General features: G+C 71.4%; 42 protein-coding genes, 1 tRNA gene and 1 riboswitch. Of the genes, 28 read left to right on the top strand and 15 right to left on the bottom strand.

Going from position 1 to position 57671, the window contains the following annotated elements; translation table 11 throughout:
- Positions 1-46: 46 nt before the first annotated feature.
- The 5 genes from ABEB00_RS19050 to ABEB00_RS19030 all read right to left on the bottom strand — a co-directional run bounded on the left by ABEB00_RS19050 (position 47) and on the right by ABEB00_RS19030 (position 4410).
- Complete coding sequence (locus tag ABEB00_RS19050; RefSeq protein WP_345621030.1) at positions 47-640, bottom strand: 50S ribosomal protein L25/general stress protein Ctc; 594 nt, start codon at positions 638-640, stop codon at positions 47-49.
- 170 nt (positions 641-810) lie between these two features.
- A complete protein-coding gene (locus ABEB00_RS19045; protein ID WP_345621028.1) occupies positions 811-1788 on the bottom strand; it encodes a ribose-phosphate diphosphokinase in 978 nt (325 codons plus the stop codon).
- A 108-nt stretch (positions 1789-1896) separates the two neighbouring features.
- Positions 1897-3345, bottom strand: coding sequence for a bifunctional UDP-N-acetylglucosamine diphosphorylase/glucosamine-1-phosphate N-acetyltransferase GlmU (gene glmU / locus ABEB00_RS19040; protein ID WP_345621026.1), 1449 nt, complete (start codon positions 3343-3345; stop codon positions 1897-1899).
- A 131-nt stretch (positions 3346-3476) separates the two neighbouring features.
- Positions 3477-3547 (bottom strand) — tRNA-Gln (locus tag ABEB00_RS19035).
- Positions 3548-3558: 11 nt separating this feature from the next.
- The gene (locus tag ABEB00_RS19030) at positions 3559-4410 is read right to left on the bottom strand and encodes a hypothetical protein (RefSeq protein ID WP_345621024.1); all 852 of its coding nucleotides are present in this window, start codon (positions 4408-4410) and stop codon (positions 3559-3561) included.
- 169 nt (positions 4411-4579) lie between these two features.
- Between ABEB00_RS19030 and ABEB00_RS19025 the strand changes: the two genes are divergently transcribed.
- On the top strand, positions 4580-5902 hold the full coding sequence (locus tag ABEB00_RS19025; RefSeq protein WP_345621023.1) for a sensor histidine kinase: 1323 nt from the start codon (positions 4580-4582) through the stop codon (positions 5900-5902).
- Positions 5903-5915: 13 nt separating this feature from the next.
- On the opposite strand, the gene ABEB00_RS19020 is transcribed toward ABEB00_RS19025, so the two are convergent.
- Together ABEB00_RS19020 and ABEB00_RS19015 are read right to left on the bottom strand one after the other, a co-directional pair.
- Positions 5916-6410: an SUKH-3 domain-containing protein gene (locus ABEB00_RS19020; protein WP_345621022.1), complete on the bottom strand. Its 495-nt coding sequence runs from the start codon at positions 6408-6410 to the stop codon at positions 5916-5918.
- A 62-nt stretch (positions 6411-6472) separates the two neighbouring features.
- Positions 6473-7093: a YwqJ-related putative deaminase gene (locus ABEB00_RS19015; RefSeq protein ID WP_345621021.1), complete on the bottom strand. Its 621-nt coding sequence runs from the start codon at positions 7091-7093 to the stop codon at positions 6473-6475.
- 265 nt (positions 7094-7358) lie between these two features.
- Between ABEB00_RS19015 and ABEB00_RS19010 the strand changes: the two genes are divergently transcribed.
- From ABEB00_RS19010 to ABEB00_RS19000, 3 genes are all read left to right on the top strand, one after another.
- Positions 7359-8408, top strand: a complete 1050-nt coding sequence (locus tag ABEB00_RS19010) for an SMI1/KNR4 family protein (RefSeq protein ID WP_345621019.1) — start codon at positions 7359-7361, stop codon at positions 8406-8408.
- 7 nt (positions 8409-8415) lie between these two features.
- Positions 8416-10737, top strand: coding sequence for an SUKH-4 family immunity protein (locus tag ABEB00_RS19005; RefSeq protein ID WP_345621017.1), 2322 nt, complete (start codon positions 8416-8418; stop codon positions 10735-10737).
- A 238-nt stretch (positions 10738-10975) separates the two neighbouring features.
- Positions 10976-11860 carry a coiled-coil domain-containing protein gene (locus ABEB00_RS19000; protein ID WP_345621015.1) on the top strand — a complete coding sequence of 295 codons (885 nt, stop codon included), beginning with the start codon at positions 10976-10978 and terminating at the stop codon, positions 11858-11860.
- Here ABEB00_RS19000 and ABEB00_RS18995 read toward each other — a convergent pair.
- The 3 genes from ABEB00_RS18995 to ABEB00_RS18985 all read right to left on the bottom strand — a co-directional run bounded on the left by ABEB00_RS18995 (position 11829) and on the right by ABEB00_RS18985 (position 15805).
- Entirely contained in the window at positions 11829-13466 is a 1638-nt protein-coding gene (locus ABEB00_RS18995) for a sodium/solute symporter (RefSeq protein ID WP_345621085.1), read from the bottom strand. The two genes, ABEB00_RS19000 and ABEB00_RS18995, sit on opposite strands and share 32 nt — an antisense overlap.
- Positions 13467-13492: 26 nt before the next feature.
- Entirely contained in the window at positions 13493-14044 is a 552-nt protein-coding gene (locus ABEB00_RS18990; RefSeq protein ID WP_345621014.1) for a DUF485 domain-containing protein, read from the bottom strand.
- A gap of 264 nt (positions 14045-14308) precedes the next feature.
- Entirely contained in the window at positions 14309-15805 is a 1497-nt protein-coding gene (locus tag ABEB00_RS18985) for an MFS transporter (RefSeq protein WP_345621012.1), read from the bottom strand.
- Between the two features lie 535 nt (positions 15806-16340).
- Here ABEB00_RS18985 and ABEB00_RS18980 point away from each other — a divergent pair.
- From ABEB00_RS18980 to ABEB00_RS18965, 4 genes are all read left to right on the top strand, one after another.
- A complete protein-coding gene (locus ABEB00_RS18980; RefSeq protein WP_345621011.1) occupies positions 16341-17159 on the top strand; it encodes an ABC transporter ATP-binding protein in 819 nt (272 codons plus the stop codon).
- On the top strand, positions 17156-19720 hold the full coding sequence (locus ABEB00_RS18975) for an ABC transporter permease (RefSeq protein WP_345621009.1): 2565 nt from the start codon (positions 17156-17158) through the stop codon (positions 19718-19720). Before ABEB00_RS18980 ends, ABEB00_RS18975 begins: the two co-directional genes overlap by 4 nt.
- Positions 19721-19966: 246 nt before the next feature.
- Positions 19967-23518: a transcription-repair coupling factor gene (mfd, locus tag ABEB00_RS18970; RefSeq protein ID WP_345621008.1), complete on the top strand. Its 3552-nt coding sequence runs from the start codon at positions 19967-19969 to the stop codon at positions 23516-23518.
- A gap of 210 nt (positions 23519-23728) precedes the next feature.
- Positions 23729-24493 (top strand): HNH endonuclease family protein, encoded by a 765-nt coding sequence (locus tag ABEB00_RS18965; RefSeq protein WP_345621007.1) that lies wholly within the window; start codon positions 23729-23731, stop codon positions 24491-24493.
- An 81-nt stretch (positions 24494-24574) separates the two neighbouring features.
- Here ABEB00_RS18965 and ABEB00_RS18960 read toward each other — a convergent pair whose 3' ends face one another.
- Complete coding sequence (locus ABEB00_RS18960; protein WP_345621006.1) at positions 24575-26524, bottom strand: tachylectin-related carbohydrate-binding protein; 1950 nt, start codon at positions 26522-26524, stop codon at positions 24575-24577.
- A 280-nt stretch (positions 26525-26804) separates the two neighbouring features.
- Between ABEB00_RS18960 and ABEB00_RS18955 the strand changes: the two genes are divergently transcribed.
- The 15 genes from ABEB00_RS18955 to ABEB00_RS18885 all read left to right on the top strand — a co-directional run bounded on the left by ABEB00_RS18955 (position 26805) and on the right by ABEB00_RS18885 (position 49334).
- On the top strand, positions 26805-36518 hold the full coding sequence (locus ABEB00_RS18955; protein ID WP_345621005.1) for an HYD1 signature containing ADP-ribosyltransferase family protein: 9714 nt from the start codon (positions 26805-26807) through the stop codon (positions 36516-36518).
- A gap of 5 nt (positions 36519-36523) precedes the next feature.
- Entirely contained in the window at positions 36524-36793 is a 270-nt protein-coding gene (locus ABEB00_RS18950) for a hypothetical protein (RefSeq protein WP_345621004.1), read from the top strand.
- A gap of 455 nt (positions 36794-37248) precedes the next feature.
- Positions 37249-37707, top strand: coding sequence for a DNA-processing protein DprA (locus ABEB00_RS18945; RefSeq protein WP_486389429.1), 459 nt, complete (start codon positions 37249-37251; stop codon positions 37705-37707).
- A gap of 25 nt (positions 37708-37732) precedes the next feature.
- Entirely contained in the window at positions 37733-38674 is a 942-nt protein-coding gene (locus ABEB00_RS18940) for an NsdA family TPR-like regulatory protein (RefSeq protein ID WP_345621002.1), read from the top strand.
- Between the two features lie 198 nt (positions 38675-38872).
- On the top strand, positions 38873-39217 hold the full coding sequence (locus tag ABEB00_RS18935) for a hypothetical protein (protein ID WP_345621001.1): 345 nt from the start codon (positions 38873-38875) through the stop codon (positions 39215-39217).
- Between the two features lie 78 nt (positions 39218-39295).
- Positions 39296-39694, top strand: coding sequence for a DUF6281 family protein (locus tag ABEB00_RS18930; RefSeq protein WP_345621000.1), 399 nt, complete (start codon positions 39296-39298; stop codon positions 39692-39694).
- Between the two features lie 191 nt (positions 39695-39885).
- Positions 39886-40533, top strand: a complete 648-nt coding sequence (locus ABEB00_RS18925; RefSeq protein WP_345620998.1) for a SurA N-terminal domain-containing protein — start codon at positions 39886-39888, stop codon at positions 40531-40533.
- 139 nt (positions 40534-40672) lie between these two features.
- Positions 40673-41716: a nucleoside triphosphate pyrophosphohydrolase gene (locus ABEB00_RS18920; RefSeq protein ID WP_345620997.1), complete on the top strand. Its 1044-nt coding sequence runs from the start codon at positions 40673-40675 to the stop codon at positions 41714-41716.
- Between the two features lie 150 nt (positions 41717-41866).
- Entirely contained in the window at positions 41867-43135 is a 1269-nt protein-coding gene (locus ABEB00_RS18915; RefSeq protein WP_345621084.1) for a cytochrome P450 family protein, read from the top strand.
- A gap of 145 nt (positions 43136-43280) precedes the next feature.
- Complete coding sequence (locus tag ABEB00_RS18910; RefSeq protein ID WP_345620995.1) at positions 43281-44360, top strand: transglycosylase family protein; 1080 nt, start codon at positions 43281-43283, stop codon at positions 44358-44360.
- A gap of 174 nt (positions 44361-44534) precedes the next feature.
- Positions 44535-44701, top strand: a riboswitch (cyclic di-AMP (ydaO/yuaA leader).
- Between the two features lie 3 nt (positions 44702-44704).
- The gene (locus tag ABEB00_RS18905) at positions 44705-45454 is read left to right on the top strand and encodes a transglycosylase family protein (RefSeq protein WP_345620994.1); all 750 of its coding nucleotides are present in this window, start codon (positions 44705-44707) and stop codon (positions 45452-45454) included.
- 259 nt (positions 45455-45713) lie between these two features.
- Positions 45714-47003, top strand: coding sequence for a phosphopyruvate hydratase (gene eno, locus ABEB00_RS18900; protein ID WP_345620993.1), 1290 nt, complete (start codon positions 45714-45716; stop codon positions 47001-47003).
- 128 nt (positions 47004-47131) lie between these two features.
- Positions 47132-47614 (top strand): FtsB family cell division protein, encoded by a 483-nt coding sequence (locus ABEB00_RS18895; RefSeq protein ID WP_345620992.1) that lies wholly within the window; start codon positions 47132-47134, stop codon positions 47612-47614.
- A 206-nt stretch (positions 47615-47820) separates the two neighbouring features.
- Positions 47821-48360: a DUF501 domain-containing protein gene (locus ABEB00_RS18890; RefSeq protein ID WP_345620991.1), complete on the top strand. Its 540-nt coding sequence runs from the start codon at positions 47821-47823 to the stop codon at positions 48358-48360.
- A complete protein-coding gene (locus ABEB00_RS18885; RefSeq protein WP_345620989.1) occupies positions 48357-49334 on the top strand; it encodes a Ppx/GppA phosphatase family protein in 978 nt (325 codons plus the stop codon). Before ABEB00_RS18890 ends, ABEB00_RS18885 begins: the two co-directional genes overlap by 4 nt.
- A 65-nt stretch (positions 49335-49399) precedes the next feature.
- On the opposite strand, the gene ABEB00_RS18880 is transcribed toward ABEB00_RS18885, so the two are convergent.
- The gene (locus tag ABEB00_RS18880) at positions 49400-49945 is read right to left on the bottom strand and encodes an NUDIX hydrolase (protein WP_345620988.1); all 546 of its coding nucleotides are present in this window, start codon (positions 49943-49945) and stop codon (positions 49400-49402) included.
- 15 nt (positions 49946-49960) lie between these two features.
- Entirely contained in the window at positions 49961-50992 is a 1032-nt protein-coding gene (locus tag ABEB00_RS18875; RefSeq protein ID WP_345620987.1) for an adenosylhomocysteinase, read from the bottom strand.
- 364 nt (positions 50993-51356) lie between these two features.
- On the opposite strand from ABEB00_RS18875, the gene ABEB00_RS18870 reads away from it, so the two are divergent.
- Positions 51357-51893 carry a DUF6879 family protein gene (locus tag ABEB00_RS18870; protein ID WP_345620986.1) on the top strand — a complete coding sequence of 179 codons (537 nt, stop codon included), beginning with the start codon at positions 51357-51359 and terminating at the stop codon, positions 51891-51893.
- A 25-nt stretch (positions 51894-51918) separates the two neighbouring features.
- Complete coding sequence (locus ABEB00_RS18865) at positions 51919-52770, top strand: helix-turn-helix domain-containing protein (protein WP_345620984.1); 852 nt, start codon at positions 51919-51921, stop codon at positions 52768-52770.
- 132 nt (positions 52771-52902) lie between these two features.
- On the opposite strand, the gene ABEB00_RS18860 is transcribed toward ABEB00_RS18865, so the two are convergent.
- On the bottom strand, positions 52903-53235 hold the full coding sequence (locus ABEB00_RS18860) for a hypothetical protein (protein ID WP_345620983.1): 333 nt from the start codon (positions 53233-53235) through the stop codon (positions 52903-52905).
- Here ABEB00_RS18860 and ABEB00_RS18855 point away from each other — a divergent pair.
- Entirely contained in the window at positions 53216-54043 is an 828-nt protein-coding gene (locus ABEB00_RS18855) for a DUF5753 domain-containing protein (protein WP_425586523.1), read from the top strand. The genes ABEB00_RS18860 and ABEB00_RS18855 overlap by 20 nt on opposite strands.
- Positions 54030-54245, top strand: a complete 216-nt coding sequence (locus ABEB00_RS18850; RefSeq protein ID WP_345620980.1) for a DUF397 domain-containing protein — start codon at positions 54030-54032, stop codon at positions 54243-54245. Before ABEB00_RS18855 ends, ABEB00_RS18850 begins: the two co-directional genes overlap by 14 nt.
- A gap of 199 nt (positions 54246-54444) precedes the next feature.
- Here the strand turns inward: ABEB00_RS18850 and ABEB00_RS18845 are convergent, their stop codons facing one another.
- Entirely contained in the window at positions 54445-55629 is a 1185-nt protein-coding gene (locus tag ABEB00_RS18845; protein WP_345620979.1) for a PP2C family protein-serine/threonine phosphatase, read from the bottom strand.
- Between the two features lie 551 nt (positions 55630-56180).
- On the opposite strand from ABEB00_RS18845, the gene ABEB00_RS18840 reads away from it, so the two are divergent.
- Entirely contained in the window at positions 56181-57584 is a 1404-nt protein-coding gene (locus ABEB00_RS18840) for an NAD(P)/FAD-dependent oxidoreductase (RefSeq protein WP_345620978.1), read from the top strand.
- Positions 57585-57671: the final 87 nt, after the last annotated feature.

Below are 57671 nucleotides of genomic sequence, written 5' to 3'. Positions count from 1 at the left end.
ACAGCGGCCGGCGCTATGGGGAAGGTTGAGGCCACGACGCCGAGGATCAGGCCTCGGCGGACTCGCCGCCCTCGGCACCCTCGCCCTCGGCCTCCTCGGCCTGCGCGGCCAGCACCTGGAGGACCACCGTGTCGTCGTCGACGGCCAGCTTGGTGCCCTTGGGCAGCGGGATGTCCTTCGCCAGGACGGAGTCACCGGCCGCCAGACCCTCGACGGAGACCGTGACCGACTCCGGGATGTGCGTCGCCTCGGCCTCGACCGGCAGCGGGTTCACCACGTACTCCAGCAGGTAGCCGCCCGGCGCCAGCTCACCCTCGGTCTGCACGTAGATCTCCACGCTGACCGTCTCGCCACGCTGGACGAGCTGCAGGTCCACGTGCTCCAGCCAGCCACGCAGCGGGTCACGCGACACGGACTTCGGGATCGCCAGCTCATTGGACTTGCCGTCGATGTCCAGCGCGATCAGCACGTTCGGCGTACGCAGCGCCATCAGCAGCTCGTGACCCGGGAACGTCAGGTGGATCGGGTCGGAACCGTGCCCGTACAGCACACCCGGAACCTTGTTGTCACGACGGATACGGCGGGCGGCACCCTTGCCGAACTCGTTGCGCGTCTCGGCAACGATCTTGACCTCGGACATGATCACTCCTCGTAAATGCTGGAACGGACGTGGTCACCCGGCCACGAACGGCCTGCTACGAAGAGCGCGTCGATAACGGACAGCCACACCCGCAAGCGAAAACGGGCGCGGCCTCCCTCGCCGAGCAACTTCGACAGTCTACTCGGCAGGGAGGCCGCGCCCAAAAGGATCTACGACTGCTCGTCGAAGAGACTCGTCACCGAACCGTCCTCGAAGACCTCACGCACCGCACGCGCGATCGTCGGCGCGATCGACAGCACCGTGATCTTGTCCAACTCCAGCTCACTCGGCGTCGGCAGCGTGTCCGTGAACACGAACTCACTCACCTTCGAGTTCTTCAGCCGGTCCGCCGCCGGACCCGACAGCACACCGTGCGTCGCCGTCACGATGACGTCCTCCGCACCGTGCGCGAAGAGCGCGTCCGCCGCCGCACAGATCGTCCCACCGGTGTCGATCATGTCGTCCACCAGCACACAGATCCGGCCCTCCACATCACCGACCACCTCGTGGACGGTCACCTGGTTCGCCACGTCCTTGTCACGCCGCTTGTGCACGATCGCCAGCGGCGCGCCCAGCCGGTCGCACCAGCGGTCCGCGACCCGCACCCGGCCCGCGTCCGGAGACACCACCGTCAGCTTGTTCCGGTCCACCTTCGCGCCCACGTAGTCCGCCAGCAGCGGCAGCGCGAACAGATGGTCCACCGGACCGTCGAAGAAACCCTGGATCTGATCCGTGTGCAGATCCACGGCCAGGATGCGGTCCGCACCCGCCGTCTTCATCATGTCCGCGACCAGACGCGCCGAGATCGGTTCACGGCCGCGGTGCTTCTTGTCCTGCCGCGCGTAACCGTAGAACGGCACGATGACGGTGATGGAGCGGGCCGACGCGCGCTTCAGCGCGTCGATCATGATCAACTGCTCCATGATCCACTTATTGATCGGAGCCGTGTGGCTCTGGATCAGGAAGCAGTCCGCTCCACGCGCCGACTCCTGATACCTCACATAGATCTCACCGTTGGCGAAATCGAACGCCTTCGTCGGGACAACCCCGACACCCAGCGCGTGAGCGATCTCCTCGGCAAGCTCGGGGTGGGCGCGGCCGGAGAAGAACATCATCTTCTTCTCGCCGGTCGTCTTGATCCCGGTCACAGCACTGTCTCCTCAGAGGTGTCTCAGCCGGTGCAGAGCGGATGTCCCAGCCAGGGGTGCGGATGTGCGTCTATCACGGTACGCCGAGTTCGACGCGCCGGTTTCCGGTCAGTCTTCCGCGCCCGGCTCCCGGGACGCCTCCTCCGCCGCCCGCGCCGCCGCACTCCCCGGACGCTTACGAGCCACCCAGCCCTCGATATTCCGCTGCTGGCCACGGGCCACGGCCAGCGAACCGGGCGGCACATCCTTCGTGATCACCGAGCCGGCGGCGGTGTACGCCCCGTCCCCGACCGTGACAGGAGCCACAAACATGTTGTCCGAACCCGTACGGCAATGCGAACCGACCGTCGTGTGGTGTTTGTCCTGTCCGTCATAGTTCACGAACACACTCGCAGCCCCGATATTGGTGAAATCACCGATCGTCGCATCCCCCACGTACGACAGATGCGGCACCTTCGTGCCCTCACCGATGGAGGCGTTCTTCGTCTCCACATACGTACCGATCTTGCCCCTGACCCCCAGCCGCGTCCCCGGCCGCAGATACGCGAACGGACCCACCGACGCCTCCGCGCCGATCTCCGCCCCCAGCGACACCGTGTTGTCCACCCGCGCGCCGGCCCCCACCCGCGTGTCCGTCAGCCGCGAGTTCGGCCCGACCTCCGCGCCCTCACCCAGATGCGTCGCCCCCTGCAACTGCGTACCCGGATGCACGACCACATCCCGCTCGAACGAGACGGACACATCCACCCACGTCGTCGCCGGATCGACCACCGTCACACCGGCCAGCATCGCACTCGCCAGCAACCGGTCGTTCAGAACGCGGCGCGCCTCGGCCAGTTGCACCCGGTTGTTGATCCCCGCGATCTCCCGGTGGTCCCCGGCCACACACGCGCCCACCCGGTGACCCGCCTCGCGCAGGATGCCGAGGACATCGGTCAGATACTCCTCGCCCTGGCTGTTGTCCGTACGCACCTTGCCCAGCGCGTCCGTCAGCAACTGCCCGTCGAACGCGAACACACCCGAGTTGATCTCCCGGATCGCCCGCTGCGCCGCGGAGGCGTCCTTGTGCTCCACGATCGCGGTCACCGCGCCGGACGCCTCGTCCCGCACGATGCGGCCGTAACCGGTCGCGTCCGGGACCTCGGCGGTCAGCACGGTCACGGCGTTGCCGTCGGCGGAGTGGGTGGCGGCGAGCGCGGTGAGCGTCTCGCCGGTGAGCAGCGGGGTGTCCCCGCAGACCACGACGACCGTCCCCGACACGGCCCCGCCCAGCTCCTCCAGACCCATCCGTACGGCGTGCCCGGTGCCGTTCTGCTGCGCCTGCACGGCGGTACGGACGCCCGGGGCGACCTCGGTCAGGTGTGCGGTGACCTGCTCGCGGGCGTGACCGACGACCACGACCAGGCTGGCGGGGTCCAGTTCACCTGCGGCGGCGAGCACATGCCCCACGAGGGACCGGCCGCACAGCTCGTGCAGGACCTTGGGGGTGGCCGACTTCATACGGGTGCCCTCACCCGCTGCGAGAACGACGACGGCTGCCGGGTGGTTGGCACTCACGGGATGCCCTTCGGCTCTGGGTGGGGGTGGACATCCGCAGGATACCGGGGGGTTTTGTGGGGGGTATGGGTGCGGGTCCTGACCGACTGTTTGTCGGTCAGGACCCGAACTTGGCACGTGCGTGCTGTGGGCTCCCGGAGAAGGATTCGAACCCTCATTCAACGGACCAAAACCGTTTGTCCTACCTTTAGACGATCCGGGATAGTTTGTTCGCTATGTCCGATTTCTTTGATCGGGAGCGAGTGCAGCCCCTACTATGCCGTACCAGGCTCCTTCGATGCGACGATGCAGGTCGGCGCTTTTGAGGACCGCGACCCGCAGGCAGCCGTGGTAACCCTCGCCGGTGTTCGTCCGGTTGGTCCTGGGATTGTGCCTCTTGAGGCTGGTCTTCAGGAGGTCGGCCACGTTGATCCCGACAAGGTGCGCCCAGTGCGCCTCGGCGCGTGGCACGTCTGCCGACTCGTGGATGTTGACCGAGAAGCGGCGGCGCTCCGTGTCCACTCCGAGCAGGTCGAGCCAGGAGAGGAACAGCCGGATCATGTTCGGGTCGCTGTTCACGAAGATCACCCGCCGTGACGAGCCGGGCTTGGCCTTGGCCCCCTCCGACCAATAGAGCCCGACGCCGACAAGGAACAGCTCCCTTTCGGACAGTGGACCGACATCTTGAACGGTGGCTGTCTCAATGTGCTGATGCTTCACGGGTCGTTGCGCGGATCTGGGTCCGGGCTTCGCCCTTGGGTCGAGGGGGTGCTGTTGCGGCCTCGGCAGGTCTCGAACCCACAGCGACACCGAGCTCTTGGAGCAGCGCAGTTCCGTCTGGATCTGGTTGTACGTCCACCCCTGAAGGCGCAGCTCACGCGCCCGCTCCCGCAGGTCGTCCTTGGCTCGCGGGCGCTTCGTCCAGTCCGGTGGTGGTTCGCCTTCCACGAGGCGCTGAAGGGTCTCCTTGTTGCGCACCTGTAGCTCGTCCCGGATCTGCCGGAGGCTGTAGCCCGCGCGGCGCAGCGCCACCGCCTTTTCCCTTAAGTCTTCGAAGTTCGCGTACTTGCTCTGTGGTGGGGTCATGGGGCATAGCTTCCGGGCGGAACGGGGGGCTCCGGAGGGGAACCGGGGGTGATTCACCAGTTCGAGGGGTATCGCGACGTATCGCTTCTGATTCATCACACTGTGTGGTGTAGTCGGGGCAACGAAAACTGCCCGGAAATGGGGCGCCTCGCGCCCGTAGGGTGGAGGTATGACCACGACGGGGGAAGACCACGTACCGGCCCGGGGTGGGCCTTGGTGGTGGGGGCGGTGGCGCGGTGCGGTGCTCGATGTGGGGCTGGCGGGCGTGTCCGCGGTGGAGTGCGCGGCGGAGGGGATCCCGTTCGCGGGTGACGCGGGGATTCCGGTGTGGGCGGGGGTCGTCTTCGGTCTGCTGGCCGGTTCCGTGCTGCTGGTGCGGCGCAAGTGGCCGATCGCCGTGGTGCTGGTGGCGATCGCGATCACGCCGGCCCAGATGGGTTTCCTGATGGGTGTCGTCGGCCTGTATTCGCTGGCCGTGTGCGAGGTGCCGCGCCGGATCATCGGTTCGCTGGCGGCGATGATGATGCTCGGCACGATGATCGTGACGTTCGTGCGGGTGCGGCAGGACATGGCGCGCGGTGAGCTGGGGATCGGTGACTGGTTCGTCCCGTTCGCGGCGATCACGATCGCGGTGGGGCTGACCGCGCCGCCCGTGCTGCTGGGTCTGTACGTGGGGGCGCGGCGGCGGTTGATGGAGAGCCTGCGGGAGCGGGCGGACGATCTGGAGCGGGAGTTGCAGTTGCTCGCGGAGCGCGCGGAGGAGCGGGCCGAGTGGGCGCGGGGCGAGGAGCGGACCCGGATCGCGCGGGAGATGCACGATGTGGTCGCGCATCGGGTGAGTCTCATGGTGGTGCACGCGGCGGCGTTGCAGGCGGTGGCGCGGAAGGATCCCGAGAAGGCCGTGAAGAACGCGGCGCTGGTGGGGGACATGGGGCGGCAGGCGCTGACCGAGTTGCGGGAGATGCTCGGGGTGCTGCGCAGTGGTGGTGAGGAGCGTCGGGAGCGGGCGGCGGTGCCGCTGGCGGCGGTGGGGGTGGCGGCCGCGGCGGCGGCTTCGCGGGCGGCTCGGGAGTCGGGCGGGGAGTGGGGCGGTCCGGTGGAGGGGCCGTGGCTGTCGGAGCTGGGCGTGCTGGTGGGGCAGTCGGCGGCGGCGGGGATGGTGGTGGACCTGTCGGTGCAGGGGGAGGCGCGGTCGTATGCGCCGGAGGTGGAGCAGACGGCGTACCGGGTGGTGCAGGAGGCGTTGACGAACGTGCACAAGCATGCGTCGGGGGCGAAGACGTACGTACGGCTGGCGCACCGGGTGTCGGAGATCGCGATGCAGGTGGAGAACGAGCCGCCGCCGGATTCGGCGTCGTCGGCGCGGTTGCCGTCCGGGGGGAACGGGCTGGTGGGGATGGAGGAGCGGGTGGCGGCGCTGGGCGGGGTGTTCGTGTCGGGGCCGACGGAGGCGGGGGGTTTCCGGGTGTCGGCGGTGATTCCGGCGGCGTGAGCCCCCCGGGGGGTCAGGGGGTGGTGAGGCGGGTGGGTTCGGTGCCGTTGACGAGGGTGGCGAGGGCGGCGTCGATGTCGTGGCCGAGGTACCAGTCGCCGGTGTGGTCGAGGGCGTAGACGCGGCCGTCGGTGTCGATGGCGAGGAGTGCCTGGGTGTCGGTCTCGGTGCCGAGGGGGGAGATCTCGGTGTCGAGGGCGCGGCCGAGGTCGCCGAGGGTGCGGGCGAGGTGGAGGCCGTGCAGGGGGTCGAGGTGGAGGGTGGCGGGGGCGAGCCGGCGGCCGGGGCCGGTGGGGGTGAGGGTGAGGCCGCCGAATTCGGCCCAGGCTTCGACGGCGGCGGGGAAGACGGTGTGGCGGTGGCCGGCGGGTGAGGTGTGGGCGCGCAGGGTGTCGGCCCAGATCTCGGCCTGTTGGATGTCCCAGCGTCCGGGTCGCCAGCCGGCGTCGCGCAGGGCGGCGTCGACGGGGACGGGGAAGCGGGTGGTGGAGGTGCGGTCGGCGTGCATCGGCCTTCGTTCGTCGTCCGTGGGGTGTGCGTGCCCGGGGTGGTGGCTGGGGGTGGGCGGGGTCAGTCGGTGGTCGTCGTGGGGTCGACGACGCGGACGCCGAAGTGGGCGCTGAGGGCGGTGCAGGTGCGGCAGGGCGCGGCGAAGGTGCCGTGCAGGGGGTCGCCGTCCTCGCGGATGCGGCGGGCGGTGAGTTTGGCGTGTTTGAGGGCTTTGCGGGCCTCGCCGTTGGTCATGGGTCTGCGGGCGGCGCGTTTGCTGCGGGCGGCGTCGGCGGTGGCGATGTGCCGGGAGATGAGGAGGGTCTCGGCGCAGCGGCCGGTGAAGCGGTCGCGTTGTCCGCTGGTGAGCGCGTCGAGGAAGTCTTGTACGAGGGGGTGCAGGGCGGGGGGTGTGTCGCCGCGGGCGGCGGTGCCGGTGAGGGTGGCGCCGCGGACGGAGAGGGCGGCGGCGACGGTGGGCAGTATGCCGTCGCGGCGGTGGCGCAGGGCGGGGGCGTGCGGGGTCTCGGCGCTGGACCAGCCGATGCGGGGGTCTCCGGTCCGGGGGTCGACGGTCCGGGGGTCTCCGGTCCGGGAGTCTGTGGCGCGGGGCTCTGCGGTGCGGGGATCTCCGGTGCGCGGGTTTGCCGGCCGTGGGTCGTCGGACCTGCCCGGATGCGGTCCCGTCTGCGTCGCGCTCATGATCATTTTCCCCTCCTGTGCATCCCCCCGGAGGTCACAGAGTGCCAAACGGCGTGGCGGGTGGGGAAGCTGGGGCGTGGCGACACGCCCGCATACGGGCGGTCTGTCACGGCGGGGTGACGGCTGGTCACGGAAGCGGAAGGGCCCGTCACCGGTGCCGGTGACCGGTGTCCTCGTACCGCATAGGCTGTCGGCACCGCGCTCGCGTGCGGTGACTGACTCAGACAGACGTCCACACGGACATACGCCGCAGGGGGCAACCGCCATGACGACAGGTCGGCTCGGGCTGGGGGCTCCTCCCGGCCGCCAGGCTGGTGGACAGGTCGCACCGCCGAACGCGGCCTACGCCGGGCAGGTCGTGCACTTCCCGGACCCGGTGAGGGCCGCGCGGTATCCGCGAGGGGTACGCGTGGACGAGGGCGGGCATCCCGACTTCTCGCCCTACGCGCGTGTGGCGGTGGAGATCGCGGAGCCGCCGGAGGGTTTCGGGGTCGACGAGTTGCGGCTGACGGACTACGTGTCGGCCAACGCGACGATGTCGGCGTCGGGGCACGAACTGTGGGGAACGGTGCCGGCGGTGGCGACGCCGCACGGCTGGACGTGGCACCACGTGGCGCATTCGCGGCGGCTGGTGCTGGTGCCGGTCGAGGTGAAGGCGTTGCTGCGGCACCACGGCGGGATCGCGACGGCCGGGGTGGACCAGTCGAAGCGGGGGACGCGGCCGTTGCAGGAGACGCGTCCGGCCCACTTCGGGCTGCCGAAGTCCGGTGTGGCGGTGTCGGAGCAGCAGGTGCTGGGCGTCGAGGAGGACCTCGGGTACCGGCTGCCGGGCGCCTACCGGTCGTTTTTGAAGGCGGCGGGCGGGTGCGCCCCGGTGGGGACGGCGCTCGACGCGGAGCTGGGGCTCCTGATCGACCAGCCGTTCTTCACGGTGCGGGAGGAGGCGGCGGTCAACGACCTGGTCTACGTCAACAAGTGTCTGCGGGACCACCTGACGAAGGACTATCTGTGCGTCGCGTTCGTGCAGGGCGGTCTGCTGGCCGTGAAGGTGAAGGGTGAGCGGCCGGGTTCGGTGTGGTTCTGCGCGTACGACGACGCGCGGGACGTGGATCCGGGGTGGCCGCCGGCCGAGCGGGTGGAGCGGTTGCTGCTGCCGTGCGGTGCGGACTTCGACGCGTTCCTCGCGCGGCTGGCGGGTTCCCCGCCGGAGTTGGAGACGGTGGCGAACCTGATGGTGGACGGCGGCTTCGCGCGTGAGGTGCCGGTGACGCCCGCGGGGGCGTCGGCGTCCGCCGCGGCCGCGGCGGGAGAGTGAGCTGGCGATGGTGACGTTCGCGCAGGCGCAGGAGCGCGCCGAGGAGTGGATCAACGGGGACGTGCCGGCGTACCAGCACCGTGAGGTGCGGGTGCGGGAGTTCGGCCTCGGGTTCGTGGTCTGGGCGGAGGACCGTGCGGACGGGCCGCGTTCGGACGGGGGTGCCCAGCGGCTGGTGCTCGCCCGGGACAGCGGGGAGGCGTCGCTGTGGCCCTCGCTGCCGGTGGGCGAGGTGATCCGCCGGTACGAGGAGGAGTACGGGCGGACCGAGCCGGCCGACGAGCCGGCCCCGGCGGCGCGGGTGGATCTCAATCAGACGTCGTTCCTGCTGACTCCGCCGGAGTGGTTGCAGGAGGCGGCGGACAAGATGGGCATCCCGGACCGGCGGCGGGAGGGGGAGCGGGCGGGAGAGGACGAAGCGTCCGCGTCCGCCTCCGCGTCCGGCTCCGCATCCGTGTCCGCGTCCGCCTCCGGTGTCGGTGCCGGTGAGGGTGAAGGCGCCGGGGCGCGGGGCGGCGGTGCGGCGTGGCCGGCCGCGGGTGCCGGGTCCGATGCCGCAGTGCCGGGCGCGCCGGGTGCGCCGGACGGGGCGACGCCGTGGGCGGGGACGGACACCAACGCCGACTCCGGTGACGACCGTTCCGTACCGCTTCCCGAGACGGTCTTCGCGGCGCCGCTGAGCGAGGACGCCGGGTCCGGTGTGCCCGGTGTGCCGGGTGCGGCGGGGTCCGCGGGTACGCCTTCGGCCGGGGGCGAGGGCGCGCCGCCGCCTCCGCCGATGCCGGGCACGCCGCCTCCGCCGCCGGTCTCCGGGCCGGGTGCGCCGGGGGTTCCGGCGGGTGGTTACGTGCCGACGCAGTTCGCGCCGGCCCTCAACACCCCGAACCCGCCGGGCGCCACGCCTCCGCCGCCGGGCGCGCCCGGAACTCCGGGTGTGCCGCCGCCTCCGGGTGTGCCGAACGGCCCCGGCGGGACGCCTCCCGGCGGGGTGCACCAGGCCGCGACGATGCTGGCCGACTCCGGTCGGCCGGGCCAGGTGCCGCAGCCTCCCGGGCCGCCGCGGCTGCCCGGAGTTCCCGGTGCGCCCGGCGCCCCGGGTGTGCCTGCCGCCCCGGGTGTGCCTGCCGCACCCGGCGCGCCCGGCGGCGCGGGTGGTGGTGTGCACCACGCTCCGACCGTGCTGGCCGCGCCCCCTGTGGCCGGCCCCGGCGTCCCCCCGCCTCCGCCCCCGCCCCCGCCCCCGGCGCCGGGCGTACCGCAGCCGCCCGGTGCGCCCCAGCCGGTGCCCCCCGGTGCGGTGCCGCCTCCGGGTGCCGTGCCGCCCCCGGCGTACGGCTATCCGCAGGCGTCCGCGCGGCCGACCGTGGGTCCGGGGTACCAGGCCGTGCTGCGCTACCGCGCGCACGACGGTTCCGAGCAGCAGCTCATCCGGCGTTCGGCGCCGGGCACGCCGCACCCGGAGTGGCAGATCTTCCACGAGCTGCGGGCCATGAACGTGCCGCCGGACCAAGTGCTGGAGCTGCACACGGAGCTGGAGTCCTGTGAGCTGCCGGGCGCGTACTGCGCGCGGATGATCCGGGAGCAGTGGCCGCAGGCGCGGATCACGTCGATCGCGCCGTACGGCACCGATCACGCGAGCCGGCAGCAGGGCATGCGGCAGCTTCTCGTACACCAGGGGGAGTTGCACCAGGTGGCCGACGGTCCGGCGCGTCCGGCGCCGGTGCGGGCTCCGCTGCCGGCGATGCCGCCGGCGCCGCCGGTCCCGCCCGAGGGCATCGGCCAGGAACTCGCGGCGGCCTTCGGGCCCGGCGTCTTCCGCTTCGAGCAGGCGGCCGTGTCCCGGCAGGGCGTGCCGCCGGTGGTGGCGCACACGCTGGTGGCGGCGGGGCTGCCGAGGGACGTGGGCCCGTTCTTCTGGGCGCAGGCCGTGCCGGGCCGTCCGGTGCCGACGCTGGCGGAGCTGGCGGCCGAGCGGGGTGTGCGGCCGTCCTCGGACGCCGGGTCGTACCTCGTGGTGGGCAGCGACTTCGGCAAGGCGATCTGTGTGCAGTACGGCACGGCGAACATCGTGGCGGTGCCGGTGGAGGCGGGGCCGGGCGGTGCGCCGGTGCCGCCGCAGTTCGTCAACACCGGGCTGCCGGAGTTCGCGCGCTGCCTGGCGATGCTGGGCCGGATGTGGCCGCTGCGGCTCCAGCTCAACCAGGAGCAGGCGGGCCGCTGGACCGTCGACTTCCAGGCGCAGCTCGTCGCGCTCGACCCGGCGGCGCTCGGTTCGCCGGAGAGCTGGTGGTCGGTGCTGCTGGAGGAGATGTGGGACGGCCTGCTGTGACGCGGCGGCGCTGACGCGCGGGACGGGCGAGGCCCTCGCGGCGCCGCCGAGGCGCGACCGGCCGGCGTGCTCGACCGGTCCCGCGCGCCCGCCCCGGGCAACTGCCGCCGGTCCGAGGAGCCGTGGCTCACCCCGGGGATAACCCGTAATGTCCGGAGTGTCGCGTTATGCACACTTAATTCTGATCCCTACAGTCCATGGAGTCCCTAACGGATCGGGTGGAACAGGGGTCTGAAGGATGAGCAGCGCACCGGTGCGTCCCCACGGCTTCGTGACCGTACGAGGGCGCGGTTACCGCCCCGTGGAGGTCGACGCGGGTGTCGCGGCCCTCTCGGCGGAGCGGGACGCCGCCTGGGAGCGGGCCGCCCGGCTCACCGTGCTGGCCCGGGAGATGGAGGAGGAGCTGGCGGACCTGCGGGAGGAGGTCGCCGGACTCGCTCCGCAGACCTACGAGACGCTGGGGGAGCCCGCCCGGGACCTGTTCCGGCAGGTGGAGCGGGAGGCCGCGGCCCTGCGGGAGGCCGCGCGGGCGGCGGGCGGGCGGCTGGTGGAGGAGGCGCTGGCGTACGGCAGGGACGTACGGGAGGCCGCGCGGGCGCACGCCGACGCCGTACACGCCGAGGCCGACGAGGGCGCCCGGCAGCGGCTGCTCGCGGCGCGGGCCGAGGCCGACGAGATGCGGATCGCGTGCCGGCGCGAGGTGAAGGCGGGCCGCGGTGAGTCGCTGGCCGCGCTGCGCGGGACCCGGCAGCGCGTCCTGGCGATCCACGCGGAGCAGGCCCGCGAGCACGCGGCGCGGTGGGCGCAGGCCGAGCGGGAGCAGACCGCGCGCGCCGCCGCTGTGGACGCGCGCCTCGCGGAGCTGCTGGCGCGCGCGGCGGAGCGGGCGGCCGAGGCCGAACGGGGCCTGGCCGCCGCCGAGGAGTCGGCCCGGCGCACGCCGGAACAGGCGCGTGCGCGGGCGGCCGAGACGATCGCCGAGGCGCGGGCGTACGAGGAGCGGATCGCCCGGGAGACGGAACGGGTGCTGCGTGAGCACGGTGAGCGGTGGGACGTCGTCCAGGCGCAGATGGACGAGGTCCGCGGCAACCTCAGCGAGCTGACCGGGCGGGCCGTGGAGTGAGGGGAGGCGCCGGAGCCTGCGCCCCCACGTCCACTGCGGCCCCCGCGCCCGCGAGGAGTTCCGGCTCCCGTGTGTCGTAGCGCCGCTGCTGCCGCGCCGTCTCCTTGCGGCCGGAGGCCAGCGTGGCCAGCCAGCCGAAGGCGAAACCGGCCGGGACGGAGACCAGGCCCGTGGTGGTGAACGGGAACCAGTTGAAGTCGGATTCGGGGAAGGCGGCGACCGGCGTGCCGGAGACCAGGCTGGTGCCCGGGGTGAGGACCAGCACCGTGAGGGTGCCGCCGATCAGCGTCCACAGCAGGCCGGTGCGGGTGAAGCGGCGCCAGAAGAGGCTGTAGACCAGGGCGGGGCACAGGGCGGAGGCGCCCACGCAGAAGGAGAGCGTGGCCAGCGGCTGGAGGCTGCGGTGCTGCACCAGCGTCGCCAGGGTGATCGCGACGATGCCGACGCCGACCGCCGACAGCCGGGCGAACGTCATCTCCCGGCGCGGCGAGGGCTCCTTTGCGCGGGTGGCGAAGACGTCGTGGGCCAGGGAGTTGGCGCAGGCGAGGATCATGCCGGCGACCGAGGCGAGCAGGGTGAGGAACAGGGCGGTGCCGACGGTGGTGAAGAGGAACGCCTCCACCATCGTCACCTCCGTGCCGAACGCGGCGCGCGAGCCCAGCAGGTAGGCGGAGTTGCCGGCGGCGTCCGCCCCGGCGACCGTCTCACGGCCGACCAGCGCCGTCGCGCCGAGCCCGACCACGGTGACGACCAGCACGAACAGGGCGACCAGCGACACCGCCCAGGACATCGAGCGGCGCACCTGACGGGCGCTGGAGGCGGCGTACATGCGCATGGTGACGTGCGGCAGGCAGGCGCCGCCGAGGACCACCGCCACCTGCGAGGAGAGCATGTCCAGGCCGGGCTGGGGTCCGGCGGCGTACTCCAGGCCGGGGTGGAGGTACGCCTGGCCCGCGCCGCTGCCCCGGGCGGCGGCCTCGAACAGGGCGCCGGGGTTCCAGCCGAAGCGGTGCAGCAGCAGGAGGGAGACCAGGGCGCCGGAGCCGAGCAGCATGACCATCTTGATGATCTGGATGAGGGCGGTGCCCTTCATGCCGCCGATCGTCGCGTAACTGATCATGAGTCCACCGACGCCGATGATGCAGCCGGTCTGGATCGTCTCGCCGCGGAAGCCCAGCAGGAAGGACATGAGGTGGCCGGTGCCGGCGAGCTGCACCAGCATCATCGGCAGCAGGGCGACGATCGTGACCGCGGCCGCGGCGATGCGCACACTGCGGCCCGGCATGTGGCGGGCCAGCGCGTCACCCATGGTGAACCGGCCGGCGTTGCGCAGGGGTTCCGCCATCGCGAACATCAGCAGCAGCAGGGAGAGGGCGGTGCTCAGGGCGAGGACGACCCCGTCGAAGCCGAACAGGGCGATCACGCCGCCGGTGCCGAGCACGGTCGCGGCGGAGATGTAGTCGCCGGCGATGGCCAGGCCGTTGCGCATGGACGACAGGGAGCTGTAGCCGGTGTAGAACTCGGCCAGGTCGTCGCGGTCGGGCCCGGTCATCACGCACAGCAGCAGCGTGACGGTGGCCACCGCCGTGAAGCCGACCAGGATCATCGCCTGTTCGGTGTCGCCGAACCCGGTCACCGTCCCGCCTCCCCTCGGGCGTCCGCCGCGCTCTGCGCGCACATCCGGTCCACCAGCGGGTCGACGTGGCGGCGCGCGGTCCGCTCGTACAAGGCGACCGCCAGCCAGGTGACGGGCAGTTGGAGCAGGGCGAGGAGCAGGCCGAGGGGCAGTCCGGCGGCCACCTCGCCGGTCAGGGACGAGGGCGCGAACGCCGCGAGGCAGAGGAACACCAGGAAGTAGCCGAGCGCGGCGAAGGTGGCCGTGCGCCGCTGCCGGCGGTAGGCGCGGCGCAGGTCGCGTACGTCGCCCCGCGGCCGGACCGGCGCACGCCAGGGCGGCCCGGCGTGCTCGCGGCCCGGCGCGGGTGCGGCGGCGGGCCCGCGCCGGGCGGCGTACGGCGCCGAGCTGTCGGGGCTCGCGAAAGGGTGCCCCGGCGGGTGCGGTGCCGGGGGCGGAAAGCGGTGGCGCCCCGGGGCGGGCGAGGGCGAGGACGGCGGCGAGGACGGCGGTGAGGACGGATGGGGATACGGATACGGATACGGGTACGCGTACGGGTCGTGGGACATCCCGTTGCTCCTTGCGCGGCTCGGGTCCGCGGGGCGGACCGCAGGGAGTGGGGGGAGCGGGTCACGCACGCTACTCGCGGGGCGGGGCGGAGGCGGGGTTATGGCCGGACCGAGTGGTCGGTATGTGAGAAGGCCCAGTCATGCCGGCGATCGGCTGGGCAGGTGCCCGGTCAGTGGGTCGGTCGGCTGGTCCGCCACTCGGCCACCCCGTCAGATCCGTCAGATCCGTCAGATCCGTCAGATCCGTCAGATCCGTCAGATCCGTCAGTCCGTCAGTACCGGGAACTTCCGGGGGGCCAGCGTCAGCAGCACCAGGAAGGCGAGCGTCGCGGCGGCCGCCGCGCCGAGGTACACGGCGTCGACGGCGTCGGCTATCGCCCGCCGGGCGGACTCGCCCGCGGCGCCCGGTTCCAGTGCCCGGGTCACCGAGTCGAGGTCGCCCGCACCGCCGAGCCGCGCGGCCAGCACCCCGTTGGCGATCGCGCCGAAGACCGCGGCGCCGACCGTCTGGCCGGTCTGCCGGCAGAACAGCACGGAGGCGGTCGCCGTGCCCCGCTCCGACCAGCCCACCGTGGACTGGACACCGACGAGCAGCGGAAGCTGGAAGAGGCCGAGCGCCGCGCCGAGGAGCAGCATCAGCAGCGTCGGCTGCCAGGCCCGGCCGGGGTAGGGCAGGAACGGGAACGCGCACAGCAGCAGGGCCGCCGCGCCGATGCCCAGCATGGCCGTGTTGCGGAAGCCGATCCTGCGGTACACGTGCTGGCTCAGCGCGGCCGACACCGGCCAGCTCAGCGTCCACACCGACAGGACGAACCCGGCGGCCGCGGGGGCCAGTCCCAGTACCGACTGCGCGTACGTCGGCAGGAACACCGTCGGCGCCACCATCAGCAGGCCCAGCGCGCCGAGGGCGAGGTTGACGGCGGCGATCGTACGGCGCCGCCACACCCAGCCCGGCATGATCGGGTCGGCCGCCCGGCGTTCGATCACCACCACGGCCGCCAGCAGGACGAGTCCGGTGCCGAACAGGGCGAGCGAGGGCCCGGACAGCCACGGCCAGGCCACCCCGCCCTGCACCACGGCGAGGAGCAGCACCCCGCCGCACGCGAACACCGCGAGCGCGCCCGCCCAGTCGACTCGCGCGCGCGGGCCGGCCGACTCGCGCCGCGGCTCGTGCAGGTGGCGGACGATCAGCCACAGGGCGAGGGCGCCGACCGGCAGGTTGACGAGGAAGATCCACCGCCAGTCGGCGTAGGTGGCGAGCACGCCGCCGAGGCCGGGTCCGGCGACCGCGGCGACCGCCCAGACGGTGGAGAGCCGCGCCTGTATCTTCGGCCGGTCCTTGAGCGGGTACAGGTCGGCGGCGAGGGTCTGCACGGTCCCCTGGAGCGCGCCGCCGCCCAGGCCCTGTACGACGCGGAAGGCGATCAGGGCGGTCATGTTCCAGGCGAGGGCGCACAGCAGCGACCCGAGGAGGAAGAGCGCGGCGCCCACCACCAGGACGGGTTTGCGGCCGAAGGTGTCCGAGAGCTTGCCGTACACCGGGAGGGTGACGGTGACGGCCAGCAGATAGCCGGAGAACAGCCAGGAGAAGACGGAGAAGCCGCCGAGGTCGCCGACGATCTGCGGGACGGCGGTGGAGACGATGGTGGAGTCCAGTGCCGCCAGTGCCATCGAGAGCATGAGCGCGGCGACGACCGCGCCCCGCCTGCCGCTCCCGGTGGCCTGAGCGGTACCGCCGGCCGTGCCCGTGGTGCTGCCCACCCCTGGACCCTCCCTGTCGTTTCCCCCTGCACGCATCTGCCGTGCCCAGCTTCCCACTTGAGGGTGACGCGGCGGGAGGGTGGAGGCCGGCCGCGCCGGAGGGTGGAGGGCGACCCCGAGAGGTTGTCCACCGGAGGGCGGAGAGCCCCTAGGGGTACCTCCTTACTACGGCTCGGGGAGGGTTCGTACCGCCGGAGGACGAGAGGGACCCGGCGGATTCCTTAACCTGGCTTTACGCCGCTGGGGGGCGGTGTACCTCACCAGCGGGGGTGGGGTTTTCCTCAGGAGAAGAGTGCGCTGGGCCCCAGCGCGCTCGGGCCCCGGCTCGACCAGACTCGACGGCAGATCGCGGCGGCACCGATCCGGACGTACGGCCCGCACGAGGCACCGTACGGCCGGCTCGGGCCGGCCACGCGATCCACCCGCGCCACTCACCGACGACTCCCCGCAGGACACCGAAGACTTCCCGCAGGGCACCGACGACTTCCCGCCGGGCACCGGCGGCTCACCGTATGACCGACATAGGAGACTTGCCATGACATCGGCCGTGACCATTCCCAGGTATGGGAACACCGGAGGGCGTACGGCCGTGGCCGCGAGGGCGCGGCAGGTCGTGAAGGCGTACGGGGCGGGGGAGACCAGGGTCGTCGCCCTCGACCGGGTCGACGTGGACATAGCGCGCGGCGAGTTCACCGCGATCATGGGCCCCTCGGGCTCCGGCAAGTCCACCCTGATGCACTGCCTGGCCGGCCTCGACACCGTGACGTCCGGGCAGATTTATCTGGACGACACCGAGATCACCGGGCTGAAGGACAAGAAGCTGACCCGGCTGCGCCGGGACCGGATCGGGTTCATCTTCCAGGCGTTCAACCTCCTGCCGACGCTGAACGCGCTGGAGAACATCACACTGCCCATGGACATCGCCGGCCGCAGGCCCGACCGGGCGTGGCTGGACCGGGTCGTGGACACCGTCGGGCTCGCCGGGCGGCTGAAGCACCGGCCCACCCAGCTCTCCGGCGGCCAGCAGCAGCGGGTGGCCGTGGCGCGGGCGCTCGCCGCCCGGCCCGAGATCATCTTCGGTGACGAGCCGACCGGCAACCTCGACTCCCGGGCGGGCGCCGAGGTACTGGGCTTCCTGCGCAGGTCCGTGGACGAGCTGGGCCAGACCATCGTGATGGTCACCCACGACCCGGTGGCCGCCGGTTACGCGGACCGGGTGCTGTACCTCGCCGACGGCCGTATCGTCGACGAGATGCGCGACCCCACCGCCGACCAGGTCCTCGACCGGATGCTGCGTTTCTCGCAGGGACGCCCCCGGACCGCCGGCCCCGACGCCGGGGGACGTACGTCATGACCGTGTGGAAGACCTCGATGCGCAACTTCCTCGCGCACAAGGGGCGGATGGCCCTCTCCGCCGTCGCCGTCCTGCTGTCGGTGGCGTTCGTGAGCGGCACGCTCGTGTTCACGGACACGATGAACACGACGTTCGACAAGCTCTTCGCGGTCTCGTCGGCCGACGTCTCCGTCACCCCCGCGAAGGCCGAGACCGAGGACACCCCGCAGAACGGCGTGCCCCTGTCGCTGCCGGCCGCCACCCTGGAGCGGGTCCGCGCCGCCGACGGCGTCGAGTCGGCCGAGGGCGCGGTCGTCTCGATGAACGTCACCGTCGTCGACGGCGACAACGACAACGTGGGCGCCACCAGCGGCGCCCCGACCCTCGCCGGCAACTGGACCGAGAACGACCTGCGGTCGATGGAGATCACCGGCGGGCACGCCCCGCGCGGGCCGACCGAGACGATGGTCGACTCCGACACCGCCGACAAGCACGGCCTGGAGATCGGCGACGAACTGCGCACCATCGCGCAGACCGGCGACTTCACGGCCCGGATCGTCGGCATCGCCACCTTCACGGTGACCAACCCCGGCGCGGCCGTGGTCTACTTCGACACCGCCACCGCCCAGCGCGAACTGCTCGGCGGACCCGACCGGTTCAGCCAGTTCAACGTCACGGCCGCCGCCGGTGTCTCCGACGCCCGGCTCAAGGCGAACGTCTCCGCGGCCCTCGGCGACTCCTACAAGGTGCGGACGGCGAAGGAGTCCGCCGACGAAGGCCGCGAGGGCATCGACGAGTTCATGGGCGTCATCAAGTACGCCATGCTCGGCTTCGCCGGGATCGCCTTCCTGGTCGGCATCTTCCTGATCATCAACACCTTCTCCATGCTGGTCGCCCAGCGCACCCGCGAGATCGGGCTGATGCGGGCCATCGGCTCCTCCCGCCGCCAGGTCAACCGCTCGGTGCTGGTCGAGGCGCTGCTCCTGGGTGTCGTCGGTTCGGTCCTCGGTGTCGCGGCCGGTGTCGGCATCGCCGTCGGACTGATGAAGCTGATGTCTTCGGTGGGCATGAACCTGTCCACCGACGATCTGACCGTGAAGGCGACGACCCCCGCGGTCGGCCTGGTCCTCGGCGTCGTCGTCACCGTCCTCGCCGCCTATCTGCCGGCCCGCCGGGCGGGCAAGGTCTCGCCGATGGCCGCGCTGCGCGACGCCGGCACGCCCGCCGACGGCCGGGCCGGCCGGATCCGCGGCGTCCTCGGCCTGGTCCTCACCGGCGCCGGCGCCGCGGCCCTGGTCACGGCGGCGGGGGCGGACAAGGCCAGTGCCGGCGCGCTGATGCTCGGCGTCGGCGTGGTGCTCTCCCTGATCGGCTTCGTCGTGATCGGCCCGCTGCTGGCCGGCGTCGTGGTGCGGGTGCTCAGCACGGTGCTGCTGCGGGCCTTCGGCCCGGTGGGCCGGCTGGCCGAGCGCAACGCCCTGCGCAACCCGCGGCGCACCGGCGCCACCGGCGCGGCCCTGATGATCGGCCTGGCCCTGGTGGCCTGTCTGTCGGTGGTCGGCTCCTCCATGGTCGCCTCGGCCACCGGAGAGCTGGACAAGTCCGTCGGCGCCGACTTCATCGTCCAGGGCAACCAGCGGATCGTGCCGCAGGCCGAGCGGGCGATGCTGGACACGCCCGGCCTCGCGCACGTCACCCGGTACAAGATGCTCGACGCCACTCTCACCTCGCCCGACGGCCAGAAGGACGACGACGGGGTCACGGCCACCGACCCCACCTACGCCCAGGACCTGCGGCGCCCGACCACGGCCGGCAGTCTCGCCGACGCCTTCGGCACGGACGCCATGGCGGTCGGCTCCGAGTACGCCGCAGCACACGGCGTGCGGGTCGGCGACACCCTCTCCGTCGCCTTCGAGGGCGGGCAGACCGCGAAGCTGGAGGTCGCCGCCATCACCGACGACGACACCGCCATCGACCAGGGCGCCCGCTACCTGAGCATCGCCACGATGACGAAGTACCTGCCCGCCGACCGCGTCCCGCCGAACACGATCATGTTCGCCAAGGCGGCGGACGGCGCCGCGGACCAGGCGTACACCGCGCTGAAGAGGGCGCTGGACCCCTACCCGCAGTACCAGGTCGCCGACCAGACCGACTACAAGCAGGAGCTGAAGGACCAGATCGGCCAGTTGCTGAACATGGTCTACGGACTGCTCGCGCTGGCGATCGTGGTCGCGGTCCTCGGTGTGGTGAACACCCTGGCCCTGTCGGTGGTGGAGCGCACCCGGGAGATCGGCCTGATGCGGGCGATCGGCCTGTCCCGCCGGCAGTTGCGCCGGATGATCCGCATGGAGTCCGTGGTGATCGCCCTCTTCGGCGCCCTGCTGGGCCTCGGACTGGGCCTGGGCTGGGGCGCCACCGCACAGAAGCTGCTCGCCCTGGAGGGCCTGAACGTCCTCGACATCCCGTGGCCGACGATCATCGCGGTCTTCGTCGGATCGGCGTTCGTGGGCCTCTTCGCCGCCCTGGTCCCGGCCTTCCGGGCGGGCCGCATGAACGTGCTGAACGCGATCGCCACGGAGTAGCGACGCGGGCGGCCGACGGGGGAGCGGGGGAGGGCCCGGTGCCGGGGAGTCATCGACTCACCGGCCCCGGGCCCACCGGCGTCATCCGCCCGTGTCATCCCCCTGCGTCATCGGCATGCATTGCCGGGCGACGCCGTCCACCGGCCCGGGCGCTCGCCCCCGCACCGTCGTACGCTGGACACCCCCCGGCCCTCACCCTCGTCGGGTCGTTCGTGTTGTCCACCACAGGACGGAAAGCGCCTCTCCATGAGCCTGCACGGTCTGCTCGACGCCGTTGTCAAGGACACCGCCCTCGCGGAAGCGATCGCGGCGGCCTCCGACGGCAACCGCACGCACGTCGACCTGGTCGGTCCGCCCGCGGCCCGGCCCTTCGCGGTCGCCGCGCTGGCCCGGGACTCGGGCCGCCCCGTGCTCGCGGTCACGGCGACGGGACGGGAGGCGGAGGACCTGGCGGCGGCCCTGCGCTCGCTGCTGCCGCCCGAGGGCGTGGCCGAGTACCCGTCCTGGGAGACCCTTCCGCACGAGCGGCTCAGCCCGCGCAGCGACACCGTCGGCCGGCGTCTCGCGGTCCTGCGGCGGCTGTCCCACCCCCGCGCCGACGACCCCGAGACCGGGCCGGTCTCCGTCGTCGTCGCCCCCGTGCGCTCCGTGCTCCAGCCGCAGGTCAAGGGGTTGGGTGACCTGGAGCCGGTGGCCTTGAGCACCGGGCAGAGCGCAGACCTCGGCGAGGTGGTGCAGGCGCTCGCCGCCGCCGCGTACGCCCGGGTGGAGCTGGTGGAGAAGCGCGGCGAGTTCGCCGTGCGCGGCGGCATCCTCGACGTGTTCCCGCCCACCGAGGAGCACCCCCTGCGGGTGGAGTTCTGGGGCGACGACGTCGAGGAGATCCGTTACTTCAAGGTCGCCGACCAGCGCTCCCTGGAGGTCGCCGAGCACGGGCTGTGGGCGCCGCCCTGCCGCGAGCTGCTCCTCACCGACCAGGTACGGGAGCGGGCGCGGGCGCTGGCCGAGGAACACCCCGAGCTGGGCGAACTGCTCGGCAAGATCGCCGAGGGCATCGCGGTCGAGGGCATGGAGTCCCTCGCCCCCGTCCTCGTCGACGACATGGAACTGCTGCTCGACGTGCTGCCCGCGGGCGCCATGGCCGTGGTCTGCGACCCGGAGCGGGTGCGCACCCGCGCCGCCGACCTGGTGGCGACCTCGCAGGAGTTCCTCCAGGCGTCCTGGGCGGCCACCGCCGGCGGCGGCGAGGCGCCCATCGACGTCGACGCGGCCTCCCTGTGGTCCCTCGCGGACGTCCGGGAACACGCCCGCGAGCTGGGCACCATGTGGTGGTCGGTGTCGCCGTTCGCCGCGGACGACGCGACCGAGGACGCCGACACCCTCAAGCTGGGCATGCACGCCCCCGAGACCTACCGCGGCGACACCGCCAAGGCGCTCGCCGACACCAAGGGCTGGCTCTCCGACGGCTGGCGGGTCGCCTACGTGACCGAGGGCCACGGCACCGCGGCCCGCACGGTGGAGGTGCTGGGCGGCGAGGGCATCGCGGCCCGCCTGACCGTGCCGGACGCGAAGTCGGCCGGGCTCGACGAGCTGAGCCCCTCCGTCGTCCACGTCTCCTGCGGTTCGATCGACCACGGGTTCGTGGACCCGGCGCTGCGCCTCGCCGTCCTCACCGAGACCGACCTGACCGGGCAGAAGGCGGCCGGCCGCGAGGGCGCCCGGATGCCCGCCCGGCGTCGCAAGACCATCGACCCGCTCACCCTGGAGGCGGGCGACCACATCGTCCACGAGAGCCACGGCGTGGGCCGCTACGTCGAGATGGTGCAGCGCACCGTGCAGGGCGCCACCCGCGAGTACCTGGTCGTGGAGTACGCGCCCGCCAAGCGCGGCCAGCCCGGCGACCGGCTCTACATCCCCACCGACCAGTTGGAGCAGATCACCAAGTACGTCGGCGGCGAGGCCCCCACCCTGCACCGCCTCGGCGGCGCCGACTGGACGAAGACGAAGGCCCGCGCGAAGAAGGCGGTCAAGGAGATCGCCGCGGACCTGATCAAGCTGTACAGCGCGCGGATGGCGGCACCCGGGCACGCGTTCGGCGGGGACACCCCCTGGCAGCGCGAGCTGGAGGACGCCTTCCCCTACGTGGAGACCCCCGACCAGCTCACCACCATCGCCGAGGTCAAGGAGGACATGGAGAAGACGGTCCCCATGGACCGCCTGATCTGCGGCGACGTCGGCTACGGCAAGACCGAGATCGCCGTGCGCGCCGCCTTCAAGGCCGTACAGGACGGCAAGCAGGTGGCGGTGCTGGTACCGACCACGCTGCTGGTGCAGCAGCACTTCGGGACGTTCAGCGAGCGGTACGCGCAGTTCCCGGTCACGGTGAAGGCGCTCTCCCGCTTCCAGAGCGACACCGAGTCCAAGGCCACCCTGGAGGGCCTGCGCGAGGGCTCGGTGGACATCGTCATCGGCACCCACCGGCTGTTCTCCGCGGAGACCAGGTTCAAGGACCTGGGGCTGGTCATCGTCGACGAGGAGCAGCGCTTCGGCGTCGAGCACAAGGAGCAGCTCAAGAAGCTCCGCGCCAACGTCGACGTGCTGACCATGTCCGCCACGCCCATCCCGCGCACCCTGGAGATGGCGGTCACCGGCATCCGCGAGATGTCCACGATCACCACCCCGCCCGAGGAGCGCCACCCGGTGCTCACCTTCGTCGGCCCCTACGACCCGCGGCAGATCGGCGCGGCCGTCCGCCGCGAGCTGCTCCGCGAGGGCCAGGTCTTCTACATCCACAACCGGGTCGAGTCCATCGACCGGGCCGCCGCCAAGCTGCGCGAGATCGTCCCCGAGGCGCGTATCGCCACCGCCCACGGCCAGATGTCGGAGCAGGCGCTGGAGCAGGTCGTCGTGGACTTCTGGGAGAAGAAGTTCGACGTGCTCGTCTCCACCACGATCGTGGAGTCCGGCATCGACATCTCCAACGCCAACACGCTGATCGTGGAGCGCGGCGACAACTTCGGTCTCAGCCAGCTCCACCAGTTGCGCGGCCGGGTCGGCCGCGGCCGCGACCGCGGTTACGCCTACTTCCTGTACCCGCCGGAGAAGCCGCTGACCGAGACCGCCCACGAGCGGCTCGCCACCATCGCCCAGCACACCGAGATGGGCGCGGGCATGTACGTGGCGATGAAGGACCTGGAGATCCGCGGCGCGGGCAACCTGCTCGGCGGCGAGCAGTCCGGCCACATCGCCGGCGTCGGCTTCGACCTGTACGTGCGGATGGTCGGCGAGGCGGTCGCCGACTACCGGGCCGCGCTGGAGGGCGGCCCGGACGAGGAGCCGCCGCTGGAGGTCAAGATCGAGCTGCCGGTCGACGCGCACGTCCCGCACGACTACGCCCCCGGCGAGCGGCTGCGGCTGGCGGCGTACCGGTCCATCGCCTCCGCCAACAGCGAGGCGGACATCAGGGCCGTCCGCGAGGAACTCGTCGACCGCTACGGCAAACTTCCCGAGCCGGTGGAGAACCTGCTGCTGGTGGCGGGGCTGCGGATGCTCGCGCGGGCGTGCGCGGTCGGCGAGGTCGTGCTTCAGGGCAACAACATCCGGTTCGCGCCGGTGGAGTTGCGCGAGTCGCAGGAGCTGCGGCTCAAGCGGCTCTACCCGGGGACGGTCATCAAGGTCACCGCCCACCAGGTGCTGGTGCCGCGCCCGAAGACCGCGAAGGTGGGCGGGAAGCCGCTGGTCGGGCGGGAACTGCTGGCCTGGGTCGGGGAGTTCCTGACGACCGTGCTCGGGTCGTAGCCCCGCTCGGAGACACTCCCGCACGGACTCTTTTCCGGGCGTATCCCGACTTCGGTGATACGCCCGGCTCGTGCCGTCTGTCCGTCAAGGCCCCCTATGGCCGGAACGGCCGGCTCGATAACGTGGTGTGGACAGATCAACGCGGCAGAATCAGGGCAACTGATCAACGCGAGGGATCGACACAGCGGATCGGCAAGGGGAGGGACGCGCGTGAGGCGGCACAGCAAGATCCGTACCGGGTGGGCCGTCTGTGCGGCACTGGCTCTGGTCAGCGGCTGCGAGGGGCTGGACAGCGCCGGCCCCACGACGGGCAGCGGCAGCGGCGCCGGGGCGCCGGACGGGCGGGCGACCAGCCCCCTGAAGAATCCGGACGGGACGCGGCCGGGCCTGGCGCCCGTCACGAGCGAGGGCGACGAGGCCGCGGGCCGCAAGCTCATCGAGTCGTTGGCGACGAAGGGCCGCGGCCCGAAGACGGGTTACGACCGGGACGAGTTCGGCTACGCCTGGATGGACACGGCCGAAGGGGTCCCGTACAGCCGCAACGGCTGCGACACGCGCAACGACATCCTCCAGCGCGACGGCCAGGACCTGCGGTTCAAGTCCGGCTCGGACTGTGTGGTGATCTCCATGACGCTGGCCGACCCCTACACCGCCACCAGCATCGACTGGCGCAAGCAGGACGCCTCCGAGGTGCAGATCGACCATGTGGTGCCGCTCTCCTACAGTTGGCAGCTCGGTTCCGCGCGCTGGCCGGAGAGCAAGCGGCGGCAACTGGCCAACGACGCCCTCAACCTGATGCCGGTAGACGGCTCCACCAACTCGGCCAAGGGGGACTCCGGGCCGGCGTCCTGGCTGCCGCCGAGCAAGCGGATCCGCTGCGCCTACGCCGTCCGCTTCGCCCAGGTGTCCGAGAAGTACGAGCTGGCGGTGACGTCCGCCGACAAGAAGGCGATGCTGGCGCAGTGCGGGGGCTGAGCACCCGGCGGCCGGGCGGGTCGGGCGGCTGACCGGGGCCGGTGCTGGGGGCAGCGGCCCCGGTCGGGCCGTCCGGCGTGCTTACGCGGCGGGCGGCGCGGGGAGTTCGTGCGCGGTGAAGGCCGGGGCGGGCCTGGCCGCGTCGCCGGTGGTGGAGCGGGCGGCGGTGTCGGTGGGGGTGACTTCGTAGGCGCGGCTCTGGTTGCTGCTGGTGCGGAAGGAGTAGGCCCAGGTGAAGCCGTTGGAGTTGCTGTAGGTGAACGCCGTCGGGTCGGTCGCCGACACCTCGAAGCTCACCTGCCGCCAGGTGCGCCAGGTGCCCGATCCCTGGATCTGCTCGCCGGTGTTGTACATGTAGCCGTCGGCGGCGCGGGCCATGACCTCGGTGATGCCGGTCAGCGGGCTGATCACGACGGAGGGCGACCCGGCGAAGGCGCGGTCGCCGACCTGCGACCAGGCCGTGGGGAAGGCCGCTCCCTCGGACGCCTGGGACAGGGTGATGATGTTGCCGGCGCTGTTGCGGGCGAACACCCCGAGGCGGTAGCCGGGGTGGATCACGACGGACGGCGTGCCGGTGATGGCCTGGTCGCCCACGGTGGTCCAGGCGCCGACGCTTCCGTCGCGGTAGGCGGCGGTGCGCAGGGTGCCGTCCGCGGTCGTGCCGAAGAGCTGGATACCGTCCCGGACGGCCACGGCCGTGAGCGGGCCGGTGAAGCCCTCACCGCTCAGCGGCAGCCAGCCCAGGAAGTCGACGTTGGCGCGCTGCTGCACGCGGTACCAGGGCTTGCCCTCGGCGTCCACCGCGAACTGCGCGAGCACCCCGTCGGCCGTCTTGGCGGTGACCGGGTGCTCCCGCATGGCGCCGGCCAGATCGATCCAGTCGCCCCAGTCGGGGCTGCTCGCGGCGTGCCGCCGCCACCAGATCTCGCTGTTGACGTTCTGCGCGGTCAGCGCCGTGCGGCCGTCCGGCTGCTCGGCGAGCTGCGGTTGCCCGGAGAACGCCTCGTTGCCCGAGACGGTCGTCCACTGCACCGAGTTGAAGTCCGACGGGTTCGTCTGCCGGCCGTGGACGAGCCGCCCGCTGTTGTCGGCGTAGGCGTACTCGATCTCCCCGGTGGACGCCTGCATGATGCTGTTCGGCGTGAAGTCCTCGGTGTCGACCTCGGGGCCGGCCGGGGTGTGGTTGGCGTCGAGGCGGCAGGAGTCCGGGGCGCCGGTCACGCTGGTGTAGCCGCTCCAGGTCGCGTCGCTGCCCAGGAGCACGTTGTAGGGGGCGAAGTTGCCCGCTTCCTCCAGGTAGCGGTACTGGCGGACGTCCCCGTTGGGCTTGACCCGCAGGATCACGTCACCGCCGAAGGAGGTGAGGTCCTCGGTGTCGCGCCAGTCGGCGGTGCTGACCACCTTGTGCGCCTGCAGCCAGCGCTGGCTGGTGAAGTCGTAGCGCGAGCGCAGCAGCCGGCCGGTCGCGGAGTCCACGCCGTACACCACACCGAGATCCGTGGCGAAGATCATGCTGTAGCGGCCCCAGCCCGAGGCGACCTTCTTGTTGCTGCCCGCGTCCCAGGCGCTGGTGGTCCGGTCGTAGCGGGACCAGCGCAGATCGCCGTCACCGTCGAGCCACCAGATGTGGCCGCCCCGGTCCACGGAGATCTTGTCGCGGTTCTCGTCCAGCCGGTAGCTGTTGAAGCTGTCGCTGATCTTGCGGTGGTGGATGTCCCAGGTGCCGGCGGCGGAGTCCCGGTGGCTGAGGTAGAGACCGTCGGACTTGATCCCGTAGAACGTCGCTCCGTTGCCGGCCAGCACCCTGGGGTACTGGTCCCAGCCGGTGTCGATGACGGCCGAGGCGGGGAGTGCGCCCGTGGCGCCCGCCGGGTCCGGCACATTGCGCCGCAGCAGATTGCCCGCGGTGGTGGTGGAGTACAGCACGCCGGTCGAGGTGCAGGTCACCGCGTCGGCCGCGTACGCACTGCCCGACGCGGTCAGCGTCAGAGTCAGGGGCAGCGCCGCCACCGCGGTCGCGAGTGCGGTCATACGACGGCCGAACGATCTTCGCGCTACGGAACTCATCAGTGTCCTTCCAGCTCAGCGGGGGTTCAGCGAGGGAGGACGGCGACCCTGACGTGATCACGGACCCCCCGGCAGGGGGACGGTAGGCGGCTTTTGGTGAACCTTGCAGTGGCGTGGAGGTGAACAGTTGACTCGTGTACATGACAACAAGATGACGACCTGGTGATCATCTGGACAGGATCTTCACAGAAACGCAGACTCCCGATGTTCGTTCGTGACGTGCGCCGGACTCTGAGGGGGAACTGTGCCTGCCTACCGCAGGATTGCTCGCGGACTGCTGTCCCGCAGACTGGTGCGCAGTCACTGGGCGGCGCTCATCGGCGTCGCCCTGGCCTCCGTGATCGCCGTGACGTCGTTCGCGCTGTCCGGTACCGGCATCCCCCTCTATCCCGAGGCGCCGCAGGGCCGTTCCGCCCCCGATCAGCGCTGGGGGAGCGCCGACGGGCAGGACCACCTGGTCGGCGAGAAGAACGCCAACACCGAGGCGCCCCGGACCCTCAGGTCCAGGTACCCGACCAAACAGGCGAGGAAGAGCCTGGCCGCCGCGGAGAAGAAGGCCCGCAACAAGGCCGAGGTGGTCGCCTCACCGGCCACCGAGGTCACCGGCTTCGACGCCCGGCGCAGTGAGGAACTGCCCGCCGAGCGGGACGGGTTCAGCCGTACCTACGCCAACGAGGACGGCACCCGGACCACCGAGATGTCCCCGACGCCGGTCAACTACCGGGACGCGGACGGGGACTGGCGGCCGATCGACACGGAGCTGCGGGCGGACGGCGAGGACGGCTGGCGCAACACCGCCGACGCGGTCGGCGTGCGCGTCGGCCGGCGGGCCGACTCCGCGCGCCTGGCCACCGTCGAACTGTCCGGCGGCCACCGCCTGTCGTACGGCCTGAGCGGCGCGGCCGCCGTCCAGGGCCGGGCCGAGGGCAGCACCGTCGCCTACGAGGGCGTCCTCGCGGACACCGATCTGACGCTGGAGGCCCAGGCCGGCGGCGTCAAGGAGACCCTCGTCCTGAACTCGGCCGACGCCCCGACGACCTTCGTCTTCCCGCTCGCCCTGGACGGACTGACGGCACGGATCGTGGACGGCGCGGTCCGGCTGACCGACGCCGCGGGCCGGGTGGCCGGCGTCATCCCCGCCGGGTTCATGGAGGACTCCGGGCGCGCCGGCGACCAGGGCGCCCCCGCCCGCTCCGAGGACGTCACCTATGCCCTCGTCGAGCAGGCCGGCGGCGGCCAGGCCCTGCGGATCACCGTCGACGCGGACTGGCTGCGCGCCCCGGAGCGGGTCTTCCCGGTCAAGGTCGACCCCTCCGTGGACACCTCGTCCGCCGAGACCAGCGTGTACGTCAAGAGCGGCGGCTCCGTCGTCGGCACCAGCGAACTCCAGGTCGGCAAGGGCACCGACGGCGCCACCGCCACCTACCTCGGTTTCCCCTCGCTCGACGAGGAGCTGAGCCACCACAAGATCTTCGGCGCCCAGCTCCAGCTCACCAACTACGACTCGGCGTCCTGCAAGGCCCGCCCGGTCTCCGTGCACCCGGTCACCGAGAGCTGGACCGCGGGCACCGCACCGGAGTACCCGGGCCCCGCGGTCGGCGGCAGCCTCGCCGCCAAGTCCTTCGCCTACGGCTACATCGCGACCGGCAGGTCGAAGTCCGCCTGCCCCGCCGCCGCCGAGCTGTTCGACCTCGGCAAGGGCGGCCGCGACCTGGTACAGCGCTGGGTCGACGGCACCCAGGCGAACTACGGCCTGTCGGTGCGGGCCTCGGCCACCGACGCCACCGCCTGGAAGAAGTTCGCCGGACACGGCACGGCCAACCCGCCCAAGCTGTACGTCACCCACTCGCCGTACAACGCGAGCTACTCCTTCGCCCAGCCCGTCCCCGACCCGCCCGTCCTGCAGAACCAGAACGGCCAGGTCAAGGTCACCGTCACCAACAAGGGCGGGCAGACCTGGACGCCCGGCGGGTACTACCTGGCCTACCGGGCGTACGACAAGGACGGCAAGCTGGTCACCCAGCAGCGCGCCGCCAACCTGACCACGAACGTCGCGTACGGCGCCAGGACCACCCTGACCGCCACCGTCAAGGCGCTGCCGCCCGGCGCCTACCTGCTGGACTTCACCATGGTGAAGTCCGGCGGCACGGTCTTCACCGACGAGCAGGTCGCCCCCGGCCGGCTCTCCCTCCAGGTCTTCGACATCGCGCCCGTGGTGCAGGAGCAGTACCCGGCCAACGGCTACCAGGCGCAGACGCTCAGCCCGCAACTGTGGGCCCGGGCCGTGGACATCGACGCACCCGCCGGGCAGACCCTCCAGTACAAGTTCGAGGTCTGCGAGCAGGACGACGACGGCAAACCGGCCGACTGTGTCACCTCGGCCTACCAGTCGAGCCCCGCCTACACCGTCCCGGCCGGCCGGCTGTCCTGGAACAAGACCTATCTGTGGCGCGGCTTCGCCAAGGACGCGGGCAACGAGGTGCCCACGGCGCAGATCGCGCTGCTCACCTCGGTCCCGCAGCCGGAGATCACCTCCCGGCTGAGCGAGGGGCAGGACCTGGAGTTCGACCCGCAGGTGGGCAACTACGCGTCCTCGGCGATCGACGCCTCACTGGCCGGCGTCGGCCCCGACATGACGCTGGTGCGCACCTACAACAGCCTCGACCCGCGCCGCGACCTCGCCTTCGGCACCGGCTGGACCACCCGCTACGACATCCGGCTCACCCCCGACAACGACGGCACCGGCAACGCCGTGATCCGCTACCCCGACGGCCGTGACGTCCGCTTCGGCAAGAACCCCGACGGCTCCTACGCACCGCCGCCCGGCCGGTTCGCCGAGCTGACCCAGGACGCCGCCACCAGCACCTGGACCCTCCAGGACAAGTCCGGGACCACGTACTCCTTCGGCAGCACCGGCCTGCTCGTCAAGATCACCGACGCCACCTCCAACGTCGTCAACTACACGTACTCGGCCGGCCAACTGGTCAAGGCCGAGAACCCGCGCAGCAAGCGCTCCCTGACCTTCACCTGGACCGGCGCCCACGTCACCCGGGTCGCCACCAACGCCGTCGACGGCGCCCCGCTCGCCTGGACGTACTCCTACACCGGTGACGTCCTGGACCAGGTCTGCGACCCCGCGGGCGGCTGCACCGGCTACACCTACACCGCCGGCAGCCACTACGCGGCGGGGGTCCGCGACTCCCGCCCCGAGTCCTACTGGCGGCTCGGCGAGACCGAGGGCACCTCCGCCGAGAGCGCCATCGAGGTCAACCTCGGCAAGGACCGCGGCACCTACGGCAACGTCACCCTCGGCGGCGCGGGCGCGGCCACCGGCGACCCCTCCACCGCCGCCACCTTCAACGGCACCACCTCCCTGGTCACCCTGCCCGGCGGCACCGTCAAGGCGAGCCGGGACGCGGCCGTCGAGGTGTGGTTCAAGACCATCGCCAGTGGCGTCGGCGGACCGCTGATCGGCTACCAGGACAAGGCGTGGGGCACCGCGCCCACCACCGGCGTGCCCACCCTGTACGTCGGCACCGACGGCAAGCTGCGCGGCCAGTTCTGGGACGGCACCGCCCACCCGATGACCGCCACCACCGCCAACGTCAACGACGGCAAGTGGCACCACGCCGTGCTCTCCGCCGCCGGCTCCACCCAGACCCTCTACCTGGACGGCAAGCAGGCCGCCACCCTGGCCGGCGGCCAGCTCCAGGCACAGAACCTCACCTACAACCAGATCGGCGCGGCCCGCCCCAGCTCCCCGGCGAGCTGGCCCGGCTGGGGCGGCGCCCAGGGCCGCTCCTTCGCGGGCTCGATCGACGAGGTCGCCGTCTACCACCACCCGCTGGGCTCCCAGGCGGTCGCCACCCACCACGCCCTCGCCACCAAGGCCGCCGACCTGCTCACCAGGACCACCCTGCCCAGCGGCCGGACCGCCTCCGAGGTCGGCTACGACACCGCCCGCGACCGGGTGAACGAGTACACCGACGCGGGCGGCGGCACCTGGGAGCTGGGCGCCCCGGCCGTCTTCGGCGACGAGGACGACCTGCGCCGCACCGTCGAGGTGCACGACCCGGTCGGACAGCCGTACTACTACGAGTACGACGGCATGACCTCGCAACTGCTGCGCTACGGCGAACCGCTGGGCCTGGGCGTGCGGCAGTACGACGAACCCGCCGAGCCGTCCCCGACCAGCTCCGCGCCGACCGAGGTCTGCACCGACCCGGACCCCGGCGACCCGATGTTCTGCACCACCCCGCCGGGCAACGACGACGGCAGCCCCGACTTCATCCGGCACCCCGTCGACGGCGTGGCCATCCGCGGCTACACCTACGACGACCGCGGCTACCAGACCGTCACCACCAGCGAGACCGGCGACACCGTCACCCTCGGCTACGACGAGCGGGGCAACGTCAGCTCGCAGACCACCTGCCGGGCCAAGGACGACTGCCACACCTCGTACACCACCTACCCGGCGGACCTGGACGAGCTGGACCTGCGGACCGACCTGCCCACGCAGACCCGCGACGCCCGCTCCACCAGCGCCACCGACAACCGCTACCTGACGTCCTACACGTACGACGACAACGGCAACCTGCTGACGCAGAAGAACCCCGACAGCGGCTCGACCGTCAACACCTACACCACCGGTGTGGAACCGGCCCGCGACGGCGGCAACACACCCACCGGCCTGCTCAAGACGAGCACCGACCCGCGCGGCGCCGTCACCCGCTACGCCTACTTCAACAGCGGCGACATCGCCGAGGTCGTCGAGGCCTCCGGGCTGACCACCCGCTACACCTACGACGCCCTCGGCCGCCGGACCGGCGAGACCGAGATCTCCGACAGTCGGCCCGACGGCGTCACCACCACCTACCAGTACGACAAGCTGTCCCGCCTGGTGTCCAGCCTGGACCCGCGGACCGGCGACGCCGTCACCGGGGCGCAGCACCAGCAGCGCACCACGACGACGTACGACCCGGACGGCGTGGTGACCGCGACCGAGATCGACGACGTGGTCGGCGCGGACCCGGCCCGCACGATGACGTACGAACTCGACGACCGGGGCCGTCCGGCGCGGGTCACCGACGCCGAGGGCAACGAGACCTCCTACGGCTACGACCCGTTCGGCAACCAGACCTTCATGGTCGACGGCAACGGCAACCGCTTCGAGTACGCCTACACCGCGCGCAACATGATCGCCGAGGTCCGCCTGGCCGACTGGGACGGCGACCCGGGGGACGCCGACGGGTCCGGCGAGGACCTGGTCACGCAGTCCTACGCGTACGACATGGCGGGCCGCCTCGCCCAGCACACCGACGCCATGGGCCGCACCCTGGAGTACCGGTACTACGGCGACGACCTGGTCAGGTCCATCACCCTCAAGGGCTTCCACAACGCCGACGGCACCACCCGCGACATCGTCGTGGAGTCCAACGAGTACGACGGCGCCGGCAACGTCACCAAGGAGACCACCGACAACGGGCGGACCGTCACCGAGACCGGTTACGACGCCGTCGGCCGGGTCGCCTCCACCGTGACCGACCCCGGTGGCCTCGCCCGCGGCACCAGCTACACCTACGACCGGGCCGGCAACGTCACCACGACGAAGAGCAGCGGCAACCCGTCCCACGTGCCGTGGCCGGTGAGCGCCACCCCCGAGCAGGTCGACTACGTCTACGACCTCGCGGGCAACGCCACCAAGGAGACCGCCCACAACGGCACCGAGACGCTGACCACGCTGTACGCCTACGACCAGCGCGGGCTGACCCGGTCGGTGACCGACCCCGCCGGGAACGTCACGGAGTACAACTACGACGCGCTGGGCCGGCAGATCTCCACGCTGGCCCCCGCCGTCGACACCGAACAGGACGGCGGTCCCGCCGGGAGCACCCGCCCGCTGACCGTGGTCGGCCTGGACACCTACGGCGCCGCCACCTCCACCCAGGACCCGCTGGGCCACGTCACCCACGCCGCGTACGACCGGCTGGGCCGGCAGACCAGCACCACGGGGGCCGCGTACACCGCGCCCGGCGCGAGCGCGCCCGTCACCCCGGCCACCCAGTACCGCTACGACGCGCTCGGCAACGTGGTCGAGGCGACCGACCCCCTGGACCAGGTCACCCGCTACCGCTACGACCGGCTGAACCGGGTCACCGAACGCGACGAACCCACCGGCACCGGCGACGACCGCGCCCGGTCGACGTACACCTACACCCGCACCGGCGAGGTCCTCTCCGTCACCGGCCCGACCGGCGCCCGCGCCGAGACGACCTACGACGACCTCGACCGCCCGGTCACCCAGACGCAGATCGAACGCAGACCGTCCGACGACGCGTTCACCACCCGCTTCAGCTACGACGACGCGGGCAACGTGGTCGCGCGGACCGACCCCAGCGGCGCGAAGACCTCGCTCACCTACGACAGCCTCGGCCAGATGACCCGGCTGACCGAACCCGGCGGGGCGGTCACCGAGTTCGGCTACGACCTGACCGGCCGCGAGGTCCGCCGCTCCGACGGCCTCGGCCGCACCTCCGCGCTCCTCTACGACCAGGCCGGACGGCTCGTCTCCGAGTCCGACCTCGCCCCGGACAGCGACTCCCTGCGGACCATCGGCTACGACTACGACGACGCGGGCAACCTCGTCGCCTCGACCGACCCGCTCGGCCACACCACCCGGTACGGGTACGACGCCCTGGGCAGGCTGACCGAGCAGACCGAGCCGGTCTCCGACAGCACGTCCCTCACCACGTCCTTCGGCTACGACGCGGCCGGCCACCGCACCCGCTACACCGACGGCCGCGGCAACTCCACCACCTACACGTTCAACACCCTCGGACTCGCCGAGTCGGTCGTCGAGCCGGCCACCGAGGCCGACCCGGACGCCGCCGACCGGACCTGGACCACCGCCTACGACGCGGTCGGCCAGGCCGTGCGGGCGACCGCCCCGGGCGGAGTGACCCAGGAACGCGTCTACGACCACACCGGCCTGCTGATCTCCGAGACCGGCACCGGAGCCGAGGCGGACACCGCCGAACGCGGCTACGGCTACGACGCGGCAGGCCGGCTGACCTCCGCCGGCACCCCCGACGGCGACAACACCTACACCTACGACGACCGCGGCCTGCTGCTGACGGCCGAGGGCCCGTCCGGCGAGGCGAGCTACGCCTACGACGACGACGGCCTGCTGACCAGCCGCACCGACGCCACCGGCACGGCCCTGTTCACCTACACCGGGCAGCGGCTCGCCACCGCCAGGGACTCCCTGACCGGGACCGGCCAGAGCTACGCCTACGACACCTCGGGCATGCCCCGGCAGGTCTCCTACGGCGCCGGACAGAGCCGTACCTACGCCTACGACGACCTGGGCCGCATCGACACCGACACCCTGACCAACAGCGCCGGCCAGGCCGTCACCTCGATCGACTACGGCTACGACGACAACGACCACCTGACCTCCAAGACGGTCACCGGCGACAACGCGGCCGAGAACACCTACGGCTACGACCAGGCCGGCCGCCTCACCTCCTGGACCGCCGACGGCGACACCACCGACTACGCCTGGGACGCCTCCGGCAACCGGACCCGGGAAGGCGACAAGAACGCCACCTACGACGAGCGCAACCGCGTCCAGTCCGACGGCGACTACACCTACGAGTACACCTCGCGCGGCACCCTGGCCTCCCGGACCAGCTCCGGGCTGACCGAGGAGTTCGCCTTCGACGCCTTCGACCGGCTGCTCCAGGCCGGGGACGTGTCCTACGGGTACGACTCCCTGGACCGCGTCGACTCCCGCAACGGCGCCGGCTTCTCCTACGCGGGCCTCAGCCCCGACCCGGTCAGCGACGGCACCTCCTCCTACGGCCGCGGCCCGCTGGACGAGCTGATGTCGGTCTCCGAGAACGGCACCGCGCAACTGGCCCTGACCGACTCGCACGGCGACGTGGTCGGCGACTTCGACGCGACCGACGCCGACCTGACGGAGCTGACCGACACCACCACCTACAGCCCGTTCGGCGAGGAGGTCGACAGCGACACCGGCTCGGACGGCGGCGGCGTGGCCGGCGAGCTGGGCTACCAGGGCGACTACACCGACCCCGACACCGACCAGGTGAACATGGGGGCCCGCTGGTACAACACCGACACCGGCACCTTCGACTCCCGTGACTCGGTGAACTACGCGGGCGGCGCCTCCATCCTCGCCAACCGCTACACCTACGGCGCCGGCGCGCCGCTGGACTACGTCGACGCCGACGGCCACTGGCCGAGCTGCGGCTGGTGCAAGAAGGTCGCCTCCGGCGTGAAGAAGGCCGGCAGCGCGATCAGGAGCGGCCTCAAGAAGGGCGCCAGGATCGTCAAGTCGGTCGTCAAGAAGGCGTGGCGGGTCGCGGTCTCCGCGGTGAAGGCGGTCGGCAGCGCGATCAGCTCGGCGGCGAGCTGGATCTACCACAAGGCCAGGTCGGCCGTGAGCTGGGTCACGCAGAAGGTGTCCGCGGCGGTCAGCTGGGTCACGAGCAAGGCGTCATCGGCGGCCCAGTCGGCGGCGGCCTGGGCCCGGGAGAAGGCCGCGGCGGCCAAACGCGAAGCGGTGGCCCGGGCGAAGGCCATCACCAAGAAGGCCAAGCAGGCCGTCTCCTACGCCATCCAGCACAGCCCGCTCCCGGAGCTGGCGGCGGCGGTGAAACCCCTCATCTCGGTGACCAAGGACATCGTGTCCGCGGCGGCGAACCTGCCCGCCGCGGTGGTCTCCACCGCCCGCAACGTCATCGCGGACGCGGCGCAGGCCGCCACGGACCTGCGCGACGCGGTGGTCGCGGCGGCCGGCGAGGTCGTGGAGACGGTGTCCAGCGCGGTCGAGGCCGCCACCGAGTTCGCCCGCGCCGTCGCCCCGATCGTCAGGGACGGCCTGAAGGCCGGCCTGGAGATCGCGGCCGAGGCATCCGGCTTCAACGACTTCAAGAACTGCCTCACCAAGGGCGACATGGAGGCCTGCGCCTGGGCCGCGGCCACGGTGGCCGGCCTCGCCCTGGGCGGCGCCGGAGCGGGCGTGGTCCGCGCGGCCAAAGCGGGCCGGATGGCGACCAAGGCCGCGAAGTACGCGGACAGGATCTCCGAAGCCGCGGACAAGCTGGACACGGCCGTGGAGTACGCGTCCTGCGCCTCGGACGTGGCCGGCCTCGCGGCCTCGGCCAACAGCTTCGTCGAAGGCACACCGGTGCTGATGGCGGACGGCAGCCACCAACCCATCGAGGACGTCGACGTCGGCGACGAGGTGCAGGCCACCGACCCGACCACGGGCGAGACCTCCTCGGAACAGGTCACCGCCACCATCACCGGCAGCGGCGAGAAGCACCTGGTCGACCTGACCATCGACACCGACGGCCCGGCCGGCCACGCGACCACCGACCTCACGGCGACAGAGGGCCACCCCTTCTGGGTCCCCGACCTGAAGGAATGGCTCGACGCCGGCGACCTGAAGCCCGGCCAGTGGCTGAGCACCGGCTCAGGCACCAAGGTCGAACTGACAGCGGTACGGGCCTGGACCCAGAGCACCACGGTCCACAACCTGACCGTGGACCGGGCGCACACGTTCTTCGCGGGGGCGGGGGCTGCGCCGGTACTGGTGCACAACTGCCCTGCAGGTGGCGATGACGCTGCTGAAGAGATGCTTCGGATGCGGCACTACACGAATGCGCGGGGCAAGGCAGGAATTGTCCAGAGCGGGGTCATCAGAGCGAGTGACCAGAATAAGGTCTTCCTCGTCCCGGCCAAGGGGAAGCCGCTGAGTCCCCGTGACGCGGAGGCCAAGCTGGGGATCGGGCGCGGCAGGGGTAACAGTGTGCTCGAATTCGATGTCCCGGCCGGCCGGGTCAAATCGCGGTATAATTCAACGATGGGTATCACCGAATGGGTCGCAGATGGTGATCTCCCGGTCAAAAACATTCGAGTAAAAAGGTGACAGGCGTGACTCAGAGTATCTCGGTGGAACTGGCAGGATTCACTGACTTGTTCCGGGATCTGGAGGATTACGTGGTGTCTCTGGATCGGGTGCTGTCGCGTGTCGGGGCAGGAGAAGATCCCCGTATCCTCCTGGAGTACGTGGTGGAGTACGGCCTCCCTGCGCGACTTGCCCGAGCCCGTGAATTTGTGGGTGACTCTCTGGAAAGCGTCATCGGCGCAGAGGCTTTGGAGGAGATCGCCGAACAGGTCGAGGGGTACAGAGACAAGAAGTGAAGTGGCGCGATAGCCACGCTGGAATTTTCACGAGGCTCAAGAGGCCCATTAGCCGCAGGGCTGGTGGGCCTCTGCTGGCTTCCGCCTCGGGATCTGGTGAGTGTGGGGGGATCATTGGGGCTGGCCACGCGACCCATTCGCGCCGCGAAATTCTCCGCGTCCGCTGTTCCCCTCGGCCGGTACAGCGCGGGCAGGTGCAGGGCGGGTACCGGCCGAAGAGTTCAGGCAGCGAGTCGGGGGTCACCGTACGTTTCCCCCCCGCACCTGGGTACGCGCGCCGGTTCGCGGATCGATCCGGTAGACCCGGATGGTCATGGCCACCACCGGCCCCCACCGATCCGCGCGAGCCGGTAGGCGCCCCACAGTTCCCGTCCCGTGTCACACCCTTCCGCGACCGTGGCCACCCGCTTGCAGACCTCGCGGCGGGGGATCTGACAACCTGTGACACGGAGTCGATCTTGTCGAAACGTTCGGTGAGCATTACGGGCACGCGCAGCACCGAGCATCGCGGCCTCACCGAGTACGCCGCTCTGTTCGGCGAATACCTCGGCCCCTTCGCGAACGGTGCCCACTTCTACCTCGGCGGCGCGAAAGGCATCGACTCCCTCGCCCTGCTCTGGCTGGCCCGCAACACCGAGGCCGGCCTGACCGTGGTCGTTCCCGGCACCGTGGACCAGCAGCCCACGCGGGCACGGCAGGCCGTCGCCCAGGTACGCGACCGCGTCACAGAGGTGGTCCAGCTCCGAGCCCCGGAGCTGAGTACGGCCTCGTACCACGCACGGAACCGGTGGATGGTCGACCACAGCACGATGACCATCGGCTTCCCACGGGCCGGGCAGACGCAGTCGGGAACGTGGCAGACGTTGACGTACACACACGATGAGGGGAAGCCTCACCTGGTCGTGCCCGTGTAGGCGGCATCCGCCGCACCATGGGGTGATGGAGGACAGGGCCGCAGGGGCGGCCGCACTCAAGGCGCTGCGGAAGCGGCGGGGCTTGTCCCTGGCCGGTCTGGCCCGAGCGTTGATCTCGCGCGCCGCCGAACTGCGCCGGCCCTCGCTCCCGGACGCCGCCGGGGTCGCTCCCGCAGTCGAAGCCGCCCGGCGCCTCCTCGCAGGTCCGGCCCCGGAGCCGCTCGTCGCGCGGCTGCGGACGATCACGGTCGCAGGAACGGCGCTCGCGGGCAGACTGGCGTTCGAGACACGGGACGATTCCGCGGCGCGAGCGCTGTACACCGAGGCCGCCCGGGAGGCCCGTCTGCTCGATGAGCCATGGACGCGGGCCGGGGTTCACATGAGCCACGCGCTCGTCACCCTCTACTCGGCTCAAGGACTCGGCGGTGCCCGGCGCTTGGCCGACCAAGCCGTACGGTCGGTCCGCACCGGGGAGAGCACGCTGGTACGGGCTCGTGCGCACGCCTTGCAGGCCGAACTCGCCGCCCGGGCCGGACAGGACCGCCAAGCGACCGCCGCCCTCGGGCTGGCCTGGTACGACATGGACGCCGACCACGCCGGAGACCCCCTGCCCACAGCCTTCTCGGCGGCACACCTGCGTGGCTTCGAAGGCGTCTGCGAACTGTGTGCAGGTGACCCGGCGGCGGCACACGACCGGTTCGCCCAGGCGGCCGGCGCGCTGGTCACACCCCGGGAGCGGGTACAGCGCGCGATCATCACCACTGACCAGGCGTTGGCACGGGTCCGGCTCGGCGAGCCACAGGCGGCGGCCGAACTCCTGCACGAGTGCGTGGCCGCCGCCATCGGCACCGGCGGCCGGGTGCCGGCGCTCCGACTACGGCGGGCGCGGCAGGAGCTGAGACCCTGGCGCCGGGAGGAATGGGCGGCAGACCTGGACGATCACCTGATGGACGTACTCGGGACGTAGGGGAAGCGCTTGTCGCGCGCGAGGCCGGCGACCTGACGAGGGGCGCACGAACTACCTCGGGTGAGGGTCGAACTTCCCGATGGGCGGAGGACAGACTCGGCCGGTGGCTTGTGAAGTACCCGCCGTCCCGCGGTCCCTGTGCCGGTGCCTGCACACCGAGGCCGGCCGGCAGGGCATCAGGCACTGAAAGGGCATGACATGAGCGCGGAGTACCAGCGGATCAACCGGTTCGGTTTCGCGGAGTACGACGACATGGCCGGCCTCGTCCGGGAGGCGGACCTGCCGGCCCTCGTGGAGACGCTCCGCCGGATCGTGGCGCTGGTGCTCGCCGAGGACGAGACCGGCCTCGCCGAGGTGATGTCGATGGAGGCGCAGGCCGACTTCGCCGTGCCGCTCGGCATGGCCGCCGAGATGCTCGAAGACGGCGGGTACTCGGACGGGGAACTGGTCTCGGCGGCCTGCACCGTGCGGTGTTCCGCCGAGCGGCACACGACGGAGTTCCCGCGGGAGCTGACCGACCTCCTGCTGCGGCTCCCGCGCTGAGCCACGCGGGGCCGAACGTTTCCGTGCCGAACTCCGTCATGGTCGCGAACCGACCTGACGAAGCGAGGAGCCCCACCGATGCGACGACGTGCCTGGACCCTGGCATCGGCCCTCACGGCCGTTGCCTTCCTGGCGGCGGCCGCCGCCTGCACGGTGCCGGGCGGAGGTGGCGGCGAGGCCGCGGCTTCCTGCGCGATCACCGCCACCTACGGAGGCCGCACCTACACGGACGTGGGCGACATCGACTTCACCTTGGGCGCCGCCCTCGGCCCCGCGGAGTTCCCGCCCTGCGCCGACACCCCGAACGACCCCGGCACCACGGTGGGCCGTGAACCGACCAGGGCGTACGCCGTCGAGGGCGTGGATCCACGGGTGGCCATCGCGGTGCGGTGGGACGAGGACGAACCCGTTCTGCTCGCGGTGCGTTCCGACGACGGCGTGCCGCCGGAGATCGAGGATCTCGCCCGGCTGGACTGACCCGACGGCGAGCGCCCCGGCCGGCGGCCCCGTCGGGAGGGTCGGCCGACGACGGACTCGCGGGCCCGCGGCGGTGCCTCACGTCCCGGCGAATCGTTGGTCGAATGGGTTGGCCAGAGCCCGTCCACTGCCTACCATCGATCACCGCAAGACCTTGTGCACCGTCGCACAATCTCCACCGGGAGGTCCCCTTGCACCGCCGCCGTCGCTCCGCGCTCGTCCTCACCGCCGCGCTCGCCGCGGCGGCACCGCTCCTCACCGCCTGCGGCAACGACGCGCACCCCGGCGCGGCGGCCGTCGTGGACGGCCGGCGGATCACCGTCGCCCAACTGGAGGACCGCGTCGGCGAGGTACGCGCCGCCCAGCGTGCCGCCGTCGCGGACGACGCCCAGTACGCGCAGGCCATCAACCGCAGCGGCTCCCTCACCCGCGACACCCTGCACAGCATGGTGCTCGACCAGGTGCTGCACCGCGCCGCCGGAGACGCGGGCGTGAGCGTCACCCGCAAGGAACTGCAGCGGATGCGGGCCGGGCTGGAGCAGCAGGCCGGCGGGGCCAAGGCGCTGGAGACGGTCTGGCTCCAGCAGTACGGCATCCCCCCGGAGCGTCTGGAGGACAACCTCCGCCTCCAGGTGGAGGCGCAGAAGCTCGCCGAGCGCCTCGGCACCGACACCGGCCAGCCCGCCTTCTGGAAGGCCCTGTCCGAGACCTCCGCCGACCTGGACATCGACCTCAACCCGCGCTACGGCAAGTGGGATGTGGAGAAGAGCAGCCGCGTCGACGCGAAGACGCCGTGGGTGCGGGAGATCACGGCGGCCGGGACGCAGCAGACGGCGTGATCGCCGGGCACCTCCGGGCGGCCTGCGGACCACGCGGCCGCTGTGGACACCGGGGCCGCTGTGGACAACGCGGCCACCGCGGCCCGGCCGCCTGTGGACAACTCGTGGTGCGGTCCGTGCCGTGCGTTACGTTCGGAGAGTGAACGCCACGCACTCCGAAGCCGCCCCCGCCCAGGCCCCCGCCGAGGGCCGCATCGTCCTGCTCACCACCAGCCACCGCGTCGCCCCCGGCCTGCTGTCCTGGCCGGCCTGGCAGGCGCTGCGCGCGGCCGACCTGGTGCTCTGCGCCGACGGTGCCCACCCCCAGCTCCCCTACCTGCGCGAGGCCGGGATACGGGTCGAGGAGAGTGCCCCCGCCGCCGAACAGCTCCTCGACGCCTGCGCCGGCGGACGCACGGCCGTGGTCGTGGCGACCGGGGAGGGCGAGCCGGCCCTGACCGACGGACTGGCCCGCCTCGCCGGCTCCGGCCGCGTCGCGATGCCGGAGCTGGAACTGCTGCCCGCCTCCTACGACCTGCCCGGCGCCCGCCTCCTCGACCTCGTCCAGGTCATGGACCGCATCCGCGTCGAGTGCCCCTGGTCCTCGCGGCGCACCCACGAGGGGCTGGCGAAGTACACCATCGAGGAGGCGTACGAACTGGTGGAGGCCATCGAGGACGGCGACCGCGACGAACTGCGCGAGGAACTCGGCGACGTGCTCCTCCAGGTCGTCTTCCACTCCCGCATCGCCGAGGAGCATCCCGAGGCCCCCTTCTCGGTCGACGACGTCGCGGCGACCCTCGTCACCAAGCTCGTCCACCGCCACCCGCACGTCTTCGGGGACGCGACCGCGGCCACCCCCGAGGAGGTGAGGGAGCACTGGCTGCGCACCAAGCAGACAGAGAAGCGGCGCACCTCCGTCACCGAGGGCGTCCCCCTCGGCCAGCCCGGCCTCGCCCTCGCCGCGAAGCTCGCCTCCCGGGTGCGCACGGCCGGGCTGGACGTCCCGCTGCCCCGCGCCGAGGGCCTCGGCTACGAACTGCTGGCACTGGCGGTACGCGCCGAGGCGGACGGCGTGGACCCGGAAGCGGCCCTGCGGGCGGCGGCCCGCGCCTACCGGGACGCGATCCGCCGGACCGAGGGCGGCGGCGAGACGGACACCGATGCCGATGCCGATGCCGATGCCGAGGCCGAGGAGGGCTGAGCGACCCGGGGGACCCGTAGCCGGGGGAGGCGCCCCGGATACGGTCGGGGCGTGACCGAGCAAGCCGAGCCCCGCCGCACCCCCGCACCCGCCCCCGCACTCACCCCCACCCCCACCCCTGCCGCCTCCGAGGCCCCCGCCGGCCCCGAGCTGTTCACCTGGGAGTTCGCGAGCGACCCCTACCCCGCCTACGCCTGGTTGCGCGAGCACGCCCCCGTGCACCGCACGAGGCTGCCCAGCGGGGTGGAGGCGTGGCTGGTCACCCGGTACGCCGACGCCAAGCAGGCCCTCGCCGACCCGCGGCTGTCGAAGAACCCGGCCCACCACGACGAGCCCGCGCACGCCAGGGGCCGGACCGGCATCCCGGGCGAGCGCAAGGCCGAGCTGATGACCCATCTGCTCAACATCGACCCGCCGGACCACACCCGGCTGCGACGGCTGGTCAGCAAGGCGTTCACCCCGCGCCGCGTCGCCGAGTTCACCCCCCGCGTGCGGGAACTCGCCGACGGCCTCATCGACTCCTTCGCCGGACGCGGCGAGGCCGACCTCATCCACGACTTCGCCTTCCCGCTCCCCATCTACGCCATCTGCGACCTGCTCGGCGTCCCGCGCGAGGACCAGGACGACTTCCGGGACTGGGCGGGGATGATGATCCGGCACGGCGGCGGACCCCGCGGCGGTGTCGCCCGGTCGGTGAAGAAGATGCGCGGCTACCTCGCCGACCTCATCCACCGCAAGCGCGCGGCGCTGCCGCCCGAGCCCGGCCCCGCCGAGGACCTCATCTCCGGCCTCATCCGCGCCTCCGACCATGGCGAGCACCTCACCGAGAACGAGGCCGCCGCGATGGCCTTCATCCTGCTCTTCGCCGGTTTCGAGACCACCGTCAACCTCATCGGCAACGGCATGTACGCCCTGCTCACCCACCCCGACCAGCGCGAACGCCTCCAGCGCTCGGTGGCGGCCGGCGAGCGGGAACCGCTGGAGACCGGCGTCGAGGAACTCCTGCGCTTCGACGGCCCGGTCGAGCTGGCCACCTGGCGGTTCGCCACCCGGCCGCTCACCGTCGGCGGGCAGCACATCGCCGCCGGCGACCCGGTCCTCGTCGTGCTCGCCGCCGCCGACCGGGACCCCGAGCGGTTCACCGACCCGGACACCCTGGACCTTTCCCGCCGCGACAACCAGCACCTCGGCTACGGCCACGGCCTCCACTACTGCCTGGGCGCCCCGCTCGCCCGCCTGGAGGGCCAGACCGCGCTGGCCACGCTCCTCACCCGCCTGCCCGACCTGCGGCTCGCGGCCGACCCGGCCGAACTGCGCTGGCGCGGCGGGCTCATCATGCGTGGCCTGCGCACCCTCCCCGTGTCGTTCACACCCGTCGCCTCCCCTTCGGAGAACGACTCGTCACACATGCAAAAGTGACACACCTTCACTTCTGTGATCTCCATGTGATCTACACGGCATGAACTTGTGACTAGTGATCGTATGCCTATACGTTCACGGATCAGCGCGGCGGCCGAGCACCATCGCCGCGCGGACCCCCTGCTGTCACGCGAAAGGTCTCCGCATGCTCTCCGGGAACGGCCGTCACCGTCGCCCCCGCCAGGCTCCGGCCCTGGTCGTCGCTGCCGGAGTCACCGGCTCCGCCATCGCGATCCCGCTCCTGGGGGCCACCGGCGCCCACGCGGCCGACGGCACCACCTGGGACCGCGTCGCCGAATGCGAGACCGGCGGCGCCTGGAGCCAGAACAGCGGCAACGGCTATTACGGCGGTTTGCAGTTGTCCCAGGAGGACTGGGAGAAGTTCGGCGGGCTCGCCTACGCCACCAGCGCCGACCAGGCCAGCCGCGCCCAGCAGGTCAAGGTCGCCGAGAAGATGCTGTCGGCGCGGGGCGTCACCGCCTGGCCGACCTGCGGACCGCTCGCCGGACTGGCCGCCGGGTCGGCGAGCGGCACCACGGGCGACGGGTCGGCCGAATCGGCGGAGGAGACGCCCACCACCGGAACGTCCGGCACCAATGGGTCCGTTCCGTCCGTCAAGTCCTCCGCCAAGTCCTCGGCCAAGTCGTCGGCCGACGAGGAGGACGCGGACGAGACCGGGACCGCGGCCGGGACCGCATCCGGCACCAAGTCCGGTACGAAGACCGGCTCCTCGGCGTCGCCTTCGGCCTCCCCCTCCGAGAAGTCGACGGACAGTGGTGACGAATCGGCCAAGTCCGACACGTCCGCCGAATCCGGCTCAACCGCCGCCGGGACGAGCGGCTCGGCCACCACAAAGCGGGACAGTACCGGCAAGTCCGTACAGGAAACCGGTTCTTCGGCGCTGGCCGACGCCGACGCCGACACCTCCGGGGCCGGACGTCACCGCGGCGGCACCTCGGACGGAAGCGCGACGCGGGACCGTACGGACGGGTCCTCGGGCCGGCACGCCTCCCGCGGCGACTCCACCGCGCGCGCCGCGGCCGACGGGACGTACACCGTGCGCGCCGGCGACAATCTCTGGGCCATCGCCGACTCCCTCGACCTCGCCGGAGGGTGGCGTTCCCTCTACACGGAGAACGAGGAGACGGTGGGCGCCGACCCGGATCACATCGTTCCCGGTCAGAAGCTTGCTGTCGGTGTCGAATCGGGCGAAAAGCAGCGGTAGTTCACTCCATGTTTGGGAATGAATGTCCGTATTGATCTCCGTGAGACATAGATCTCAGAAGCCCTGATCGTCTTTGAAAATGTCCGTGGCGCGTGGCTACGGTCGTGATCGCTCGCCATCGCGGGCCCCGGTGCCGCAACGCCGAATCCTGCCAGCGGCCACCCGGGAACAGTCGTCGCGCAAGCGCCGAAGGCAGGAGCGGGGGACCCAAGGTAAGTGCCGCACCGGGCAGTTGAGCCGGAGCGGCTAGGGGTGGAGCCGAGTTCCGTGAGGAACCCGGCCGGGCAACTCAACCGGCCCGAACCCGACAGCTCACCTCGCAGGCGTCGGTGAGGGGATCAACCATGCTGTTTTCCGGCAAGGGCACGCACCGTCGCCCGTCCAAGGCCAGCCGCGCCATCGCCGTCGCCGGTGTGGCCGGTGTCGCCGTCGCCGCCCCGCTGATGGTGGCCGGCAACGCCTCCGCCGCCACCACCTCCGAGTGGGACACCGTCGCCCAGTGCGAGTCCGGCGGCAACTGGTCCATCAACACCGGCAACGGGTACTACGGCGGCCTGCAGTTCTCCGCCTCCACCTGGGCCGCGTACGGCGGCACCCAGTACGCCGCCACCGCGGACCAGGCCGGCAAGGCCCAGCAGATCCAGGTCGCCGAGAAGGTCCTGGCGGCCCAGGGCAAGGGCGCCTGGCCGAGCTGCGGCACCGGCCTGTCCGGCGCCTCCACCGGCGGCTCCACCGGCAGCCAGGGCGGCGGCTCCGCCACGGGCACCCAGGACAGCGGCCAGTCCCAGAGCCAGTCCCAGCCCCAGAGCCAGCCGCAGAGCCGGAGCACCGGCTCCACCGCCGACCGCTCCACCGAGCAGAAGGCGTCCCGCTCCGCGGAGCGCCCGGTCGCGAAGAAGACCGTCACCACCCCGACCGGCAAGAAGGTCGAGAAGGGTGACGGCGAGTACAAGGTCGTCAAGGGAGACACCCTCAGCTCCATCGCCAAGGAGCGCGACGTGGCCGGCGGCTGGGCCAAGCTGTTCAAGCTGAACGACGACATCGTCGACCAGGCCGACCTGATCTACCCGGGCCAGCAGCTCCACCTGAAGTAGGCCCCCGGACTCCCCGCCCCGGCGCGCGTTCCCCCGTACGCGCCGGGGCGGGGGCATGTCCGGAACCTGGCGGCCACCACACGCCCTGGTTTTGTTCCGTTCGGAAACAATTTACTCTCGGTTCTGTCCAACGGGTGGGTGACCGGCTGGCCGATCACCGCGGGCCGGTTAGGCTCGTCCCGCGGAGCCGTCGCGCTCCGCACACTCACGTCAGACCGAAGCGTCACACCAAAGCGTCACATGGAAGAAGGAGATGCTCGTGCCGTCCATCGACGTCGTCGTAGCCCGGGAAATCCTGGACTCCCGAGGCAACCCCACGGTCGAGGTCGAGGTCGGCCTCGACGACGGCAGCACGGGTCGTGCCGCCGTTCCGTCCGGCGCCTCCACCGGCGCCTTCGAGGCCATCGAGCTGCGTGACGGCGACAGCAGCCGCTACCTCGGCAAGGGTGTCGAGAAGGCCGTCCTCGCCGTCATCGAGCAGATCGGCCCGGAGCTGGTCGGCTACGACGCCACCGAGCAGCGCCTGATCGACCAGGCCATGTTCGACCTGGACGCCACCGACAACAAGGGCTCGCTCGGCGCCAACGCCATCCTCGGCGTCTCCCTCGCCGTCGCCCACGCCGCCTCCGAGGCGAGCGACCTGCCGCTCTTCCGCTACCTGGGCGGCCCCAACGCGCACCTGCTGCCGGTGCCGATGATGAACATCCTGAACGGCGGCTCGCACGCCGACTCCAACGTGGACATCCAGGAGTTCATGATCGCGCCGATCGGCGCGGAGTCCTTCTCCGAGGCGCTGCGCTGGGGCGCCGAGATCTACCACACCCTCAAGAAGGTGCTGAAGGGCAAGGGCCTGGCCACCGGCCTCGGCGACGAGGGCGGCTTCGCCCCGAACCTCGGCTCCAACCGCGAGGCCCTCGACCTCATCCTGGAGGCGATCAAGGAAGCCGGTTACACCCCCGGCGAGCAGATCGGCCTCGCCCTCGACGTCGCCGCCTCCGAGTTCTACAAGGACGGCGTCTACAGCTTCGAGGGCAAGGAGCGCACCGCCGCCGAGATGACCGAGTACTACGCGGAGCTGGTCGACGCGTACCCGCTCGTCTCCATCGAGGACCCGCTGTTCGAGGACGACTGGGAGGGCTGGAAGACCATCACCGACAAGCTCGGTGACAAGGTCCAGCTCGTCGGCGACGACCTGTTCGTCACCAACCCCGAGCGTCTGGCCCGCGGCATCGAGGAGGGCGCCGCCAACGCCCTGCTGGTCAAGGTCAACCAGATCGGCTCGCTCACCGAGACGCTGGACGCCGTCGAGCTGGCCCAGCGCAGCGGCTTCAAGTGCATGATGTCCCACCGCTCCGGCGAGACCGAGGACGTCACCATCGCCGACCTCGCCGTCGCCACCAACTGCGGCCAGATCAAGACCGGCGCCCCGGCCCGCTCCGAGCGCGTCGCCAAGTACAACCAGCTCCTGCGCATCGAGGAGATCCTGGACGACGCCGCGGTGTACGCCGGCCGCAGCGCCTTCCCCCGGTTCCGTTCCGCGAACCAGTAGGCACCGCCGGGGCGGAGCACCGCCCGGCAGGCAGCGTCGTACGTACGTCCCCGTACCCGGTCCCGTACCGTGTGCGGGGACGTACGCACGTATGAGGCCGTGAAGACGGTGAACGGGAGGCGCGGCACATGGCGGTCAAGGACCGGGACCGTTTCTCCACCACGACCCGGATCCGGGCGCTCGGCGAGCAGACCGCGGCCCGGGTCTACCGCTCGCAGACCAAGCGCCAGGCCCGGCGCTCCCGGCTGACCGGCCGCGCCGCGCTGCTCGCGATGGTGATCTGCTCGCTCGTCGTGGCGCTCGCCTACCCGATCCGGCAGTACATCGCCCAGCGGGACGGGATCGCCGACCTGCAGCGGGAGAAGCAGCAGGCCAGGCAGCGGGTCGAGAAGCTGCGCGACCTCAAGGCGCGCTGGCAGGACGACGCCTACGCCGAACAGCAGATCCGGCTGCGGCTGCACTATGTGAGGCCGGGCGAGACCGGGTTCATCGTCGTCGACCCGGGCACCGCCGAGCAGTCCCGCGCCGGACTGCGCGCCGCCGACCGCCCCTGGTACCGCAACGTCTTCGACGCGGTCGACAAGGCCGACGCCGCCACCCGCCGCCGGTGAGCCGGACGTCGCCGGGTGAGCCGAACGCCCCCCGTGAACCGAACGCGGCCCGTGAAGCGATGAGGGCAGTGAGGCGATGACGACAGTGATCAGACGCCGCCAGTGAAGCCACGCCGCCAGTGAAGCCACACCGCCAGTGAAACAGCTACGCCACCCGTGAACCGACGACGCCCGTGAACCGACAGAGAGACCTCCAGAAGACAGTCATGGATACGCCCCCGCCGCCCACCCCGCGCACCGAACCCACCGACGCGGACGTCGAGGCGTTCAAGCAGCAGCTCGGGCGCCCGCCCCGCGGACTGCGCGCCATCGCGCACCGGTGCCCGTGCGGACAGCCGGACGTCGTGGAGACCGCCCCGCGGCTGCCCGACGGCACGCCCTTCCCCACGCTGTACTACCTGACGTGCCCGAAGGCCAGCTCGGCGATCGGCACCCTGGAGGCCAACGGGGTGATGAAGGAGATGACCGAGCGGCTCGCCACCGACCCCGAGCTGGCCGCCGCCTACCGCGCCGCGCACGAGGACTACCTCCGGCGCCGCGACGAGATCGAGGAGCTGACGGGCTTCCCGAGCGCGGGCGGCATGCCCGACCGGGTCAAGTGCCTGCATGTGCTCGTCGCCCACTCGCTGGCCGCCGGGCCGGGCGTGAACCCGCTGGGTGACGAGGCGCTGGAGATGCTGCCCGAGTGGTGGGCCAAGGGGACCTGCGTGACGCGGGCCCCGTCGAGCGAGGGAGACGCCCAGTGACCCGTGTCGCCGCCATCGACTGCGGTACGAACTCCATCCGTCTGCTGGTCGCCGACGCCGACCCCGGCACCGGCGAGCTGACCGACCTGGACCGGCGGATGACGATCGTGCGGCTCGGACAGGGCGTCGACCGCACCGGACGGCTCGCCCCCGAGGCGCTGGAGCGGACCTTCGCCGCCTGCCGCGAGTACGCCCAGGTCGTCAAGGACCACGGCGTCGAACGGCTGCGCTTCGTGGCCACCTCCGCCTCCCGGGACGCGGAGAACCGCGACGACTTCGTCCGCGGCGTCCTGGACATCCTCGGCGTCGAACCGGAGGTGATCACCGGTGACCAGGAGGCGGAGTTCTCCTTCACCGGCGCCACCAAGGAACTGACCGGCCGCGCCGACCTGGACCGGCCCTTCCTGGTCGTGGACATCGGCGGCGGCTCGACCGAGTTCGTCGTCGGCGACGACCGGGTGCGCGCCGCCCGCTCCGTGGACATCGGCTGCGTCCGGATGACCGAGCGGCACCTGGTGGCGGACGGGGTGGTCGTCGACCCGCCCACCGAGGAGCGGATCGCGGCGATGCGGGCGGACATCGAGGCGGCCCTCGACCTCGCGCAGGAGAGCGTGCCGCTCGGCGAGGCCCGCACCCTGGTGGGACTCGCCGGATCGGTGACGACCGTGTCGGCGATCGCGCAGGAACTGCCGGTGTACGACTCGGTCGCCATCCACCACTCCCGGGTCTCCCGCGAGCGGGTCCGCGAGATCACCGACCGCCTCCTGCGCTCCACCCACGCCGAACGCGCGGCGATCCCCGCCATGCACCCCGGCCGGGTCGACGTGATCGCGGCCGGCGCCCTGGTCCTGCTCTCCCTCATGGAACGCACCGGCGCCGAGGAGGTCGTCGTCAGCGAACACGACATCCTCGACGGGATCGCCTTCAAGGTGGCGGAGGACATCGAGCACGAGCAGCGGAAGATCGACGGCTGACCCGGGGTGACGCGGGCAGCTCTCGGGCCGCTCCGGAACTCATCCACCGGGGCGGCCCTCGGGCGCTACCGCGCGGCGTTCAGCAGACGGGAGCGCAGGGGCTCGGCCGTCAGAGTGTCGGCCAACTGCCACGAGTGGGCCGTGACCTCTTCTTCTTGCAGCTCGACCAGGTCGGCCGTGGTCCGGAACAGGTACCGGAAGTCGAAGTGCAAGTGTTCCGGCTCGCCCTTGGCGGGGTTCGCCGGAATCGCATGCACGTCGATGTGCAGCGGCAGGTGACCGCCGGGCTCGACACGGTCGGGACTGATCCCGGTTTCTTCCGCCAGTTCACGCTGGGCCGCGGCTACGAGGGTCGTGTCGCTGTCCTCGATGTGGCCGCCGGGCAGCAGCCACTTGCGCAGCGCACGATGTTCGATGGTGAGTACGCGGCCGTCGGGGCGGAGCAGGGCGGCGCCGGCCGTGGTGTGGCCGCGGAACTCCTTTCGTGACGTGATGTTGTCGCCAGCCTGGTCGAGCGTTGCGACGAGCGCGGTCAGAGCGTCTTTCTCGCCGGGGTGCCCGGCGAGGTAGGCGTCGACCGTCTCGCGTACATGCTGTGCCGAGATCTGCATGGCCGCTCCGTTCCTTTATCGATTGAAGTAGCTGAGCCACGTTGCCGCGATGGTTGCCCGATCGTCGGCGCCTACCTCGTGCATACCGGCCCCGAGGCCGCCGCGGGACAGCAACCGGATCGCGGCGAGGATTTCGGACTGCACGAGAAAGATGAAGGGCCCGACGTGGGCGCCGTGCAGGAAGTTGACGGCGTTCCCTCCGTTGAGCAGGTAGAAGTAGTGGCCGGTCGTCGAGTAGCGCGTGACGTGCTCACCCTGGGGCGCCCGCTGGTAGACGCGAGGGAGCGCGGCGAGGTCGAGTTCGTCCTCGGACGAGGTCACGGTCGCGACGTACGCGCCGTTCCGCAGCGTGGCGAAATCCTCGCCCCGCAGGGACACCGCGCCAGTGGCACAGAGCACGAGGCCGGCGCCACGCAGAGCGGTGTCCCGGTCGCGCGCCACGGTGAAGCCCTGCGAGAGGGCCTGTGCCTGCCGCACGGGGTCGACGTCGTACACGGTGACTTGTACGCCTTTGCCGTGCAACAGGCGGGCGATGGACGAGCCGAGCTTGCCGAACCCGATCACCAGTGCGGGGCGGCCGTGCGGGATGTCGCCTCGGCCGCGCATGAGCGCTTCGGCGGAGAACACGACCGACTGCCCCACGAGGAAATCTTCGGGGTCCTTGAGCGGGGACCGGGCGACGGAGACGACGGGGCAAGGCAACTTGTCGCGCTCGGCGTAGCGACGATGCCCGTTCTCGGTGTCCTCGACGACGCCGAGAATCCGCCCGGTGAAGCGGTCGCACAGGGCGTCGATGGTGGGGGCGAAGTAGCCGCCCACGTCGAGCAGTACGACGGCCTCGCCAGGGGCCCGCGATTCGATGTACTCGACCGCGGTGTCCGGGTCCTCGAAGAGCTCGCGCGACAGAGTGTCGCAGGGTGTCAGCTTTTCGACCGCGCGGAGGGTGGCCGAGTCGATGGACTTCGGCTTGGGCAGGACGGCCCGTAGGGCACTGCTTGTGCCTACGGCCTGTACGAACGACGGACGCTCGGGCAGAGACTCCAGCAATGTGCACCAGTGTGCACCAGTGTGCACCGAATCACTCTACGGTGCTGGAGTCTGAACATGGGCCTTGACTCGCTCACTTGGGTGCGGAGGCTTGATGCACATCAGGGCACAGGCCAACAGCCGGAGGCAGCCATGGTTTTACAGTTCATCGGCATTGACCCGGACACAGCACAGAGCGGATCGCCCACGGCCTGGGTCGATCTCGACAACTCCGACATCGTGCTGCAGAGCTACACCGCAGACGATCGGACGCGAACCGAGTGCGGAGAGAACACCGCACCCGGCCACGACAGGGGAATCCCCGCCCATGAGACGGTGATCCGGGTCCCTGTGCACCTTGTGCCGCTATTGAGGGAGGCTTGCGATGCCGCAGAACGACGAGCTGCGCTTCAACGACCTGCTCGAAGCCGCGCGGCACTCAGCGGTGCATCTGGAGATGCGCGACGTGTACGGCGTCGGTGACGAGTCCGCGGATTTTGAGCACTGGAAGGCGACGGGCGAACGTGACGTGGACCCTGGTTCCGCCTACTGGGCGCCCTGGGTCGACCTGATCGCGCGGGCAAGGGCGCGCGGAGTCGAGGTGCGACGCGCCCGCATCGTGTCCGAACCCGTCACTGACTACATCCGCTACGAGCACGAGGCGACCGGCGTCAACGTGCATGCGGGCGAAGAGGTCCGATGGCTACCGCGCCGCCTGGCCTGCGACCTCATGGTGCCCGGTTGCGACCTGTGGATCTTCGACGGTGCTCGCGTCTTGTTCAACCACTTCACCGGTCTCGGAGAGTGGGCCGACCCGCCCCTCGAACTGCGGACCGAGCCGCACCTCGTGAAACAGTGCGTAGACGCGTTCGAAGCAGTATGGGTCCGCGCGGCCCCGCACGATCAGTACGAGATCCTCTGACAGGAAGTACCGGACAGGCCGGCTCATGCCCATATCTCCGTCCTCCTCGGCCCAAGCCGCCCGCGAGGGCGTCGCGGGCCGACTGCGAGACCTTCGTAAGGACGCCGGTCTGACGGTCGTCGAGCTGGCCGCCGGTTGCGGCTGGCACCATGCCAAGACGTCCCGTATCGAGAACGCCAGAACGCCGCCCTCACCTACCGACATCCGACGGTGGTGCGCTGTCTGCGGGGTGCCGGAGTGCGCTGAGGACCTGGTCGCGGCCTCACTCAATGCGGAGACGCTGTACACCGAGTGGAGCCGGCGGGTTCGTCTTGGCCTGCGGCACCTGCAGAGCAGCTACATACAGTTGTTCCGGGCCACGCGGCTCTTCCGGGTCTACTCACCGACGCTGGTCCCCGGCCTGCTCCAGACCGAGGGCTACGCGCGCGCTCTGCTCAGCAGCAACGCACGGTTGCTCGACGTACCGGACGACGCCGATCAGGCAGCGGCCGCACGGCTCGAACGATCTCAAATCATTCACGAGCAGGGGCGCCGATTCGTCCTCTTGATGGAAGAGGGTTCCCTCTATTACCAGTTGGGTGACCAGGACGCGATGGCCGCACAATTGGGTTACCTCCTGACGGCCGGCGCGCTTCCCTCGGTGTCGCTCGGCGTCATCCCCAGGGCGAATCCCGAACGGGCCCTGTGGGCACCGGAGGTGTTCCACATCTACGATGACGCCCTCGTGTCGGTCGAGTTGCTGTCGGCGCAGGTGAACGTCACGCAGCCGTCGGAGATCGCCCTGTACCTCAAGGCGTTCGAGCAGTTGCGCGGCATGGCGGTGTACGGCGCGGACGCTCGCACGCTGATTGTGCGGGCGATCGACGCGTTGCGCTGACGTACTCACAGCCTGCTGAGAGCACGGCGCGCGACTCGGGCGAGGTACGCCTCGACGGCGTTCGGCCCGGCGCCGGGCGGTATGGGGTCGAGGCCGATCGTCAAGCAGACCGGCCCACCCGCTTCGACGTGCCTACGCCACCCCGGGCCGGGGGACCGGGAACCGCATGAAGAAGTGGGGATGCCCGTAGTCGAGGGCGACGTAGGGCCCGCGAATGATCAGGCGGGCGCCAATGATCGGCACACGCTCGGCGGCCGGCCGTAACCGCATCGCGTTCACCATGCCCATCAGGCCGGCCTCGGCCGATGCGCACGTCAGGTCAGGGCGCCGCGGTGGTGCGTGGCCGATCAGAACGTATGCCATCGGGTTGGTGAGTCCGCCGGTATGCATCCACGTCGACACGGTGCGCCCAGCGGCGAACCCGGGGCCGGGCACGGCCCGGATCATGGGCTGGCCATGGGTCATCGCTCCCACTCCACCCATACGGCTTTGCCGAACGGCCTGTCGTCCGTGCCCCACCGGGCCACCAGTTCGTCGACGATGCGGAGGCCGCGTCCGCGCGCTCGCTCGCCCGACTCCGCCTTTTGGCGTGGGCTTCTGCGCCGCGTGTCGTGCACTTCGTACGGCGCTGCTCGCACTCACCCGCGAGGGAGCGAGGCGCGGGTGGTGGCAGTCGTACCGGGGCGTACTGTCGCCGGCGTACGAGGATCTGATCAGCTTGGAGGCTGAGGCGACGTCGGTCCGCACGTGGCAGATGGGCGTGATCCCGGGTCTGCTCCAGACCGGCGAGTATGCCCGTGAGCTCATGACCTCGATCGGCATGTCGGAAGCGGTGGAGGAAAAGGTCGACGCGCTGGTCGAGGTGCGCCTCGCGCGACAGGTCGTGCTCACCCGTGAGTCTCCGTTGACCCTGTGGGCGATCATCGCTGAGGGCGCCTTGCGTACGCGGTGCGTCGGCGAGGACGTCATGCGCGACCAACTCGGACGCCTGCTCAACCGTGGACGCCGGCCGAACGTGACGATTCAGGTGTTGCCGTCGGACTCCCCGCCCCACGTCGGGCAGATGGGTTCGTACTCGGTCCTCGGGTTCGAGAACTACGCCGACCTCGACGTGGTGCATGTGGAGAGCTTGACCTCTGCTCTGTATGTCGAGGACGGCGAGCAGGTCGGCATGTACCGGGACGCGTTCGAGCGACTTCGCGCGGCGGCGCTGTCGGTCGAGCAGTCCGCAGAACGCATCGAACAGATATGGGATGAACATGGCCCACGTTGAGGACTCGTCGACCCTGCCCGTCACATGGTGGAAGTCGTCAGCCAGCGGTACGCAGTCCGACTGCGTCGAGTGCGGCATCGTTGACGGAGAGACGGTCGCGGTGCGGGACAGCAAGAGCATGTCCGGGCCCGCGCTCCTGCTCTCGCGCGCGAGTCTGGTCAGTCTGGTGACCGGCATCCGGACGGGTGAGTTCGAGGCGTAGGCCGGCTGTCAGAACGCGAAGCCCCCCCCGCCACGGCCAGGCGCGGCTGTGGCGGGGGCGCTGTGTCAACGGCGGGAGCGCCTCAGTCATTGAGCGGGGCTTTTGACGCAGACCAGCGGATCTCCCCGAACCAGCCCAGGCGCGTCGAGCAGAGCGGTGCAGGATCCGCGTCGCAGTGATCGGTCGACCCGATCGCCGGTCACTCCGGCCCGAGGTCCGGGACCGTGTCGGCGGGCGGGGCAGGGTTTGCCTCCGACACCGTGACCGCGATCAGCGCCAGGTCGTCCCCCAGCAGACCCCCCGCGTGCCGGTGCACCAGTGTGGCCTGGGTCTCCACCACGGTCGGCGGGCCCTGGCGCCAGCAGGACCGCAGGCCGTCGAGCGGGGAGTAGAAGACGCCGTCGGCGTCGCGGGCCTCCAGCAGTCCGTCGGTGCACAGGAGCAGTAGGTCGCCGGGGGCGAAGGGGCGGCTCTCGGGGCTCCAGGGGCCCGGGTCCAGCTCGCCCAGTCCGAGCGGCAGCCCGGGGTCCGCCGGCTCCCACTGCTCCACCCCCTCCTCGGTGGCGAGGAAGGCGGGACAGTGGCCGCGGCTCAGCAGGCGGACCTCGCCGCCGGCCGGGGGGAGTTCCACCACGGCGGCGGTGATGAACTGCTCGCCCGGCGACGCGCCCCCGGCCCGCACGGCGGCCAGGTCCCGGGTGTGGCGGGCCACCGCCTCGTCCAGGTGGTGGGCGAGCAGCGGCAGCGTCGAGGTGTGGTGCGCCGCCTCCCGGAAGCTGCCCACCAGCGCCGCGACGGCCGGGATCGCGTCCAGCCCCTTGCCGCGTACGTCGCCGATGAGCACCCGCATTCCGTACGGGGTCTCCTCGGCCGCGTACAGGTCGCCGCCCACGGCCGCCGCGTGGGAGGCCGCCTCGTACCGTACGGCGATCCAGGTGCGGCCGAACCAGGCCCGTACCGGCGGCAGCACGGCCCGCTGGGCGTACTCCGCGGCCCGCCGGGTGTCCCGCAGCCGCCGGTCCAGGAAGAGCCGGAGCTGGCAGAGCGGGACGGTGGCCAGGACCAGCGCGAGCAGGGCGAAGTAGTCGATGACGGCGGGTCCGCCCTGGGCGGGCAGGTGCCGCAGGAGCAGGAAGACCAGGCCGGCGCTGCTGTTGACGGCCGTGAGCAGCAGCACCCCCGCGAGCGGGTACACGCAGGCCGCCGTCATCGAGCTGAGGATCAGCAGCGCGTTGCCGCTCACCCCCGGCGGGGTGAGGAAGTCCGTGACGAAGGCCAGCGCGGTCAGCGCCGGGGGCGTCCAGGACGCCCAGCCCGGCAGTGCGAGCGGCTCCCGCTCCGGGACGTGGGACAGCAGCCCCGTCGTGCGGCGGTGCGGACTCATGCCACCCCTCTCTGGGTGCGGGCTGCGTGCGGGCCGGTTCGTGCGCGGGTCCGCCGGGACAAAGGTAATGAAAGGGGTGGCCGGGGAGGCGGTGACGGCTCCGTGCCGAGCGGTCGACGGCCACCGCGCGGCTCGACCAATGAGCAGGTCGGGGAACGTATGAGCGGCCCGGAGGGGGTCGCGGGGCGCCGTCGGGGGATCTTCGGACGGCCCGCGCGGAAAACTTCGTGAAGTTCTTCACAAGAGATTGGGCCGCCGCGGACGACAAACGGCGCCGCGTTGACCCTTTTGAGGTCTCAACTGCCCTTTGAACACGTTCAGGAGGGGGCCGTGCGGAGCGCTTCCGGCGACCGTGGACGAGGGCGGTCCGACGCCGCGGAGCGGTCGGATGGGCAGCTCACGCGGCATTGACAACGGCGTGCACCGCACCGTGGTTCCCGCTCCGCACCATGACCTCGGTCACGCGAGCGGAGGAGTGTAACACGACCCTTACAGGAGCTTGTGAAGGGGCGCACGAACGACCCCCCTGGGGCGGGTGGATACTCGATCCCATGAGCACCACGGAGCGTCCCAGGATCCTCGTAGTAGGCGGTGGGTACGTAGGCCTGTACGCGGCTCGACGCATTCAGAAGAAGATGCGTTACGGAGAGGCGACCGTCACGGTCGTCGACCCCCGGTCGTACATGACCTACCAGCCCTTCCTCCCCGAAACCGCCGCCGGCAACATCTCCCCGCGGCACGTCGTCGTCCCCCTGCGACGCGTGCTCCCCAAGGCGGAGGTCCTCACCGGCCGGGTCACCACCATCGACCAGGACCGCAAGGTCGCCACGATCGCCCCCCTCACGGGCGAGGCGTACGAGCTGCCCTTCGACTACCTGGTGATCGCGATGGGCGCGGTCTCCCGCACCTTCCCGATCCCCGGCCTCGCCGAGCAGGGCATCGGCATGAAGGGTGTGGAGGAGGCCATCGGCCTGCGCAACCACGTCCTGGAGCAGCTCGACAAGGCCGACTCCACCACGGACGAGGAGATCCGCCGCAAGGCGCTCACCTTCGTCTTCATCGGCGGCGGGTTCGCCGGTGCGGAGACCGTCGGTGAGGTCGAGGACATGGCCCGGGACGCGGCCAAGTACTACACGAACGTCTCCCGCGAGGACATGCGGTTCATCCTCGTCGACGCCGCCGACAAGATCCTCCCCGAGGTGGGTCCGAAGCTCGGCACGTACGGCAAGGAGCACCTTGAGGGCCGCGGCGTCGAGATCTACCTCTCGACCTCCATGGACTCCTGCGTCGACGGCCACGTCGTGCTGAAGAACGGCCTGGAGGTCGACTCCAGCACCATCGTGTGGACCGCGGGCGTCAAGCCCAACCCGGCGCTGACCCGCTTCGGCCTGCCGCTCGGCCCGCGCGGCCACGTCGACACCGCCGCCACCCTCCAGGTGCAGGGCACCGACTACATCTGGGCCGCGGGCGACAACGCCCAGGTCCCGGACCTGGTCGGCCGCAAGGCCGGCAACCCGAACGCCTGGTGCCCGCCCAACGCCCAGCACGCGCTGCGCCAGGCCAAGGTCCTCGGCGACAACGTCGTCTCCGGCATGCGGGGCTTCCCGCAGAAGGAGTACAGCCACGCCAACAAGGGCGCGGTCGCGGGCCTCGGTCTGCACAAGGGCGTCGCGATGATCGTCATGGGCAAGATGAAGATCAAGCTCAAGGGCCGTCTCGCCTGGTACATGCACCGCGCCTACCACGGCATGGCGATGCCGACGTGGAACCGGAAGGTCCGCGTCTTCGCCGACTGGACGCTCGGCATGTTCCTCAAGCGCGAGGTCGTCTCGCTCGGCGCCGTCGAGACGCCGCGCGAGGAGTTCTACGAGGCCGCCAAGCCGGCCCCGGTCGCCGCCGCGCCGAAGGCCGAGGAGAAGACCGAGAAGGCCGAGGAGAAGGCCAAGGCATCCTGACGGTCATGTCATCCTGACGGTCACGTCATCCTGTCGGCTACGTCATCCTGGTGGCCACGCCGTCCTGACGGCCACCCGTCCTGACCT

Source organism: Streptomyces ziwulingensis (genome assembly GCF_039542605.1).
GTDB lineage: Bacteria > Actinomycetota > Actinomycetes > Streptomycetales > Streptomycetaceae > Streptomyces > Streptomyces ziwulingensis.
This window is presented reverse-complemented; position numbering and strand designations above follow the sequence as displayed.

Excerpts from the sequence above, each read along its gene's own strand:
- ABEB00_RS19050 (WP_345621030.1), bottom strand. The coding sequence starts at position 640 with ATGTCCGAGGTCAAGATCGTTGCCGAGACGCGCAACGAGTTCGGCAAG.
- ABEB00_RS19030 (WP_345621024.1), bottom strand. The coding sequence starts at position 4,410 with ATGACCCCACCACAGAGCAAGTACGCGAACTTCGAAGACTTAAGGGAA.
- ABEB00_RS19025 (WP_345621023.1), top strand. The coding sequence starts at position 4,580 with ATGACCACGACGGGGGAAGACCACGTACCGGCCCGGGGTGGGCCTTGG.
- ABEB00_RS19020 (WP_345621022.1), bottom strand. The coding sequence starts at position 6,410 with ATGCACGCCGACCGCACCTCCACCACCCGCTTCCCCGTCCCCGTCGAC.
- ABEB00_RS19015 (WP_345621021.1), bottom strand. The coding sequence starts at position 7,093 with ATGAGCGCGACGCAGACGGGACCGCATCCGGGCAGGTCCGACGACCCA.
- ABEB00_RS19010 (WP_345621019.1), top strand. The coding sequence starts at position 7,359 with ATGACGACAGGTCGGCTCGGGCTGGGGGCTCCTCCCGGCCGCCAGGCT.
- ABEB00_RS19005 (WP_345621017.1), top strand. The coding sequence starts at position 8,416 with ATGGTGACGTTCGCGCAGGCGCAGGAGCGCGCCGAGGAGTGGATCAAC.
- ABEB00_RS19000 (WP_345621015.1), top strand. The coding sequence starts at position 10,976 with ATGAGCAGCGCACCGGTGCGTCCCCACGGCTTCGTGACCGTACGAGGG.
- ABEB00_RS18995 (WP_345621085.1), bottom strand. The coding sequence starts at position 13,466 with ATGATCCTGGTCGGCTTCACGGCGGTGGCCACCGTCACGCTGCTGCTG.
- ABEB00_RS18990 (WP_345621014.1), bottom strand. The coding sequence starts at position 14,044 with ATGTCCCACGACCCGTACGCGTACCCGTATCCGTATCCGTATCCCCAT.
- ABEB00_RS18980 (WP_345621011.1), top strand. The coding sequence starts at position 16,341 with ATGACATCGGCCGTGACCATTCCCAGGTATGGGAACACCGGAGGGCGT.
- ABEB00_RS18975 (WP_345621009.1), top strand. The coding sequence starts at position 17,156 with ATGACCGTGTGGAAGACCTCGATGCGCAACTTCCTCGCGCACAAGGGG.
- mfd (WP_345621008.1), top strand. The coding sequence starts at position 19,967 with ATGAGCCTGCACGGTCTGCTCGACGCCGTTGTCAAGGACACCGCCCTC.
- ABEB00_RS18960 (WP_345621006.1), bottom strand. The coding sequence starts at position 26,524 with ATGACCGCACTCGCGACCGCGGTGGCGGCGCTGCCCCTGACTCTGACG.
- ABEB00_RS18940 (WP_345621002.1), top strand. The coding sequence starts at position 37,733 with ATGGAGGACAGGGCCGCAGGGGCGGCCGCACTCAAGGCGCTGCGGAAG.
- ABEB00_RS18935 (WP_345621001.1), top strand. The coding sequence starts at position 38,873 with ATGAGCGCGGAGTACCAGCGGATCAACCGGTTCGGTTTCGCGGAGTAC.
- ABEB00_RS18930 (WP_345621000.1), top strand. The coding sequence starts at position 39,296 with ATGCGACGACGTGCCTGGACCCTGGCATCGGCCCTCACGGCCGTTGCC.
- ABEB00_RS18910 (WP_345620995.1), top strand. The coding sequence starts at position 43,281 with ATGCTCTCCGGGAACGGCCGTCACCGTCGCCCCCGCCAGGCTCCGGCC.
- ABEB00_RS18905 (WP_345620994.1), top strand. The coding sequence starts at position 44,705 with ATGCTGTTTTCCGGCAAGGGCACGCACCGTCGCCCGTCCAAGGCCAGC.
- ABEB00_RS18895 (WP_345620992.1), top strand. The coding sequence starts at position 47,132 with ATGGCGGTCAAGGACCGGGACCGTTTCTCCACCACGACCCGGATCCGG.
- ABEB00_RS18890 (WP_345620991.1), top strand. The coding sequence starts at position 47,821 with ATGGATACGCCCCCGCCGCCCACCCCGCGCACCGAACCCACCGACGCG.
- ABEB00_RS18880 (WP_345620988.1), bottom strand. The coding sequence starts at position 49,945 with ATGCAGATCTCGGCACAGCATGTACGCGAGACGGTCGACGCCTACCTC.
- ABEB00_RS18870 (WP_345620986.1), top strand. The coding sequence starts at position 51,357 with ATGCCGCAGAACGACGAGCTGCGCTTCAACGACCTGCTCGAAGCCGCG.
- ABEB00_RS18865 (WP_345620984.1), top strand. The coding sequence starts at position 51,919 with ATGCCCATATCTCCGTCCTCCTCGGCCCAAGCCGCCCGCGAGGGCGTC.
- ABEB00_RS18855 (WP_425586523.1), top strand. The coding sequence starts at position 53,216 with ATGGGCTGGCCATGGGTCATCGCTCCCACTCCACCCATACGGCTTTGC.
- ABEB00_RS18860 (WP_345620983.1), bottom strand. The coding sequence starts at position 53,235 with ATGACCCATGGCCAGCCCATGATCCGGGCCGTGCCCGGCCCCGGGTTC.
- ABEB00_RS18850 (WP_345620980.1), top strand. The coding sequence starts at position 54,030 with ATGGCCCACGTTGAGGACTCGTCGACCCTGCCCGTCACATGGTGGAAG.
- ABEB00_RS18845 (WP_345620979.1), bottom strand. The coding sequence starts at position 55,629 with ATGAGTCCGCACCGCCGCACGACGGGGCTGCTGTCCCACGTCCCGGAG.
- ABEB00_RS18840 (WP_345620978.1), top strand. The coding sequence starts at position 56,181 with ATGAGCACCACGGAGCGTCCCAGGATCCTCGTAGTAGGCGGTGGGTAC.